Source organism: Xenorhabdus sp. KK7.4 (assembly GCF_963876465.1).
GTDB lineage: Bacteria > Pseudomonadota > Gammaproteobacteria > Enterobacterales > Enterobacteriaceae > Xenorhabdus > Xenorhabdus stockiae.
The window spans coordinates 110,115-167,785 of sequence record NZ_CAWNQF010000144.1 but is presented as its reverse complement, the minus strand read 5'-3'; the positions used below and the strand labels follow the sequence as shown (position 1 = coordinate 167,785).

General features: G+C 41.8%; 52 protein-coding genes, 2 tRNA genes and 1 other annotated feature (1 of these 55 only partly in view). Of the genes, 34 read left to right on the top strand and 20 right to left on the bottom strand.

Features of this window, described 5'->3' with window-relative positions; genetic code table 11:
• The 6 genes from copD to htpX form a co-directional block, all read left to right on the top strand.
• Positions 1 to 481, top strand: partial view of a copper homeostasis membrane protein CopD gene (copD, locus tag AACS90_RS22510; RefSeq protein WP_099121597.1) — the 3' portion only. 479 nt of this gene lie to the left of the window's left edge; 481 of the gene's 960 nt are visible here — the last part of the coding sequence; its start codon lies off the left edge, out of view; its stop codon occupies positions 479 to 481.
• Between the two features lie 222 nt (positions 482 to 703).
• The gene (locus tag AACS90_RS22505; protein WP_099121596.1) at positions 704 to 1,066 is read left to right on the top strand and encodes a YebY family protein; all 363 of its coding nucleotides are present in this window, start codon (positions 704 to 706) and stop codon (positions 1,064 to 1,066) included.
• Between the two features lie 622 nt (positions 1,067 to 1,688).
• Positions 1,689 to 2,186, top strand: a complete 498-nt coding sequence (locus AACS90_RS22500) for a GAF domain-containing protein (protein WP_099108202.1) — start codon at positions 1,689 to 1,691, stop codon at positions 2,184 to 2,186.
• Positions 2,187 to 2,281: 95 nt separating this feature from the next.
• The gene (gene proQ / locus AACS90_RS22495; protein ID WP_099121595.1) at positions 2,282 to 2,995 is read left to right on the top strand and encodes an RNA chaperone ProQ; all 714 of its coding nucleotides are present in this window, start codon (positions 2,282 to 2,284) and stop codon (positions 2,993 to 2,995) included.
• 19 nt (positions 2,996 to 3,014) lie between these two features.
• Positions 3,015 to 5,114, top strand: coding sequence for a carboxy terminal-processing peptidase (gene prc, locus AACS90_RS22490; RefSeq protein WP_099121594.1), 2,100 nt, complete (start codon positions 3,015 to 3,017; stop codon positions 5,112 to 5,114).
• A gap of 210 nt (positions 5,115 to 5,324) precedes the next feature.
• Positions 5,325 to 6,209 (top strand): protease HtpX, encoded by an 885-nt coding sequence (htpX, locus tag AACS90_RS22485; RefSeq protein WP_099108199.1) that lies wholly within the window; start codon positions 5,325 to 5,327, stop codon positions 6,207 to 6,209.
• A gap of 102 nt (positions 6,210 to 6,311) precedes the next feature.
• Here the strand turns inward: htpX and AACS90_RS22480 are convergent, their stop codons facing one another.
• On the bottom strand, positions 6,312 to 7,679 hold the full coding sequence (locus tag AACS90_RS22480) for an L-cystine transporter (protein ID WP_099121593.1): 1,368 nt from the start codon (positions 7,677 to 7,679) through the stop codon (positions 6,312 to 6,314).
• A 430-nt stretch (positions 7,680 to 8,109) separates the two neighbouring features.
• A complete protein-coding gene (locus AACS90_RS22475; protein ID WP_099121592.1) occupies positions 8,110 to 8,703 on the bottom strand; it encodes a metal-dependent hydrolase in 594 nt (197 codons plus the stop codon).
• A 361-nt stretch (positions 8,704 to 9,064) separates the two neighbouring features.
• Between AACS90_RS22475 and AACS90_RS22470 the strand changes: the two genes are divergently transcribed.
• Positions 9,065 to 9,604 (top strand): YniB family protein, encoded by a 540-nt coding sequence (locus tag AACS90_RS22470; protein ID WP_099121591.1) that lies wholly within the window; start codon positions 9,065 to 9,067, stop codon positions 9,602 to 9,604.
• Positions 9,605 to 9,963: 359 nt separating this feature from the next.
• Here the strand turns inward: AACS90_RS22470 and AACS90_RS22465 are convergent, their stop codons facing one another.
• From AACS90_RS22465 to AACS90_RS22445, 5 genes are all read right to left on the bottom strand, one after another.
• Positions 9,964 to 10,827, bottom strand: a complete 864-nt coding sequence (locus AACS90_RS22465) for a fructosamine kinase family protein (RefSeq protein WP_099121590.1) — start codon at positions 10,825 to 10,827, stop codon at positions 9,964 to 9,966.
• 142 nt (positions 10,828 to 10,969) lie between these two features.
• Entirely contained in the window at positions 10,970 to 11,845 is an 876-nt protein-coding gene (locus tag AACS90_RS22460) for a metal ABC transporter permease (RefSeq protein ID WP_099121589.1), read from the bottom strand.
• Positions 11,842 to 12,717, bottom strand: a complete 876-nt coding sequence (locus AACS90_RS22455; protein ID WP_099121588.1) for a metal ABC transporter permease — start codon at positions 12,715 to 12,717, stop codon at positions 11,842 to 11,844. The genes AACS90_RS22460 and AACS90_RS22455 overlap by 4 nt, the downstream gene beginning before the upstream one ends.
• Complete coding sequence (locus AACS90_RS22450; protein ID WP_099108192.1) at positions 12,714 to 13,613, bottom strand: manganese/iron ABC transporter ATP-binding protein; 900 nt, start codon at positions 13,611 to 13,613, stop codon at positions 12,714 to 12,716. The genes AACS90_RS22455 and AACS90_RS22450 overlap by 4 nt, the downstream gene beginning before the upstream one ends.
• The gene (locus tag AACS90_RS22445; RefSeq protein WP_099121587.1) at positions 13,610 to 14,524 is read right to left on the bottom strand and encodes a metal ABC transporter substrate-binding protein; all 915 of its coding nucleotides are present in this window, start codon (positions 14,522 to 14,524) and stop codon (positions 13,610 to 13,612) included. Before AACS90_RS22445 ends, AACS90_RS22450 begins: the two co-directional genes overlap by 4 nt.
• 181 nt (positions 14,525 to 14,705) lie before the next feature.
• Between AACS90_RS22445 and AACS90_RS22440 the strand changes: the two genes are divergently transcribed.
• The 22 genes from AACS90_RS22440 (at position 14,706) to AACS90_RS22340 (ending at position 35,595) form a co-directional block, all read left to right on the top strand.
• The gene (locus tag AACS90_RS22440) at positions 14,706 to 15,494 is read left to right on the top strand and encodes a transglycosylase SLT domain-containing protein (protein ID WP_241538212.1); all 789 of its coding nucleotides are present in this window, start codon (positions 14,706 to 14,708) and stop codon (positions 15,492 to 15,494) included.
• A 210-nt stretch (positions 15,495 to 15,704) separates the two neighbouring features.
• The gene (locus AACS90_RS22435) at positions 15,705 to 16,214 is read left to right on the top strand and encodes a cupin domain-containing protein (protein ID WP_099121586.1); all 510 of its coding nucleotides are present in this window, start codon (positions 15,705 to 15,707) and stop codon (positions 16,212 to 16,214) included.
• A gap of 167 nt (positions 16,215 to 16,381) precedes the next feature.
• A complete protein-coding gene (locus AACS90_RS22430) occupies positions 16,382 to 17,020 on the top strand; it encodes a hypothetical protein (RefSeq protein WP_099121585.1) in 639 nt (212 codons plus the stop codon).
• A 330-nt stretch (positions 17,021 to 17,350) separates the two neighbouring features.
• Positions 17,351 to 19,279: a threonine--tRNA ligase gene (gene thrS / locus AACS90_RS22425; RefSeq protein ID WP_099121584.1), complete on the top strand. Its 1,929-nt coding sequence runs from the start codon at positions 17,351 to 17,353 to the stop codon at positions 19,277 to 19,279.
• A gap of 3 nt (positions 19,280 to 19,282) precedes the next feature.
• Complete coding sequence (infC, locus tag AACS90_RS22420) at positions 19,283 to 19,822, top strand: translation initiation factor IF-3 (protein ID WP_099108187.1); 540 nt, start codon at positions 19,283 to 19,285, stop codon at positions 19,820 to 19,822.
• Positions 19,823 to 19,915: 93 nt separating this feature from the next.
• A complete protein-coding gene (gene rpmI, locus AACS90_RS22415) occupies positions 19,916 to 20,113 on the top strand; it encodes a 50S ribosomal protein L35 (protein WP_006118955.1) in 198 nt (65 codons plus the stop codon).
• A 46-nt stretch (positions 20,114 to 20,159) separates the two neighbouring features.
• Entirely contained in the window at positions 20,160 to 20,516 is a 357-nt protein-coding gene (gene rplT, locus AACS90_RS22410) for a 50S ribosomal protein L20 (protein ID WP_010847342.1), read from the top strand.
• Between the two features lie 51 nt (positions 20,517 to 20,567).
• Positions 20,568 to 20,687 (top strand): pheST operon leader peptide PheM, encoded by a 120-nt coding sequence (gene pheM, locus AACS90_RS23395; protein WP_153043651.1) that lies wholly within the window; start codon positions 20,568 to 20,570, stop codon positions 20,685 to 20,687.
• Positions 20,637 to 20,761: a sequence feature (Phe leader region), on the top strand. Its footprint overlaps the gene before it by 51 nt.
• Before the next feature lie 85 nt (positions 20,762 to 20,846).
• Positions 20,847 to 21,830 carry a phenylalanine--tRNA ligase subunit alpha gene (gene pheS / locus AACS90_RS22405; protein ID WP_099121583.1) on the top strand — a complete coding sequence of 328 codons (984 nt, stop codon included), beginning with the start codon at positions 20,847 to 20,849 and terminating at the stop codon, positions 21,828 to 21,830.
• 14 nt (positions 21,831 to 21,844) lie between these two features.
• The gene (gene pheT, locus AACS90_RS22400) at positions 21,845 to 24,232 is read left to right on the top strand and encodes a phenylalanine--tRNA ligase subunit beta (RefSeq protein WP_099121582.1); all 2,388 of its coding nucleotides are present in this window, start codon (positions 21,845 to 21,847) and stop codon (positions 24,230 to 24,232) included.
• A gap of 4 nt (positions 24,233 to 24,236) precedes the next feature.
• A complete protein-coding gene (gene ihfA / locus AACS90_RS22395; protein WP_099121581.1) occupies positions 24,237 to 24,533 on the top strand; it encodes an integration host factor subunit alpha in 297 nt (98 codons plus the stop codon).
• 65 nt (positions 24,534 to 24,598) lie between these two features.
• Positions 24,599 to 25,618, top strand: coding sequence for a vitamin B12 ABC transporter permease BtuC (gene btuC, locus AACS90_RS22390; protein WP_099121580.1), 1,020 nt, complete (start codon positions 24,599 to 24,601; stop codon positions 25,616 to 25,618).
• Positions 25,619 to 25,672: 54 nt separating this feature from the next.
• The gene (gene btuD, locus AACS90_RS22385; protein WP_099121579.1) at positions 25,673 to 26,440 is read left to right on the top strand and encodes a vitamin B12 ABC transporter ATP-binding protein BtuD; all 768 of its coding nucleotides are present in this window, start codon (positions 25,673 to 25,675) and stop codon (positions 26,438 to 26,440) included.
• A gap of 151 nt (positions 26,441 to 26,591) precedes the next feature.
• A complete protein-coding gene (gene arnB / locus AACS90_RS22380; RefSeq protein ID WP_099121578.1) occupies positions 26,592 to 27,731 on the top strand; it encodes a UDP-4-amino-4-deoxy-L-arabinose aminotransferase in 1,140 nt (379 codons plus the stop codon).
• A 5-nt stretch (positions 27,732 to 27,736) separates the two neighbouring features.
• The gene (arnC, locus tag AACS90_RS22375; protein ID WP_099121577.1) at positions 27,737 to 28,717 is read left to right on the top strand and encodes an undecaprenyl-phosphate 4-deoxy-4-formamido-L-arabinose transferase; all 981 of its coding nucleotides are present in this window, start codon (positions 27,737 to 27,739) and stop codon (positions 28,715 to 28,717) included.
• Positions 28,714 to 30,711, top strand: a complete 1,998-nt coding sequence (gene arnA, locus AACS90_RS22370; protein ID WP_099121576.1) for a bifunctional UDP-4-amino-4-deoxy-L-arabinose formyltransferase/UDP-glucuronic acid oxidase ArnA — start codon at positions 28,714 to 28,716, stop codon at positions 30,709 to 30,711. The genes arnC and arnA overlap by 4 nt, the downstream gene beginning before the upstream one ends.
• Before the next feature lie 5 nt (positions 30,712 to 30,716).
• Positions 30,717 to 31,610 carry a 4-deoxy-4-formamido-L-arabinose-phosphoundecaprenol deformylase gene (arnD, locus tag AACS90_RS22365; protein ID WP_099121610.1) on the top strand — a complete coding sequence of 298 codons (894 nt, stop codon included), beginning with the start codon at positions 30,717 to 30,719 and terminating at the stop codon, positions 31,608 to 31,610.
• Between the two features lie 5 nt (positions 31,611 to 31,615).
• Positions 31,616 to 33,277, top strand: a complete 1,662-nt coding sequence (arnT, locus tag AACS90_RS22360) for a lipid IV(A) 4-amino-4-deoxy-L-arabinosyltransferase (RefSeq protein WP_099121575.1) — start codon at positions 31,616 to 31,618, stop codon at positions 33,275 to 33,277.
• Positions 33,277 to 33,624: a 4-amino-4-deoxy-L-arabinose-phosphoundecaprenol flippase subunit ArnE gene (gene arnE, locus AACS90_RS22355; RefSeq protein ID WP_099121609.1), complete on the top strand. Its 348-nt coding sequence runs from the start codon at positions 33,277 to 33,279 to the stop codon at positions 33,622 to 33,624. Before arnT ends, arnE begins: the two co-directional genes overlap by 1 nt.
• A complete protein-coding gene (gene arnF, locus AACS90_RS22350) occupies positions 33,621 to 34,016 on the top strand; it encodes a 4-amino-4-deoxy-L-arabinose-phosphoundecaprenol flippase subunit ArnF (protein WP_099121574.1) in 396 nt (131 codons plus the stop codon). The genes arnE and arnF overlap by 4 nt, the downstream gene beginning before the upstream one ends.
• On the top strand, positions 34,016 to 34,501 hold the full coding sequence (locus AACS90_RS22345) for a C40 family peptidase (protein ID WP_099121573.1): 486 nt from the start codon (positions 34,016 to 34,018) through the stop codon (positions 34,499 to 34,501). The genes arnF and AACS90_RS22345 overlap by 1 nt, the downstream gene beginning before the upstream one ends.
• Positions 34,502 to 34,578: 77 nt before the next feature.
• Entirely contained in the window at positions 34,579 to 35,595 is a 1,017-nt protein-coding gene (locus tag AACS90_RS22340; RefSeq protein WP_099121572.1) for a lipoate--protein ligase A, read from the top strand.
• An 81-nt stretch (positions 35,596 to 35,676) separates the two neighbouring features.
• On the opposite strand, the gene AACS90_RS22335 is transcribed toward AACS90_RS22340, so the two are convergent.
• Positions 35,677 to 36,042 (bottom strand): helix-turn-helix domain-containing protein, encoded by a 366-nt coding sequence (locus AACS90_RS22335; RefSeq protein WP_099108175.1) that lies wholly within the window; start codon positions 36,040 to 36,042, stop codon positions 35,677 to 35,679.
• 407 nt (positions 36,043 to 36,449) lie between these two features.
• On the opposite strand from AACS90_RS22335, the gene AACS90_RS22330 reads away from it, so the two are divergent.
• Entirely contained in the window at positions 36,450 to 37,067 is a 618-nt protein-coding gene (locus tag AACS90_RS22330) for a hypothetical protein (RefSeq protein WP_099121571.1), read from the top strand.
• Between the two features lie 86 nt (positions 37,068 to 37,153).
• On the opposite strand, the gene AACS90_RS22325 is transcribed toward AACS90_RS22330, so the two are convergent.
• The 7 genes from AACS90_RS22325 to ppsR all read right to left on the bottom strand — a co-directional run bounded on the left by AACS90_RS22325 (position 37,154) and on the right by ppsR (position 45,406).
• Entirely contained in the window at positions 37,154 to 37,939 is a 786-nt protein-coding gene (locus tag AACS90_RS22325; RefSeq protein WP_370630587.1) for a heme ABC transporter ATP-binding protein, read from the bottom strand.
• 8 nt (positions 37,940 to 37,947) lie between these two features.
• Positions 37,948 to 38,949 (bottom strand): FecCD family ABC transporter permease, encoded by a 1,002-nt coding sequence (locus AACS90_RS22320; protein ID WP_099121569.1) that lies wholly within the window; start codon positions 38,947 to 38,949, stop codon positions 37,948 to 37,950.
• On the bottom strand, positions 38,946 to 39,764 hold the full coding sequence (locus AACS90_RS22315) for a heme/hemin ABC transporter substrate-binding protein (RefSeq protein WP_099121568.1): 819 nt from the start codon (positions 39,762 to 39,764) through the stop codon (positions 38,946 to 38,948). The genes AACS90_RS22320 and AACS90_RS22315 overlap by 4 nt, the downstream gene beginning before the upstream one ends.
• A complete protein-coding gene (locus tag AACS90_RS22310) occupies positions 39,761 to 40,834 on the bottom strand; it encodes a hemin-degrading factor (protein WP_099121567.1) in 1,074 nt (357 codons plus the stop codon). The genes AACS90_RS22315 and AACS90_RS22310 overlap by 4 nt, the downstream gene beginning before the upstream one ends.
• 55 nt (positions 40,835 to 40,889) lie before the next feature.
• Positions 40,890 to 42,965: a TonB-dependent hemoglobin/transferrin/lactoferrin family receptor gene (locus AACS90_RS22305; RefSeq protein ID WP_099121566.1), complete on the bottom strand. Its 2,076-nt coding sequence runs from the start codon at positions 42,963 to 42,965 to the stop codon at positions 40,890 to 40,892.
• 370 nt (positions 42,966 to 43,335) lie between these two features.
• The gene (locus tag AACS90_RS22300) at positions 43,336 to 44,382 is read right to left on the bottom strand and encodes a 3-deoxy-7-phosphoheptulonate synthase (protein WP_099121565.1); all 1,047 of its coding nucleotides are present in this window, start codon (positions 44,380 to 44,382) and stop codon (positions 43,336 to 43,338) included.
• Positions 44,383 to 44,542: 160 nt separating this feature from the next.
• Positions 44,543 to 45,406, bottom strand: coding sequence for a posphoenolpyruvate synthetase regulatory kinase/phosphorylase PpsR (gene ppsR / locus AACS90_RS22295; RefSeq protein WP_193757170.1), 864 nt, complete (start codon positions 45,404 to 45,406; stop codon positions 44,543 to 44,545).
• Positions 45,407 to 45,642: 236 nt separating this feature from the next.
• Between ppsR and ppsA the strand changes: the two genes are divergently transcribed.
• A complete protein-coding gene (gene ppsA, locus AACS90_RS22290) occupies positions 45,643 to 48,021 on the top strand; it encodes a phosphoenolpyruvate synthase (protein ID WP_099121564.1) in 2,379 nt (792 codons plus the stop codon).
• Positions 48,022 to 48,524: 503 nt separating this feature from the next.
• Here ppsA and ydiK read toward each other — a convergent pair.
• Positions 48,525 to 49,592 (bottom strand): AI-2E family transporter YdiK, encoded by a 1,068-nt coding sequence (gene ydiK, locus AACS90_RS22285; protein WP_099108165.1) that lies wholly within the window; start codon positions 49,590 to 49,592, stop codon positions 48,525 to 48,527.
• Between the two features lie 206 nt (positions 49,593 to 49,798).
• On the opposite strand from ydiK, the gene ydiJ reads away from it, so the two are divergent.
• From ydiJ to AACS90_RS22270, 3 genes are all read left to right on the top strand, one after another.
• Entirely contained in the window at positions 49,799 to 52,867 is a 3,069-nt protein-coding gene (gene ydiJ, locus AACS90_RS22280; RefSeq protein WP_099121563.1) for a D-2-hydroxyglutarate dehydrogenase YdiJ, read from the top strand.
• Between the two features lie 71 nt (positions 52,868 to 52,938).
• The gene (locus AACS90_RS22275; RefSeq protein WP_241538214.1) at positions 52,939 to 53,295 is read left to right on the top strand and encodes a hotdog fold thioesterase; all 357 of its coding nucleotides are present in this window, start codon (positions 52,939 to 52,941) and stop codon (positions 53,293 to 53,295) included.
• A 116-nt stretch (positions 53,296 to 53,411) separates the two neighbouring features.
• A complete protein-coding gene (locus tag AACS90_RS22270) occupies positions 53,412 to 54,476 on the top strand; it encodes a L,D-transpeptidase family protein (protein WP_099121562.1) in 1,065 nt (354 codons plus the stop codon).
• A gap of 79 nt (positions 54,477 to 54,555) precedes the next feature.
• Here the strand turns inward: AACS90_RS22270 and AACS90_RS22265 are convergent, their stop codons facing one another.
• The 4 genes from AACS90_RS22265 to AACS90_RS22250 form a co-directional block, all read right to left on the bottom strand.
• Entirely contained in the window at positions 54,556 to 54,795 is a 240-nt protein-coding gene (locus tag AACS90_RS22265) for a major outer membrane lipoprotein (protein ID WP_099108162.1), read from the bottom strand.
• A gap of 511 nt (positions 54,796 to 55,306) precedes the next feature.
• Positions 55,307 to 56,716, bottom strand: coding sequence for a pyruvate kinase PykF (pykF, locus tag AACS90_RS22260; RefSeq protein WP_099121561.1), 1,410 nt, complete (start codon positions 56,714 to 56,716; stop codon positions 55,307 to 55,309).
• Positions 56,717 to 57,231: 515 nt separating this feature from the next.
• Positions 57,232 to 57,308 (bottom strand) — tRNA-Val (locus tag AACS90_RS22255).
• Between the two features lie 34 nt (positions 57,309 to 57,342).
• Positions 57,343 to 57,419 (bottom strand) — tRNA-Val (locus tag AACS90_RS22250).
• Positions 57,420 to 57,671: the final 252 nt, after the last annotated feature.

Sequence of the window (57,671 nt, the reverse complement as noted above, 5' to 3'; positions counted from 1 at the left end):
TGTCCACTTACTCAGTGCAGGTTATTGGTTTGGTGGATTATGGCCGTTTTTGCTGTGCTTGCAATTTTTACGTCTGAAAGGTGGTGCCGGCTTGAATCCAACTCCTGATAAGGTGGGGTATGGAGGCACGGAGAATCGTCTTTATGATGAAAGTGTTGCTGCGATGAGACGATTTTCTAATTATGGGCATCTGGCCGTTTTTTTGGTAATTGCCACAGGTATTGTCAGTAGCATCATTTTAATTCCGGGCTGGCCGTCGCTTGATGTCCCGATCTCCGAATACCAATCAATGTTATGGCTAAAAATAATATTGGTCACAATTATGGTTCTCTTAGCCTTAATCAATCGTTATATCCTAGTGCCTAAATTAAAGCAAAAAGGGCGCTATGAATTGCTAATGATCAACAGTTGGCTGGAAATCATTCTGGGAACAGCTGCCCTGCTATGCGTTGCTATTTTTGCAACAGAACCTCCTGTGTGATCCTTATTTACATGCGGCATATTCCATTTTGGTCGGCTTAGCTATTTTTCAACTGTATTTCGTGTTAAATGCATAAGCGCAGAGTTTCTGCGCTGCCATTTCCCTGAAAGTATGGTGTAGTGCAGTTAAGTGTATTGGTTATGGTAATGAGTGTAGTCTTAGCTATATAAACAGGGAAAAGGGCGTTAGAATTCGGGTTGTGTATTTATCTGGGGAATAACAATGAAACGAGTATTTTGTGTTTTATCTTTTTTGTTTTTTTCTTTTCAGGGGATAGCGGCTCCAATACAAACTGTAAGTAAATTACAGTTTGGTAAGCAGTGGGCTTTCACCCGTGAAGAGGTTATGCTTGATTGCCGTTCAGGAGGTGCATTGTTCGTGATCAACCCCAGTACGCTTATGCAATATCCACTTAATGAACGAGCAGAAGAACTTGTGCAAGCGCATCAGGTGATTGCAACACCGTTAAGTACAATACTTCTGGATGATCCCGAGGATAATAATCAAAAAATGAGTATTAAACCATTTCAAAAGGCAGCTATGTCTTTATGTGATTATAAATCAGGTGATAAAAAAGATAAGTGATTTTTATTGTTAATATGAATGAAATGTCAATTAATGTGCTAATAAATTAACCAAAATTGGTAAATTACCATGTGTCAACTACTCTTTAAGAGGTAAGTTGTTCTACGTCTCAATGGCATTTTAGCGCACGGCTCTCTAACAGAGCCATTTTCCCTAGGCCGAGTAGAGGAATGAGCTCGGCCTTTTTTTATTATGCTTACCATAATTAGTGAATAATTTTACTCTTTTTTCACAGGTTCATGTTTTTCCTAATTTGTATAATTTGTTCAGTAGACTTTGAATGGCAATAATGTAGTGACAAACAAACACAAAAAAATTGCAATAAACAACCATTCGTCGGTAGAGAGAATATTGGATAATAATTTGAACAGGAACACGGTTTGGACTGCAAATCAGGTAGTTTTATAATATAAGCTGTGATAACTAACTGAATTTTAAAAGTGAATACTGGTAAAATTCTCGAAAGAAAATTCTAATTCTGTGCTTCGGGCTTTAAGCTGGGACAGCGAATACAAGGGATAGTAGAAAATTTATCGGAGTGACTGATATCTTTAATAAGAATCTCTGTTCGTTAATTTATTGTTGTTCATTTGTTGTGCTTGACTACTTTGTATAGGTGTATATGGATAAGTATAAACTCTATGAAAATTTATCAGATAGCTTGATGGCATTATTATCAGGCGAGTATAACCTGATCGCGTCTCTTGCAAATACAAGTTCATTGTTATATGAACATTTGGATAATGTTAATTGGGTTGGCTTTTACTTGGTAGATGGTGATACCCTAGTTTTAGGGCCATTTCAGGGCAAAATTGCTTGTGTTCGTATTCCTATAGGGAAAGGGGTATGTGGAACCGCTGTAGAAAAGAATAGTATTCAGCGTATTTCTGATGTGCATGCTTTTCCCGGTCATATAGCCTGTGATGCCAATAGTAATGCTGAAATTGTCCTTCCTTTGGAAATTAATGGGCAAGTTATTGGCGTTCTCGATATCGACAGCACGGTTTTTGACCGGTTCGATGAATACGATGAACATGGCTTGAAAGCCCTTGTTAGCAGGCTTTGTGAGCATTTGGGGCAATGTGTTGTGCCAAAATATCTGCAACAGAATGTAACTTAACTTATGTATGACGTGGCATTTATCGGCAACACCATTATAATGTCGCCTGTTCATGCCTGCGCTGGTTGGCAAAACCGTTGTAATCAGGAAATTTCATGGAAAATCAACCTAAGTTGAACAGTAGTAAAGAAGTCATTGCTTTTTTGGCTGATCGTTTCCCGTTATGTTTCGCCGCAGAAGGTGAAGCACGTCCTTTGAAAATCGGGATCTTTCAGGATATCGTTGAACGCATTCAGGGCGAAGAGTGTTTAAGTAAAACACAACTCCGTTCTGCTCTGCGCTTGTATACTTCCAGTTGGCGTTACCTTTATGGTGTAAAAGAAGGTGCTCAACGTGTTGACCTTGACGGTAATGCATGTGGTGAGCTGGAAGCTGAGCATATTGAACATGCGCGCCAGCAGTTAGCGGAAGCTAAAGCTCGTGTACAGGCTCAACGGGCTGAGCAACGTGCCAAAAAACGTGAAACAGAAAACGTATCTGACAAGAAAAGCGAACGTCCTGTGAATAAAAAGGCTGCGCCTCGTCGCCGTCCGGAAGCAGGTAAAAAGGATGAAAAACGTCCATCCCGTTCGCAAGAGCGCCCGCAGCAATCGCGTAAACCAGCAGATAAAACTAGCAAAAAAATTGCACAACCTGAGTTAACCTCAGTTACAGATGTATCCTCTTTGAAAGTCGGGCAGACGATCAAAGTGAATGTAGGGAAAAGCCTAATGGATGCTTCTGTGCTGGAAATTGCGAAAGATGGTGTAAGAGTGCAGTTACCTACTGGTCTGGCAATGATTGTACGCGCAGAACACTTAAAGTTCTGATACGGAGGCCAACTTGGGCATGAACAAACTCATTACTTTGGCTTTCGTTTTAGGGCTATCATTTTTTGGTACAGGGTATGCAGATACTGTCAATGATGGTGCTGCTCGTAGTAATACTTCTGTACCTGTTACCGGAACAACAGTTGGGAATAATCAGCTTACTGTTACTATAAATCAGCTACCCGATCTAAAACCGGAACCACAACATGCGACAGTAAGTAAACGGGTTGTTTCCCGTTTTCTCAGTTCTCACTACCGACATTTCAATCTTGATGCCGATTTCTCAGGCAAGATCTTTGACCGTTACTTAAATATGCTCGATTATGGGCATAATATTTTTTTGGCATCAGATATCGCGCAATTTGCTACACAAAAAGGGCTTTTGGGTAAAGAGCTTGAGAATGGTGATTTACATCTTCCATATGCGTTATTTAACTTACAGCAAAAACGTCGTTTTGAACGCTATCAATATGCTCTTTCCACGTTAGAGAAGCCTATCCGCTTAGATGGAAATGATAAGCTAGAGACTGAACGTGATAAAGCACCGTGGCCTGCGAGTGTTGAAGAATTAAATAATCTTTGGGATGCAAAGATTAAGTCAGATTGGATAAATCTTAAACTGTCAGGGAAAAATGACAAAGAGATCAAGGAAACGCTGACAAAACGTTATAGGACTTTGCTGAAACATTTGACTCAGAGTAAAAGTGAAGATGTTTTTCAAATCATAATGATGGCTTTTGCTCGTGAAATAGATCCTCATACCAGTTATCTTTCACCTCGTAATACAGAGCAGTTTAATTCAGAGATGAGCCTTTCACTTGAAGGGATCGGTGCTGTTTTACAATATGATGATGAATACGTAACCGTCCGCTCACTAGTAGCAGGGGGACCGGCAGCCAAAAGTAATTTGCTCAAAGTCGGAGATAAAATTATTGGGGTAGGGCAGGCAGGTAAACCTATTGTAGATGTTGTTGGCTGGCGCTTGGAAGATGTTGTAGCTCTGATCAAGGGGCCAAAAGGCAGTAAAGTCCGCCTTGAAATTATTCCAAGTGCGAAAGGGGCAAAAAATCATATTATTACGTTAACTCGTGAAAATATTCGCCTTGAAGACAACGCAGTTAAAATGTCAGTTAAAACTGTTGGTAAAGAAAAAGTGGGGGTTCTTGATATTCCCAGTTTTTATGTTGGTTTGACTAATGATGTAAAAGTACAACTGCAAAAACTAACGAAGCAAAATGTTTCGGCCATTGTTATTGATTTACGTGGTAATGGCGGTGGCGCGCTGACAGAAGCTGTTTCACTTTCTGGTTTATTCATCACAACTGGTCCGGTTGTACAAATCCGAGATAATACAGGGCGGATTAAAGAGGATTCAGATACTGATGAAGCGATATATTATAAAGGCCCTTTGGTTGTTTTAGTTGATAATTTAAGTGCTTCTGCATCTGAAATTTTTGCGGCTGCTATGCAAGATTACGGTCGTGGATTAATTGTTGGTGAGCCGACCTTTGGTAAAGGGACAGTTCAACAGTATCGTTCCCTGAACCGCATTTATGATCAAATGCTCAGTCCTGACTGGCCAGCAATTGGTTCAGTGCAATATACCATTCAGAAGTTTTACCGGATAAATGGTGGTAGTACTCAGCTTAAAGGTGTGACACCTGATATTCTTATGCCAACAGGGGCAGAGCCTACTGATATAGGTGAAAGTAAGGAAGATAATGCTTTGCCTTGGGATAGTATCCAGCCAGCAGTTTATTCTTCTTCAAAGAATATTTCAGAGTTAGTACCATCATTAACTAAACTGCATCGCCAGCGTATCGCTAATGATCCTGAATTTAAATATATTGACCAGGATATTGCTTATTATAAAGTACTAAAAGCTCGTCATGGTGTTTATTCATTAAACTATGCAGAGCGAGAGAAAGAAAATAAAGAATATGAAGCGATTAAACTAAATCGTATCAATGAGCGCTTCAAACGTGAAGGCAAAAAACCACTTGTGTCGCTTGATGACTTAGCAAAAGATTATAAAGGGCCAGACCCTTACTTAGACGAGTCCGTACAAATTGCTCTGGATTTGGCTCACCAGCCAGTTGAAATAACTCAGAATAAATAGTAGTGGTTTTGGATATCACAATGCATAAAAAGCCGACTTTATAGTCGGTTTTTTTACTTTTGTATTATTAGCTGGATCTTATGTAAAATTGTAAAGTTAAGTTGATTCTATGGCTTAACACCTTAAAGAAATTGAATAATATGGTCTTAGTCCCCATCTTATGATTTACTTTTAGTTGAACTGTTTGATTATTAAAGGAAGCAAATTTATATGATGAGAATTGCCCTGTTCCTGCTCACCAACCTTGCCGTTATGGTTGTGTTTGGGATAATACTTTCACTTACGGGAGTACAGAGAAGTAGTGTTGCCGGCCTTATGATTATGGCTGGTTTGTTTGGTTTTGGTGGTGCATTTATTTCTTTGTTAATGTCAAAATGGATGGCATTACGTTCTGTTGGTGGGCAGGTTATTGAAAAACCGTCTAACGAAATGGAATTCTGGCTGATGGAAACTGTTCGCCGTCAGTCCGATCAAGTCGGCATTACTATGCCGCAGGTTGCTATCTATGACGCACCGGATATTAACGCATTCGCTACAGGAGCGCGCCGTAATGCGTCTTTAGTGGCTGTTAGTACAGGCTTGCTGAATAATATGAGCCGTGATGAAGCTGAAGCTGTTATTGCTCATGAGGTTAGCCACATCGCTAATGGTGACATGGTAACAATGACGTTGTTACAAGGGATTGTAAATACATTTGTTATCTTTATCTCACGTATCATTGCACAAGCAGCTGCAAGTTTCTTGTCCAGCAGTGACGATGAGAGCGAAAGTAGTAGTAATGGCAACCCTATTGTTTATATGATCCTTTCCATGGTTTTGGAAATTGTATTTGGTATTCTGGCAAGTATTATTACCATGTGGTTCTCTCGTTATCGTGAATTTCACGCAGATGCAGGTTCAGCAAAACTTGTCGGGCGTGAGAAAATGATTGCTGCATTACAGCGCCTCAAAACAAGCTATGAGCCTCAGGAAGAAGGCAGCATGATGGCGTTTTGTATCAATGGCAAATCGAAGAGTTTTAGTGAGTTATTCTTATCTCACCCACCATTGGATAAACGTATTGAAGCGTTACGTAGCGGCGAATATATTAAGTAATACTGCTTGGCTTGCATCTATTTAAAAGATGAGAATCTAAACAGCTAAATGAAAAAAGCCGGGATTTATCATACATCCCGGCTTTTTTACCATTAGGATTATTTAATCCTGATCAAATAGCTTTTTATCAGTTTTACCCATTAACTGACTGGTAATTGTGCCGGCAGTCATAGCTCCATTAACATTTAGAGCAGTACGCCCCATGTCAATCAGTGGTTCAACAGAGATTAATAAAGCGACCAAAGTGACAGGCAATCCCATTGCTGGCAGAACAATAAGTGCAGCAAACGTAGCACCACCACCAACACCAGCTACACCAGCAGAACTGATAGTCACAATCCCCACCAGAGTTGCAATCCATAGAGGGTCAAAAGGATCAATACCAACTGTTGGAGCGATCATAGCCGCTAACATAGCAGGATAAATTCCAGCACAACCGTTTTGGCCGATAGTCGCACCAAATGAAGCGGAAAAGCTGGCTATAGACTCAGGAACACCAATGCGACGTGTTTGCGTTTCAACATTTAACGGGATACTTGCAGCACTTGAGCGGCTGGTAAAAGCAAATGTTAGAGCAGGGCCTGCCTTTCTTAAGAATTTTAGTGGGTTGATACCTGTTATAGCTAAAAGAATACCGTGTACAACAAACATTAGACCTATAGCAATGTAGGAAGCAACAACAAAATTACCTAATTGGGCAATATCATGAATATTTGAACTGGCAACTACTTTGGTCATTAATGCCATTACTCCATATGGGGTAAGGCGCATAACCAGCCTGACTAGTTTCATTGCCCATGCTTGCATAGTATCAATCGCGATAAGAGCACGTTCACCGCGTTCTTGGTCATCTTTCAGCATTTGCAGAGCTGCAATTCCCAAAAATGTTGCAAAAATGACGACGCTGATAATTGAGGTCGGATTTGCTCCAGTAAGATCTGCAAATGGATTTTTAGGAATAAAAGAGAGGATTAGTTGCGGTACACTCAGGTCTGAAACCCGATTAATATAGTTTGTCTCAATTGCTGACAGACGAGCAGCCTCTTGTGTCCCCTGTACTAATCCAGCAGCGGTCAATCCAAACATATTGGCGATAACAACACTGATTAAAGCAGAAATCGCTGTAGTAAGCAGTAAAGTACCAATAGTCAGCAAGCTGATTTTACCTAAGGAAGATGCTTTATGCAGACGTGCAACTGCACTTAGTATAGAAGCAAAGACTAATGGCATAATGACCATTTGTAACAATTGCACATAACCATTGCCGACGATGTTGAACCATTTAATTGATTCTTTCACGATCGGGTTATGCGCACCATAAATAACATTTAATGCTAATCCAAAAAAGACACCAACAACTAAGGCAAAAAGAACTTTTTTGGATAGACTCCATTGATCTGAACTCGTTTTTGCTAATATAACGAGTAGTGCTGTAAAAACCAGCACATTGATAATGAGTGGTAAATTCATCCCTAGTCTCCAATATTCTGACTAATATTCTTGTATGGTATGTATTCACTTCGAGTTATAGCGAAAAGTTTTACCATTATTTTATTAAAGAATTATGGTATCAATATAAGTATTAGCTTTCTTATAATTTTAGAGAATATAATATAATTATTTGTCACTAGATAGCACTATTAGTTATATGTATTTATGGGATTTGTTTTGCTTTCGTTCAATGTTAGCCCACATGTGAGTGGGGCCGCCTCAGAGAATATGAAGTCATTTAAGTTATCTAATTAATATATAAGTTTATTTATCAACAATCGCAAGTTGTAACTCAGAAGTTAGATACCAGATAGTGAAATTAATGAGCAAAAATAAAGAAATAATATTTATGTTTTTGATTGGCCCTATTATCAAAATAGGACCATTATTTGATTAAAAATAAATTCAATTATTTGTACAAATTTTGTAATTTATCAATGTGTAATTTATCAAGTTGCAGTTTATCGAATTGCAATTTATCAAAATAATCCATAAATGAAAGATTGATATGTTGTGGAATAAGAATAGCAATTACTACAAGTAAAACTGCTATGAAGCGCTCTGCTTTTTTACGTTCTTTTCCCCTCAAGATAGGAATTCGAAAACGCATTTTCAGTGGCCATAAGAGAGGAATACCTGCGGGTGTCAGCATATCTGCGATTAGGTGGCTAATATACCCTATGAGCATGGCATGGATAAAATCAGTTGGTATAGGCCACTCAGGGGGTATTTCAGTCTGAAACAGAACAACACCGACTGTCAGAGCCAGTAGGCTATGAGTGAACCCTCTGTGCCCGCAAAGCCGAGCAATAGGAACGGAAATAAAACGGAATAATCTACCTAAAGTTGAATGTGGATGATCAATATCTGGCAATAAAGAAGCCAAAAGTACACCGGGAATCATGTGGAACCAATCCCCCTGTGCTATTTCTGGAGTGATTTCTAGCTGGTGAGCCAATACAAGGCTGGCAACTGAAAAGAGAAGGTGTCCTTCTGCTGTCATAATTATTTATACTAGATTGTTTGTTGTATTGATTACTGGAGCTGATTGCTGTTTATGCATACAGTGCGCTAGTATAGAGGGTTTTATCCTGGTTGAACAGGGGGTAAAAAAGAAAAATCTTTTATTTATTAACATATAACACTAATATTTAACTGGCCCTTGCCTAGAACATATATCTATACTCAATGGATTTTACATTGCATCGTGGCGGCAAGGGAGCAGCAAATTAGTCAAAAATGAACTTGCCCAGCCAATAAAAAGGAAATTTGAAAGGCGAAGAGTATATGCTTCTGGTGATTAATTCACTTACTTTCGCGTTACAACTTGAAATCTTTTGGATATATGCGCATGAGGAGTATCAATGACGTATTCACAGGCAAGGTATGTAGCTATCACGAAGCGGCTATTGGGTTGGATTATTTTTATACCTGCTTTTTTGTCAACTCTAGTTTCAGTAGTCAATTTGGTATGGCTGCATGGAGTTAAAGGTGATGGTATTAACGCAGTCTTGAATGATTTTTTAAAAATGATGGCTGACGTGATTAAGTTCAATACACCGTTTTTAGATTTTTTCTGGAGACATTCTCCAACACCAGATTATGTGGCGGCGTTCACAGGAACGAATGTTAGTTTTTTAGTCATCTATTTCCTGATGTTTGTTGGTTTGGCGATGAGTGCATCTGGTTTGAGGATATACCGTCAATTTAAATTTATTAGGGAACAGATTGAAGATCATATGATCCTTGAGAAAGCAAAAGAAAGTGATGTCACTAAAGAACAGCTGGAAGCCAAGGTAGAATTCCCTCGGCACTCATTATTCAGTCAAATATTCACTCTCTATATATCGCCTATTATTATTGGTGCAATTGCTTATTTTTTATCAAAATTATTAGGTTGGTGATGCAATATCATAGCTGCGGGATACAGAGTTCCGCAGCTACATCGTATCTGTTGCCTTTCAGATTGCTTCTTTGTTGGCAATGCTTGCTCCTCCCTGTCAGTGTTTTCATAAAACTACTCTAGTGGGTGTGCTTTCTTGCCACTACAGTGCAGTTTGAAATTTATTAAGTATATATTTGTCTGTTTCATAAATTTCACGAAGAGAAATTAATATAATTAATCTTTTGTTACAATTTAACTTTCTTAACTTCTTTGATTTTTTTAATAAATTAATAAACAAACAAGTTTGGATTGCTTTAGTTAACTCTTTGATTAAATTTTAAATCTGATTATGTAGCTATTTTGAATAGGATCGGATTTTTATTCGGATAATATATTATCGATGATACTTTGTGCAGTGGTAAAATTATCCCCGCCAAAAAGGTTACAACGATTCAATAAATAATAGAGTTGATAGAGAGGCTGCCGTTCAATGAAATCTGACGGTAGTGGCCAAACACTTTGATAGCCATCAAGAACCTGTAGAGGGAGCTCAGGGTAAAAAGGGAGCATAGCGAGATCACACTCACGATCACCCCAATAACAGGCAGGATCAAATGCAACGACACTATTGTGATCTAAAGATGCGCAATTCATTGGCCATAAATCACCATGTAATAAAGATGGCTCAGGCTGATGAGAGTGCAGTTTATTGCTAACTTTTTCGACAATTGCATCGATGTTTCCGAATACCATGCCATTATCTGATGCAAGTTGTAATTGCCAGCCAATACGCTTTTCTGCATAAAATTGGTTCCAGCGTTTTTGCCACCCATTAGGCTGAATTGTCGTGCCAAGCATGTTGTCAAAATCAAAACCAAATTTGGGTTGTTCATTCCATTGGTGAAGCCGGGCAAGTTGTTGGCCAAAGCAGTACGCGTTGTGGGCATCAAATGGCTTGATAGGAAGATATTCGAGTAAAAGGAAGCTATGATTACGGTCATGCCCAACGCCATATACTTCAGGTACTCTGGTTGTGTTGCTACGGGCTAATAATTCCAGTTGTTCTGCTTCTGTTTTAAAGATAGGCAACATTTCTTTCGTATTGGACTTAACAAAGATATGCTGAGCGCCATACTCAATAGACCAAGAGCGGTGAATATCTCCTCCTGATAATTCCGTCTTGCTGCGGATTTCTGCCTCTTCAAAATGTTCACTTAATAGACGGCTAACAGTTTGCCACATGACTCACCTCATTAAGTTGACAATTACTATGCTCATATTACATACAGATGCAGTGGTTGAACAGTTTAAAACAGAATTTAAATTCTGATTAGCGGGCCATATTTAAATTAGATATAGGCCCCTAATTTGATTTTACTGAAACTCACACTGATGGGGATAATATATCCTTGGCCTGTTTTCTATGCATTTTCTTTCTGGCTAATTTTATTTGGTCATAAATAACGGCAAATGCGAAGAAAATAGCCTGAATGATAACAATGCATGCGCCGGTTTCACCATCAATGTGGAAGCTGACTATTGTACCAAGCACACTGGATGTGACTGATGCCATTATGGCAACAATCATCATACGTTCAAAATTCCGACATAGGATAAAAGCAATAATCCCGGGGGATATTAACATTGCAATAACCAGAATAATCCCAACAGCTTGTAATGAAGCAACAATGGTTAGAGCTAAAAGAGATAATAAGCCATAATGCAGCAGCTTTACTGGTAAACCAACAACTTTTGCCTGATTAGGATCAAAGCAATATAGCATGAAATCCTTACGTTTCAGAAGAACAACGGCCAGAGTGAACCCTGCAATGCACATTATCTGGATCAGTTCATTTTGGGTAATACCGAGGATACTGCCGAATAAAATATGGGTCAAATGTTGTTCTGTATCTATGCGGGTAAAAAGTACCAGACCAAATGCAAACATGCCAGAAAACACAACACCCATGACGGTATCTTCCTTAACCCGGCTATGCTCTTTCAGATATCCAGTGGCAAAGGCGCAAAATATTCCGGAAAGGAAAGCACCTATTGCAAGTGGTATTCCTGCAACAAATGCCAGAACAATTCCCGGTAATACTGCGTGGGAAATGGCATCTCCCATTAATGACCACCCCTTCAGCACTAAATAGCACGATAGTACTGCGCAGACAGTTCCCACGACGATCGCAGCGACAATGGCACGTTGCATAAAATCATGCATAAAAGGTTCCGTGATGAACTCAATCAAGGCATTCATGAGTGCTCTCCCTGAGTAATTGCCTGAGATTCTTTTTTAGCTCGTTGGCGAGAGGCCAACATACCGTGTTTAGGTGCAAAGAAGAAAGCCAGCAGGAAAATCAGAGTCTGTAAGGTAACAATGACTCCTCCGGTTGCACCATTAAGGAAGTAGCTAATATAAGCACCTATACAACTGGTTAAGGCGCCTATGGCAACTGAAATGATAAGCAGATTCTTAAAACGATCTGTCAGTAGATACGCAGTTGCTCCTGGAGTCACGACCATAGCAATAACCAAAATAGCGCCAACTGTTTGTAAGGCTGCAACAGTACAGGCGCTTAATAAAGTGAAAAAAATAATTTTCAGGCGTAATGGGGATAACCCGATGGATCGGGCATGGTTTTCATCGAAGAATACAACCAGCAGATCTTTCCAGAGCAGCATCAGAACAATAAAAGACACAGCAATAATGATTTCTACCTGTAAAACGTCTTCATCAGCGATCCCCAGAATATTGCCGAGGATGATGGTTTGTACATTAACGGATGTTGGATTTAAAGAAACGATCAATAACCCGGCAGCGAAAAAAGTGGAAAATATAAACCCAATAACGGCATCTTCACGTAATCGTGTGATGTGGCGTACGAGAGTCATTGATAATGCTGCAAGCATACCAGTAAAAAAAGCACCACCGGCATAAGGTAAACCGAGGGCATAGGCACCGGCAACTCCGGGCACCACAGAGTGGGAGAGGGCATCCCCCATCAGTGACCAGCCTTTTAGCATTAAATAGGCTGACAAAAAAGCACAGACAGCGCCGACAATGGCACTTACCCACATGGCTTTCACCATATAGTTATAATTAAATGGTTGTAGCAACAGTTCCATCATAACTGTTCATCCTTCTGTTTTTGACTTTGTCGTGGAGGAACATGATTATCATGACCGTAAAATACGGCAGCTCGCTCATCATCGGTAATGACGGTCAGGGAACGAGGATCGTCATCGTCATGGAGTTCAGGGCCAGAGAGATTGATATGACGTAAAACACCGCCAAATGTGGTTTCCAGATTCTTCTGCGTGAATGTAGTTTCAGTTGGGCCACTGGCCAGAACGGTGCGATTAATCAAAATAACATGGTCACAAAATTCGGGAACACTGCCGAGGTTATGTGTGGAGACTAAAATTAAGTGTCCTTCATCACGCAGGTCACGAAGCAAATCAATAATGGCATTCTCAGTTTTAACATCTACCCCGGTAAAAGGTTCATCTAAAAGTAGAACTTTTCCTTCCTGAGCCAGTGCGCGTGCCAGAAATGCCCGTTTTTTCTGTCCACCAGAAAGTTCACCGATTTGTCTGTCACGTAGTTCAATCAGCCCAACCCGCTCTAGTGAGCGATTTACGATTTGATGGTCTAGCTTACTGGGCCTGCGAAGGAAGCCCATTTTTCCATAGCGCCCCATCATCACAACATCAGAAACCAGAACCGGAAAGTTCCAGTCTACATCTTCAGTTTGTGGAACGTATGCAATGATATTCTTTTTGAGTGCTGTTTTTATGGATTGCTCATTAAGGGTAACTTTTCCTTGAGATGGAGTAACTAACCCCATAATAGTTTTGAATAATGTCGATTTACCACTGCCATTCATTCCTACTAATGCACATATGGTGCCGCCTGTGATATCAAAGCTCGCATCATAAATTGCAGTATGGCCGTTGTTGTAAGTGACAGTAGCGTTATCAACTAATAAATGTGGCTTTTCAAATAATGACGATGCGTTTTTCATTGATTAAATCCTTTTGCGATAGTATCGACTGTCATATTCAAAAGATCGATATAGGTAGGAACAGGGCCTTTTGCTGTAGAGAGGGAATCAACATAAAGTACGCCGCCATATCGTGCTTCGGTTTCTTTGCTGACTTGTTTTGCGGGTTTATCTGAAACAGTACTTTCACTGAAAACAACAGGGATTTTATGTTCTATCATCGTATCGATGACACGGCGGACCTGCTGTGGTGTACCTTGTGCTTCGGCATTAATTGGCCATAAATAGACCTCTTTGAAACCATAGTCTTGTGTGAGATAGCTAAATGCACCTTCACTGGTTACCAGCCAGCGTTCATTTTCAGGAATACGAGACAGGCGCTCTCTTAATGGCGCATCCAATTTGGCTATCTTGTCAGCATAAATTTTGGCGTTACGGTTATAAGTATCTGCATTTTGTGGATCGTTTTTGACTAAAGCCTTACGGATATTTTCGATATAAATAAGTGCGTTATTCGGAGACATCCAAGCGTGGGGATTAGGGTTCTGATTATAAGGCCCTTCGCGGATCGGGAGTGGCGTAATACCTTCGGTGATTATAGCGACAGGAATATCCTGCATATTTTCAAAAAAACGTTCAAACCAACGTTCCAAATTTAACCCGTTCCAGAGGATTAGATCAGCTCGCTTCGCCTTAATGATATCTTTGGGGGTGGGTTGGTAATCGTGAATTTCTGCGCCGGGTTTTGTAATAGATTCAACAATAGCAGCATCCCCTGCGACATTTTGAGCCATATCCTGAATAATGGTAAATGTAGTTACAACCCTGAATTTTTTATCTGCATGAGCTTGCAGGCTGAATAAGGTAATAGTGAAGAGGGTAATAGTTATACGGAGTATCGGGAAAATAGAAAAAGAACGTTTTTTGTTCATTATTGTAAACCTTATTTGTTATGCATGCGATTGTTGATAATGATTATCAATATCATCTTTATAAAGTCAAGGTGATACAGTGATATGATTGATAATTTTGCAGGTTATCCTGAATTTTTCTGGTTTCTAAAATCATCATGCGAACAAAAAAACAACATATTGTCTAGTGTTTTGAAGTTCATTGAATATAACTGCCTCAATTTATTTTGATGAGATATATAAAAATATTTTCATTTTATTCATAAAATTATATATGCTTTATAAGGTTAATTTTAGTTTAGGAGAACTTTTCGTGAGATTAAAGTTTATTCATGTTCATATTTTTCTGATGATATTGCTAACAGGATGTACAAATCAGGAGTCTCAACAAGTAAAAAATGACCATAAATCAACATCGAAAAGAATATTCGGCGGCGATGGCATTATGGTGTCGCAGAATAAATTGAATAATCAGAGAAGAGCAACACCCTTTGATAATTTTATTGCACAGGCTGCAAAACGTTATGGGGTGGATGAAATTTTGATTAGGGCAATTATTCAGGTTGAATCCGGCTTTCGCCCAGAAGTTATCAGTAAATCTAATGCAGTTGGATTGATGCAGATTAAAGCCTCTACAGCAGGTAAAGATGCCTATCGACTGAAAGGTAAGTCAGGGCAGCCAACTATGCGTGAATTGAAAGACCCTGAAACGAATATTGATCTTGGCACTGCCTATATTAGTATTTTGAAAAAACAGCATCTAAGCGGAATTATTAACCCTGAAATTTTATATTATGCAACAATAGTTGCCTATGTTAATGGCGCTGGAGCATTATTGCGGACATTTGATTCAGATCGTAAGTTGGCAATTAATAAAATTAACCGAATGACACCGAATGAATTTTATCAGTATGTCCAGAATAATCATCCCGCACCACAGGCTCCTCGCTATTTATGGAAAGTGAAGAATGCCTATCTTAATTTAGAGTGATTTTTTTCACACTGAATTGAATATGTGATTTATTATTTTTTCTATTAGTTATCAAGAGGACATAATAGCTTTCTTTTACAAATACGCTCCGTCTCTCCAGTTGCTCTTTGTTGGCTACGTTCGTCCATCCCAATATAGTTATCTAAATATATTTTCAGAACAATGTAATTATCCTACTACTAATAATTTTTTAATAATAAAGGAAGTGTCATGTCATTAAAACGAGAAAACAGAAGACCTGAATTTATTCAGCATTGGACACAAAACGAAGAAGAAGAGAGAGCAGGATACCCCGATAGCAATGAAATTTTCACTATAGGCTCTGCTCTTGGTAAATCTCTGGGACTAAAGAAACTGGGTATCCACCACGAGCGTCTTTTACCCGGTCGTAGAACATCTTACCCCCACGCAGAAAAGAATGAAGAAGAATTCGTGTATGTGCTTGAGGGAACACCTGATGTGTGGATTAACGGAGAACTGTATCGATTAGAGCCGGGAGATGCCGTTGGTTTTCCTGCTGGCACAGGGATTTGTCACACTGTAATAAATAATACAGTATCCGAAGTTAGGTTATTGGTTGTCGGAGAAAAAAGTAAACCTGAAAACAAAATCTGGTATCCACTGAATCAAGAATATCAAAAAACCAGAAGTGATGGATGGGATTCACCTCCTGAACAAGTTTTTGGCAACCATAATGGTCAACCAGATAAAAATAGATAAATTAACGCAGGTTATCATCTTTAAACCACCTTCATTTGGGTGGTTTTTACATAAGAACAAAATTATCTCGTCAGCATCAGTATTAGCCATACAAGTGGTATCAAACAGGAAAATTTGAATATGGCATTCATACTATAGTTATCTATGTAAACAATAATGGTGAATGTATGTTTGATGACTTGCTGAACTGGGTAATAAAAAATTACTCTGCTATAGCATCAATATTGTCTGCTTTTACAGCATTTCTTGGAGGTATCTGGGTCATGCTTAAAAATGTCTATAGCAGCCTGAATTTTTTTAGGAATAGAAGGCTCACAAACAATATTGATTATCTTGAGAAATATGATGAATACCTGACTGAGGAAGATAAAGTCTATATTAAAGATATTATTACTTCTGAGATTATGTTTAAAGTGACTAAGATTAAATCAAAGGATCTTAGGCACTTAGTCATACAATTGACCAGTCTAGGCATTGAAGCAGGGTATATATTCGATATTAAAAGATTAAAAAGATATGTCATGGTAAATTCGGATTTTGCAAAAATAAGAATTGATGCTTCTTATGTTTTTAATTATTGGATTGAGAAATTAATGTCTGTTGTTATTTTTGTTTTGATGCTTTTTATTGCATTTAAAATATTATATGTGGATGGTCAGGATATCAGTATCCTGAATACGGTAGTTATGATATTTCTGATGATTATTTTAGAGTTGCTGGGGATCTGTTTCTTAACGTTAAGTGTATCACCGGGGAGAATAAAAAAAATAAATGCAGAATTGTCTAAGCATAAGTTGAGTGATTAGCGTTCAAGTCTTTTCAAACCTTGATGTCCGGAAATCTTGGAGATTGAGAAATTACAGGAAAACTGCCGTTTTTTTGGCTAAAAGAATTTATGTCCATTGAATAATAATACCTATGTTGTTCTTTTTATTTGTTGCTAAATGATATGGGTGATAACATCCTCCGTCGAGTTAAAGCGGTGTACATGAGTCGTTTGTCATTTTGTGTACTTAACTGTGTACATAACTTGCATGGTGCAGCAAGTGCCCGCAATTAACGTATTGAATTCTTGAGGTAAATATTTCATACAAGTGATCTTTCGTGTGGGTCACCACTGTAGATAAGGATTTTAAATGCCTGTAATTACTCTTCCTGACGGTAGTCAACGTCAATTTGAGCACGCCGTTTCTGTCATGGATGTTGCTCGCGATATCGGTGCTGGTTTGGCAAAAGCGTGTATCGCTGGTCGTGTTAATGGCGAATTGGTAGATGCGTGTGAATTAATCGAAACAGATTCCACACTGGCCATTATTACCAGTAAAAATGAAGAAGGTCTGGAAATTATCCGCCATTCATGTGCGCATTTGCTGGGTCATGCAATCAAACAACTGTGGCCTGACACCAAAATGGCAATTGGTCCGGTGATTGATAATGGCTTCTATTACGATATCGATTTGGATCGCTCTTTGACGCAGGAAGATATCGAGCTGCTTGAAAAACGCATGATGGAGCTTGCCAAGAAAGATTATGATGTTATCAAGAAAAGGGTAACCTGGCAGGAAGCTCGTGATGCTTTTGCAGCTCGTGGTGAAGAGTATAAGATCCAGATTCTGGATGAGAATATCAGCCGTGATGATCAACCTGGTTTGTATCATCACGAAGAATACGTAGATATGTGCCGTGGCCCACATGTACCTAACATGCGTTTCTGCCATTATTTCAAATTGCAGAAAGTTGCAGGTGCATACTGGCGTGGCAACAGCGACAACAAAATGTTGCAACGTATTTATGGTACTGCATGGGCAGATAAAAAGCAGCTGAGTGCTTATTTATTACGTCTGGAAGAAGCGGCAAAGCGTGACCATCGTAAAATTGGTAAACAGCTTGATCTATATCATATGCAGGAAGAAGCGCCGGGTATGGCTTTCTGGCACAATGATGGTTGGACAATTTTCCGTGAACTAGAAACGTTTGTTCGTGTCAAGTTAAAAGAGTACCAATATCAGGAAGTGAAAGGCCCATTTATGATGGACCGTATCCTGTGGGAAAAAACTGGACATTGGGAAAACTATAAAGAAAATATGTTCACCACTTCGTCGGAAAACCGTGAATACTGCGTAAAACCGATGAATTGCCCGGGGCACGTCCAGATCTTTAACCAGGGGCTAAAATCCTATCGTGATTTACCGCTGCGTATGGCTGAATTTGGTAGCTGTCATCGTAATGAACCTTCAGGTGCTCTGCATGGCTTGATGCGAGTCCGTGGCTTTACTCAGGATGATGCGCATATCTTCTGTACTGAAGATCAAATTCTTCAGGAAGTCAGTAGCTGCATCAAAATGATTTATGATGTATATGGTACATTTGGTTTTGAGAAGATAGTTGTTAAACTATCGACTCGCCCGGAAAAAAGAATTGGTACTGATAAACAGTGGGATGAAGCAGAAGCAGATCTCGCTGAGGCCTTGAAAACAAATGGTATTGAATTTGAGTACCAGCCGGGTGAAGGTGCATTTTATGGACCTAAAATTGAATTTACTTTGTATGATTGTTTGGATCGAGCGTGGCAATGTGGTACTGTGCAGCTCGATTTTTCATTGCCGGCGCGTTTGAGTGCGTCGTATGTCGGTGAAAATAACGAACGTAAGGTTCCTGTAATGATCCACCGAGCTGTTCTGGGTTCCCTTGAACGCTTCATTGGTATCCTGACAGAAGAATATGCCGGGTTTTTCCCGACATGGCTGGCACCTCAACAGGTGGTTGTCATGAATATTACCGATGGTCAGTCAGATTATGTACAGGAATTGGTTAAAAAACTTCAAGATGTAGGCATTCGTGCAAAAGCAGACTTGAGAAACGAGAAGATTGGCTTTAAAATTCGCGAACACACTCTGCGTCGTGTACCTTACATGCTTGTCTGTGGTGATAAAGAGGTCGAGTCAGGAAAAGTTTCCGTTCGTACCCGCCGCGGTAAGGATTTAGGTAGCATAGATGTCAGCGAGTTCTCAGAGAAGTTGCTGGCAGAAATACGCAGTCGCAATCTTCGTCAATTGGAGGAATAAGGTATTAAAGGCGGAAAAAGAATTCAACCGGCGCGCCCAAATCGCATTAATGAAGAGATTCGCGCCTCTGAAGTTCGTTTAACTGGGTTAGATGGCGAGCAGATTGGTATTGTCAATCTGAGAGAAGCTCTTGAAAAAGCTGAGGAAGCTGGTGTTGATTTGGTGGAAATCAGCCCAAATGCCGAACCGCCGGTTTGTCGTATCATGGATTACGGCAAGTTCCTCTATGAGAAGAGTAAGTCAATCAAAGAACAGAAAAAGAAACAAAAGGTTATTCAGGTCAAGGAAATTAAATTCCGTCCTGGTACAGATGAAGGCGACTATCAGGTCAAACTACGCAACCTGATTCGTTTTCTGGAAGATGGCGATAAAGCCAAAATCACCCTGCGTTTCCGTGGACGTGAAATGGCGCATCAACAGATTGGCATCGAAATGCTTAACCGCATTCGTGAAGATTTGAGTGAACTGGCAGTGGTCGAATCCTTCCCATCGAAGATCGAAGGCCGTCAGATGATCATGGTGCTCGCTCCTAAGAAGAAATAGTCAGGCATACAAGTAGCAGGCTCCAACCAGTTTGGAAGGGGTCTGTTCGCCTTACTAGTTCGTTGTAATTAACAATGCGAAGTGGATATTAAAATGCCAAAGATTAAAACAGTACGCGGCGCAGCTAAACGCTTCAAGAAAACTGCCAGTGGTGGTTTCAAGCGTAAGCACGCTAACCTTCGTCACATTCTGACTAAAAAATCAACTAAGCGTAAACGTCATTTACGTCCAAAAGGCATGGTCTCCAAAGGTGATCTGGGCCTGGTTGTTGCTTGTCTGCCATACGCATAAGCAAGCATTTTTTTAGATTAGAACTCAGAGACGATAGGAGAAGTATATGGCTCGCGTAAAACGTGGTGTTATTGCCCGTGCACGTCACAAGAAAATTTTAAAACAAGCGAAAGGTTACTACGGTGCCCGTTCGCGCGTTTATCGTGTTGCTTTCCAGGCAGTTATCAAAGCTGGTCAGTACGCTTACCGTGACCGCCGTCAGCGTAAACGTCAATTCCGTCAATTGTGGATTGCTCGTATCAACGCTGCTGCACGTCAGAACGGCATGTCTTACAGCCGTTTCATCAACGGCCTGAAAAAGGCTTCGATTGAAATCGACCGTAAGATTCTGGCTGATATCGCTGTATTCGACAAAGTAGCATTTGCTGCTCTGGTTGAAAAAGCGAAGGGCGCTCTGGCATAAGTCAGGTTAAGAGAGGGAGCCTTTGCTCCCTCTTTTACTTTTTTTGAAAATATGCTTACTATTAGCTGGATTAGCCAGTCTATAAATAGTCGGGTTGAAAAGGGTACAGGAGAGAGAATAAAAATGATGAAGTTAGCCTTTTTTCGTTTCTTTTTTTACTTTAGCGCCTGAAATAAGGGGGCTTTGCGCGTAAGAAAAGAAACGAAAAACAGCGCTTGAGCCTCCGGTCTGGAGGCTTTTTTATTTTTATGACCTCATTAAGAGACAAAAATTTTGAGGGCATAGTCGATAACAACTAAAAGGCCATCTGGCCGAAGGAAGAGGAAAACGATGTCACATCTTACTGAGCTGGTTGCAAACGCAAAAGCAGCCGTAGAAGAAGCCCAGGATGTTGCCGCGTTGGATTTGGTGCGAGTTGAATACCTGGGAAAAAAAGGCCATTTAACTCTCCAGATGTCATCGCTGCGTGACTTGTCTGCCGAGGAGCGTCCAGCGGCAGGGGCTGTTATTAACCAGGCAAAACAAGAAGTCCAGGAAGCTTTGAATGCACGTAAAGCTAAATTGGAAGCAGATGTTCTGAATGCCCGTCTGGCAGCAGAAAAAGTTGATGTTTCATTGCCTGGCCGTCGTATGGAAAATGGCGGATTACATCCAGTCACTCGTACGATTGAACGAATTGAAACTTTCTTTGGTGAGTTAGGCTTTTCTGTTAAAGCTGGTCCGGAAATTGAAGACGACTACCATAACTTTGACGCGCTGAATATCCCTGCACATCATCCGGCTCGTGCTGATCACGACACATTTTGGTTTGATGCAAAACGTTTGCTACGTACGCAAACGTCAGGTGTTCAGATCCGCACAATGAAAGAGGGTCAGCCACCTATCCGTATCATTGCGCCAGGCCGGGTATACCGGAATGATTACGATCAGACACATACCCCAATGTTCCATCAGATAGAAGGGTTGATTGTTGATAAGAATATCAGCTTCACCAATCTGAAAGGCACGTTGCATGACTTTTTGAATAACTTCTTTGAAGAAGATATGCAGGTTCGTTTCCGCCCATCCTATTTTCCGTTTACTGAACCATCCGCAGAAGTTGATGTGATGGGTAAAAATGGCAAATGGCTGGAAGTATTAGGTTGTGGCATGGTTCACCCGAATGTATTGCGTAACGTTGGCATTGATCCTGAAGTTTATTCTGGTTTTGCCTTTGGTATGGGAATGGAACGCTTGACGATGCTGCGTTATGGCGTCACCGATCTACGTGCTTTCTTTGAAAATGATTTGCGTTTCCTCAAACAGTTTAAATAAGGCGGGAATATTTCATGAAATTCAGTGAACTCTGGTTACGCGAATGGGCGAATCCTGCCATTAGTAGCGAAGAATTGTCTGATCAAATCACCATGGCGGGCTTGGAAGTTGATGGCGTTGAAAAAGTAGCGGGTCAATTTAATGGTGTTTTCGTCGGTGAAGTTGTTGAATGTGCTCAACACCCGAACGCAGACAAATTGCGCATCACAAAAGTTAATGTTGGTGGTGATAGCCTTCTCGATATCGTCTGTGGTGCACCAAATTGCCGTCAGGGTCTGCGTGTAGCAGTTGCTACCGTTGGTGCTGTATTGCCCGGTGATTTTAAAATTAAAGCGGCTAAATTACGTGGTGAGCCGTCAGAAGGTATGCTTTGCTCGCTTTCTGAGCTGGGAATTAGCAATGATCACGATGGTATTATTGAATTACCAGCTGATGCGCCAATTGGTGCCGATTTGCGCGATTACATGAAATTGGATGATAGTGCGATTGAAATCAGCATTACGCCTAACCGCGCAGACTGCCTTAGCATTCAGGGCGTTGCCCGCGATGTTGCCGTTATCAATAAATTGTCCATGAATGAGCCGGAAATCGAGCCTGTTAAACCGGCTACAGATGCGACATTCTCTATTCGTGTTGACGCACCAGAAGCTTGTCCGCGTTATTTAGGGCGAGTTATCAATAACGTCAATGTTGAAGCAGAAACGCCACTGTGGATGCGCGAAAAACTGCGTCGTGGTGGTGTTCGTTCTATCGATCCTGTTGTTGATGTTACTAATTACGTGTTGCTTGAGCTGGGTCAGCCATTACATGCGTTCGATTTAGAGCGTTTAGACGGTTCTATTATTGTTCGTCTGGCAGAGCAGGGTGAAAAATTAACCCTACTGGATGGAAATGAAGTGGAACTTTCTGCTGATACGCTTGTGATTGCTGATGAAAAGCAACCACTTGCAATGGCAGGAATTTTTGGCGGCGAATATTCTGGTGTTAGTACAAAAACACAACATATTCTGCTGGAGTGTGCTTTTTTTGCACCATTGGCAATTACTGGCCGTGCCCGTCGTTATGGTTTGCATACAGATGCCTCTCATCGTTTCGAACGTGGCGTTGATCCGCAGCTGCAATTTAAAGCAATGGAATACGCAACACAGTTACTGGTTGCTATCTGTGGTGGGGAAGCTGGTGAGATTATCGATGTTACCAGTGAGTCTCATTTACCAAAGCCAGCAACTATTACACTGACTCGTAATAAATTGGATCGTTTGATTGGCCATCATATTGCTGATGAGCAAGTAACGGACATCCTGAGCCGTCTGGGCTGTCAGGTAATAGTTCAGAATGGTAATTGGGAAGCAGTAGCTCCGAGCTGGCGTTTCGACATGCAGATTGAAGAAGATCTGGTTGAAGAAGTTGCCCGTATTTATGGCTACAACAATATTCCTGATGTACCTGTACGCGCTGATTTGGTCATGACTTCACACCGTGAAGCGGATTTATCTCTTAAGCGCGTCAAAACTATGTTGGTGGACAAAGGTTATCAGGAAGTTATCACCTATAGCTTTGTTGATCCGAAGCTCCAGCAGCAATTACACCCGCAACAGGAAGCATTAATTCTGCCAAATCCGATTTCGGCTGATATGTCAGCAATGCGCTTGTCTTTGCTAACCGGATTGCTGACGACAGTTGCTTATAATCAGAACCGTCAGCAACACCGAGTGCGATTATTTGAATCAGGTCTACGTTTTGTGCCTGATGAAAGCGCAGAATATGGTATTCGTCAGGAATTGATGCTTGGTGGTGTAATCGCCGGAAATCGTTTCGATGAGCATTGGTCGATTGAAAAACAAGCAGTTGACTTCTTCGATTTGAAAGGTGATTTAGAATCCGTTTTAGAACTGACGGGTAAACTATCCGAGATTTCCTTTAAAGCAGAAGAACATCCTGCCTTGCATCCCGGACAAAGTGCTGGGATTTATCTGGGAAATAAATACATTGGTTACATCGGGGTCGTTCATCCAGAGTTGGAACGTAAACTTGACTTGAATGGCCGCACCGTGGTATTCGAATTGTTGTGGGACAAACTTGCGGACCGCATAATTCCTGAAATGAAGGAAGTTTCTCGCTTCCCATCCAATCGCCGTGATATCGCGATAGTTGTGCCTGAAAATGTAGCTGCAGAAGATATTCTGGTTGAATGTAAGAAAGTTGGCGTAAATCATATAGTTGGCATAAACTTATTTGACGTGTATTGTGGTAAAGGTGTCGCGGAAGGCTATAAAAGCCTTGCTATTAGCTTAATCTTGCAGGATACCTCGCGTACACTGGAAGAAGAAGAGATTGCTGCGACCGTTAGCAAATGCGTTGCTGCATTAGAACAGCGATTCCAAGCATCCTTGAGGGACTGAACTTATGGCGCTTACTAAAGCTGAAATGTCAGAAAATCTGTTTGAAAAACTGGGTATTAGCAAACGTGACGCTAAAGATCTAGTGGAAATATTCTTTGAAGAAGTGCGTCGTTCTTTGGAGAATGGGGAGCAGGTTAAGTTATCTGGATTTGGTAACTTTGATTTGAGAGATAAAAATCAACGTCCAGGTCGTAATCCGAAAACTGGCGAGGATATACCTATTACTGCTCGTCGGGTCGTCACCTTTCGCCCTGGGCAAAAGTTGAAGAGTCGGGTAGAAAAAGCGTTACCAAAAGAATAAAATATGAAAAGGCCGCGATTAAGCGGTCTTTTTCTTGCTCTTTATCCTGAATATTTTCACTTCTCATGTTATCAAAATATCGTTTACCGATTTATTCTGTCTCTGAACTCCTCACTCGTCAGAAAAAACGTGATTACCGAGTGATAGCTCTACTTCTTATTTTATCTATTGGATTATTTATTTTATCGCTATCTGCCGGTGAAATATGGTTCTGGCCAACTCAATGGCTGTCTGATTCCGCCCAGTTGTTTATTTGGCAGTTGAGATTGCCCAGAGCATTGGCAGTATTTGTCGTTGGTGCCAGTCTGGCAGTGTCAGGTGCAGTTATGCAGGCGTTATTTGAGAATCCGCTGGCTGAACCCGGATTATTGGGTGTCAGTAATGGGGCCGGGGTAGTGGTTGTTTTCTTGATCCTCATTTTTCATGGTATTACCCCATTGTGGCTATTAAGTGCTGGTGCGGTTTTAGGGGCACTTTTTATGACTGCAATTCTGTTGGGATTGGCTAAAAAGCACCAAATGACCAATGCACGTTTATTATTAATCGGGGTTGCTTTCGGAGTAGTATTTGGTGCCGTAATGACATGGATGGTTTATTTCAGTACCAGTCTCGACTTACGCCAATTAATGTATTGGATGATGGGTAGTTTCAGTGGTATTGACTGGCGCCAAATATGGCTGGTGATTGCATTGTGCCCTCTGATCCTTTGGTTAAGTAGAACCGGAAAAACACTTAATTATCTTTCTCTGGGTGAATTACAGGCATATCAATTAGGGATTTCGCATCATAAGTGGCGTAATTTATTTGTATCAGCAGTAGGATTACTGGTTGGTTTGAGTGTGGCTCTTGCCGGAGCAATTAGTTTTATCGGGTTAGTCATTCCCCATATTTTAAGACTGATTGGTTTGACGGATCATAAAACATTATTACCTGCCTGCACATTAGCCGGTGGCAGTTGTTTATTACTGGCAGACTTATTTTCTCGTTTATCTTTATCCCATGCGGAAATACCGATAGGGGTTGTTACAGCAACTCTGGGAGCACCTGTTTTTATCTGGTTGTTATTGAAAGCGCCACGGATATAAAGAGCTTTAAAAAATGATGGGGAAGTACTAAAAAACGAGAATAGGGAAGATAGTATGATTCAGCTACCACTTTTAGTATTGGATAATATTACTGTCAACAACAGACTGAATTCGCTGTCTGCTTCCGTCAAGGCCGGAGAGAAAGTTCATTTGGTAGGGCTGAATGGCTCAGGAAAAAGTACTTTGCTTGCGGCTATTGCCGGTATTTTACCTCATGATGGCACGATTCACCTTAACGGTAAAAAATTAAGTGATTATCGGCAGAGGGAACTGGCGCAGTGTCGGGCGTGGTTCTCTCAGTCGGTTTCAGCTCCCGCCATGCCTGTTTTTCAATATCTGGATATGTATCGCCCTGAGCTGGCGTCCCAGCCTGAAGGTGAAAAGGTATTACATGAAATTTGTCAGCAACTGAAACTGACGGCGTTACTGGCTTCAACAATTGGACAATTATCTGGAGGCGAGTGGCAGCGGGTGAGATTAGCGGGCGCTTTTTTGCAGGTATGGCCTGAACTTAATCCGATAGGGAAATTACTGCTGCTTGATGAGCCGACTAATAATCTTGATATCACACAGCAAGCTATTTTAGATAAATTAATTAACCAATTTTGTGTATTGGGAGGGACTGTTTTATTGAGTAGCCATGATCTTAATCACACTTATGAACAGGCCGACAATGTATGGTTGCTCGCTCGTGGTGAGTTGATTATGTCTGGTCGACCACATAATGTGATGAATGAAAGAAATTTATCCGAAATTTTTGAAGTAAATATTAGACATATCCAAAATACTGACTATAAGTTATGGAGGGTAGATCATCTCTAATCTTCAAAGGTAGAAATCACCTTGGTTGATTGTTTTTTCTCTCTTTTTTCGTTGATTGCCCTCAGTTTGTTTGCTTGTTGTTATTTTGTCTATGAAGTGTTCGTCAGAATGTCTTCCAATTATAAAATGAGTCAGGCTACGCAAGGCGATTATGAACAATTTTTTATCATTCTCCCGTCCATCGATTGGACGTGAAGAGGTTGAGGCAGTAGAACAGGTTTTACATTCAGGTTGGATTACTACGGGGCCACAAAACCAGCAGCTAGAACAGAATTTTGCTCAAATGTTTGGTTGCAGACATGCTATTGCTCTGTATTCTGCTACAGCCGGGATGCACTTGGCATTATTGGCATTGAAAATAGGCCCCGGCGATGAAGTTATCACACCTTCCCAAACCTGGGTTTCCACCATTAATATGATTTGCCTGTCAGGCGCTGAACCGGTCATGGTCGATGTTGATCGTGATACATTGATGGTCAGTGCGGAAACGGTCAGGCAGGCGATTACTCCGAAAACCAAAGCGATTATTCCAGTCCACTATGCAGGTGCTCCCTGTGATCTTGAAGCTTTACGTGTGGTTGCGGAAGAAGCGGGCATTCCCTTAATTGAAGATGCGGCTCATGCAGTAGGAACCCGTTATAAAAATGAATGGGTAGGTGAGCGAGGAACCGCTATTTTTTCTTTCCACGCTATCAAAAACATGACATGCGCTGAAGGTGGCATGTTTGTTACAGATAATGATGAACTGGCGCAAAAAATCCGCAGTCTGAAATTCCACGGTCTGGCTGTTGATGCGTTTGATCGGCAGCTTCAGGGCCGGAAGCCACAGGCTGAGGTTATTGAACCGGGTTTCAAATACAACCTGTCAGATATTCATGCGGCGATAGCGGTTGTTCAGTTAGGGAAACTGGCCTCCATGAATGCCCGCCGTCGGGAGCTGGTAGCCCGTTATACCGCTGCTCTTCATGATTCTCCTTTAAAAATGCTGAGCGTTCCTGAATACGAACACCAGCATTCTCATCATTTATTCATGGTACGAGTGGATCAAAAAGTCTGCGGTATTGACCGTGACACTTTCATGACTCGTTTGAAAGAACGCAATATTGGCTCAGGGTTACATTTCAGAGCGGCACATACACAAAAATATTATCGGGAACGCTATCCAACTCTGTCTCTGCCTGAATCTGAATGGAATTCAGCGACACTTTGTTCGTTACCCCTTTTTCCAGATATGAGTAACGACGATGTGGATCGGGTTGTTAATGCGGTATTGGAAATTATTGCGGAGTAAAAACAGTGGGATTTGAAGAAATTAGAAAAGTTTCGGTGGTTATTCCTGTTTATAACGAAGAAGAAAGTTTGCCTCAATTATTAAAAAGAACTATTTCTGCCTGCCAGAAACTCAATCAGGAATATGAATTAATTCTGGTGGATGATGGCAGCCGTGACAGCTCTGCAGAGATTTTAACCCGGGCAGCTGAAGATCCCGAAAGTTATGTTATTGCAATTTTACTGAACCGTAATTATGGGCAGCATTCTGCAATTATGGCGGGGTTCCATCAGGCAAGTGGTGATCTTGTTATCACACTTGATGCAGATTTGCAGAACCCGCCAGAAGAGATCCCCCGTTTAGTGAAGGTTGCAGAAGAGGGATATGATGTTGTCGGTACACGCCGTGCCAACCGACAGGATTCATGGTTCCGTAAAACGGCCTCTAAAATGATCAACGCAATGATAACGAAAGTGACGGGGCGCTCTATGGGCGACTACGGCTGTATGTTGCGTGCATATCGCCGCCATATTGTGCGAGCGATGTTGCAATGCCATGAACGCAGTACATTTATTCCTATTCTTGCCAATACATTCGCTCGTCGAACAACTGAAATTGATGTAACCCATGCAGAACGCGAATTCGGCGATTCCAAATACAGTTTTATGAAGTTGATAAATCTGATGTATGACCTGCTGACCTGCCTGACGACAGCGCCGTTACGGTTATTGAGTGTAGTGGGAAGTATTATTGCCGTGACGGGTTTTCTGTTGGCTGTATTACTGATCGCTTTGCGCCTGATTTTTGGTGCTATATGGGCAGCTGAAGGCGTCTTTACCCTATTTGCCATTCTTTTTATGTTTATTGGCGCTCAATTCGTTGCAATGGGGTTACTCGGAGAATATATCGGTCGCATATATAACGATGTTCGTGCCCGCCCACGTTACTTTATTCAAAAAGTGGTCGGGGATAAAAAGACCAACGATAATCAGGAAGAAAAAGAATGAAAGCAGTGATTTTTGCCTACCATGATATTGGTTGTGCCGGACTTAATGCATTAGTGAAAGCAGGTTTCGATATCCGGGCTATTTTTACACATGTTGATGATCCAAATGAAAATAATTTTTTCTCTTCTGTGGCTCGTGCAGGTGCGGATTTAGGTTTATCCGTATTTGCGCCGGAAAATGTGAATCATCCGCTCTGGGTTGAACATATCCGAGAAATGCAGCCAGATATTATCTTTTCATTTTATTATCGCGATATGCTCAGCCAGGATATTTTATCATTGGCAAAAAAAGGTGCGTTTAATCTGCATGGCTCTTTGCTACCAAAATATCGTGGTCGTGCTCCGGTTAACTGGGCGATCTTAAATGGTGAGACAGAAACAGGTGTGACATTACATAAAATGTCAGCAAAGGCCGATGCCGGAGATGTTGTTGCACAACAGGCAGTACAGATTGAGAAAACTGATACTTCATTGATCGTACATGGGAAAATCCGTGAAGCAGCAACTGAATTACTGAATGATATTCTGCCTCGTTTTAAAGCAGATAATTACCTTTCAATCCCACAGGATGAAAGTCAGGCTACTTATTTTGGTCGTAGAACCGCTGAAGATGGTGAAATTTTCTGGCATAAATCGTCTGAAGAGATCAATAACCTTGTTCGTGCAGTGACAGAACCTTATCCCGGTGCGTTTACTTTTCTCGGTGGGCGAAAAATCACAATCTGGCGCTCGGTTCCACTGAATACAACACACGATAAACAGGCCGGAACAGTGCTCTCCACCGACCCGCTGGTTATTGCGTGTGGAACAGGCGCTCTGGAAATTGTTAGTGGACAGAGCGAATCAGGTATCTACGTTCAGGGTAGCCGGCTTGCTCAGGAGATGGGCATAGTTACCGGTGTTCAGGTTGGGCAGAAAGCCACCGCACAGATCCCCCGCCGTAAGCGAGTTTTAATTCTGGGAGTAAATGGCTTTATCGGTAATCATTTGACAGAACGTCTGCTGAATGATGGTAATTATGATATTTACGGCATGGATATTGGCTCTTCTGCGATAGAGCGCTTTATTGGTAACCCTCATTTTCACTTCATTGAAGGTGATGTCAGCATTCACACTGAGTGGATCGAATATCACATCAAAAAATGTGATGTTATTCTGCCGTTAGTCGCCATCGCTACGCCTATCGAATATACCCGTAATCCACTGCGTGTATTTGAATTGGATTTTGAAGAAAATCTGAAAATTGTTCGTTATTGTGTGAAATACAACAAGCGGATTATTTTCCCTTCTACTTCCGAAGTTTATGGCATGTGTGATGATAAGGAATTCGATGAAGACACATCGCGCCTTATCGTGGGGCCAATTAATAAACAGCGCTGGATCTATTCCGTATCCAAACAATTACTTGATCGTGTTATCTGGGCATACGGTGAAAAAGAAGGTTTGAAATTTACCCTGTTCCGTCCATTTAACTGGATGGGACCACGGTTGGATAATTTAAACTCAGCACGTATTGGCAGTTCCAGAGCAATTACGCAGTTAATCTTAAATCTGGTCGAAGGCTCCCCGATAAAATTAGTTGATGGCGGAGAACAAAAACGCTGTTTTACTGATATTCATGATGGGATTGAAGCGCTGTTCAGAATTATTGAAAACAAAAATGGCTTATGTGATGGGCAGATTATTAACATTGGTAACCCGACGAATGAAGCCAGTATTCGTCAATTAGCTGAAATCTTGCTGAATAGCTTTGAAAAACATGAATTACGTGGGAATTTTCCTCCTTTTGCCGGATTTAAAAAGATCGAAAGCAGCAGTTATTACGGTCAGGGCTATCAGGATGTTGAGCATCGTAAGCCCAGTATTAAAAATGCGGAACGTCTGCTGGGATGGAAACCGACTATCGGTATGGAACAGACGATCGATGAAACACTGGATTTCTTCTTGCGTGATGCCGTGCAGGAACTGAAAAGGAAAAAGCAACATACAGGGTAAATATGATGCAAAAAGTGGGCTTAAGAATTGACGTAGACACTTATCAGGGCACCAGGGAAGGTGTACCGCGTTTACTTAAAATTTTACAGCGTCATTATATTCAGGCCAGTTTTTTTTTCAGTGTTGGCCCGGATAATATGGGGCGTCACTTGTGGCGGCTGCTGAAACCTAAATTTTTGTGGAAAATGTTGAGATCAAATGCTGTTTCTCTGTACGGCCCGGATATTTTGTTAGCCGGTACTGCTTGGCCGGGAAAGAAAATTGCAAAAGATTTAGGTCATTTGATGAAACAGACGATAGAAGAAGGTCATGAAGTGGGTTTGCATGCCTGGGATCATCAAAGCTGGCAGGCAAAAGCCGGTCGTTGGTCAGGAGCAGAATTAGCAGAACAGATACAGCTTGGTGTTGATGCATTAGAAAAGGAGACAGGGCAGGCTGTAACATGCTCGGCTGTTGCTGGCTGGCGCGCAGATGAGCGGGTGCTGGTGGCTAAACAGCAATTTGGTTTTGATTACAACAGTGATTGCCGTGGAACACATCCATTCAGGCCACTTTTGCCTGATGGAAGCTTAGGAACCGTTCAAATCCCGGTGACATTGCCAACTTATGATGAAGTTATCGGCACGCAGGTCAGTGATATCAATTTTAACCATTTTATTCTGGATGCTATTCAAAATGCCCGCGGTGTTCCTGTTTATACCATTCACGCAGAAGTTGAAGGAATGTCTAAATCATCACAGTTTGAGGCACTATTGGATATGCTGCACCAGCAAGATATTCAGTTTTGTCAATTAGGTCATTTACTACCTGAAAACCCGGAAACATTGCCAGTTGGGAGAATCGTTCGTTCCGATTTTCCTGGTCGTGAAGGCTGGTTAGGTTGTCAACAAGAGGTATAAAAAATATGTCGAATGTTCGAATGAGTAGAGCTGGAGCCGTTTTAATGGCTCTTTTTTTTATCTTTACTTACTTGATCCCTTTGAATGGACGTCTTTTATGGCAACCAGATGAAACTCGATATGCTGAAATCAGCCGGGATATGTTACAGCGTGGCGATTGGATCGTGCCTTATTTTCTGGATATCCGTTATTTTGAAAAACCAGTGGCCGGATATTGGATTAATAGCATTAGTCAGTGGATTTTTGGCGATAGTAATTTCGCAGTGCGTTTTGGCTCAGTATTCAGCATTATGCTCAGCGCATTTCTTCTTTATCGATTAGCTATGATGATGTGGCAGTGTCGTCAGACAGCATTTATCTCCTGCCTGATTTACATTTCCATGTTTATTGTGTTTTCTGTCGGGACTTATAGTGTCCTCGATCCTATGTTTTCATTATGGGTCACGGCAGGAATTGTTAGCTGCTATTGGGCACTGAAAGCCAGTAGTACCCGAGAGCGGTTTTTTGCCTGGTTTGTGCTGGGTATAACCTGTGGCATGGCTTTTATGACAAAAGGCTTTCTGGCACTGGTTCTGCCGGTGATCTCGATGATACCAGTCACGATATACCAGAGACGCTTTCTGGAGATGCTTCGCTTTGGTCCGATTGCCATTATCGGCGCTGTTTTGATTAGTCTGCCGTGGGTGATTGCAGTTGCTGTTCGGGAGCCTGATTATTGGCATTATTTTTTCTGGATAGAACATATCCAGCGTTTTGCTTCCGAGAATGCACAACATGCATCACCATTCTGGTTTTATCTGCCGATAGTAATTTTGGGTGTCATTCCGTGGTTAGGATTATTACCCGGTGCATTATTTACCGGCTGGAAAGCGAAGAAAAATCATCCTGAAATGTTTTTTCTCTTATGCTGGTTCTGTATTCCTTTGATATTTTTCAGTATATCGAGAGGAAAATTACTGACCTATATCCTGCCGTGTATGGGGCCTTTAGCATTGATGATGGCAAAATACGCCGTTGATAGTATGAGAAATGGCAAAATAAAGGCATTGAAGCTTAATGGATTAGTCAATGTTTTCATTGGCCTGATTGCAATACTGGCACTGGTATTTTTGGAGATATTCCCCAAAAATCCTCTTTATCAGTCTAATGAGTTACATAAATGGGTATTGGGGATTCTGACATTTGCTGTCTGGGGTATCGTCGGGTATTTATGTTTCAGACATAATGGTAAGCACTGGCAATGGGCCGCAGCCTGTTCAATTATGCTTAGCCTATCAATAGGTAGTGCACTGCCTGATAAAACGATTAATTCTAAACTTCCACAAGATTTCATCCAACAAAACGAAAAAGAATTAGCAGAAAGTAAATATATTTTATCGGCATCCGTTGGGGTAGGGGCGGCACTGGCGTGGGAATTAAAGCGCAATGATATCTATTTATTCCAAAACAAGGGTGAACTGGCGTATGGGCTGGATTATCCGGATAGCCAAAACCGATATATAACGCTAGAGCAATTTCCCGTTTGGCTGACCAGCGCACGGAAAGATGGTCAGGTTGCCGTTGTTTTTTTATTATCGTCAAAAGGAAAACTGCCTGAATTACCCCAACCGGATCTTGTACAGCGAAAATCCCGTTTTGTTCTTGTCATTTATAAGAAGCAACCATGATGAACAGTAGTGCAGGATTATTGATACTTGTTAGTTTATTAACCTGTGCAGGGCAAATTTGCCAGAAACAAGCGGTTATCTGTTGGGGAAAAAAGACTCCCTATAAAACATTACTCGTGGTGGTATGGCTAGTGGCTGCTATGCTTCTTTTGGGGGCCGGAATGCTATTCTGGCTGCGATTACTCCAATTTTTACCACTCAGCATCGCCTATCCGATGCTGAGCATTAATTTTGTGGTAATAACATTGATCGGGCAATTTTTGTATAAGGAGAAAGTGGGGTTAAAACACTGGATCGGTGTTTTAGCCATTATGTCGGGGATCCTATTAATGAGTCTGAATCAATGAAGGGGTATTTTTGGGGAGTAGCGAATGTTTTACTGGTCACGGTCGCGCAGCTATTTTTGAAGTGGGGAATGGCTCGGTTACCTGAACTATCCTTATTGCTACATTGGTTCAGTATAGACTGGTTGTGGCTGAATCTTAATCCTTTGCTGGTGGTGATAGCAGGGCTTATCAGTTACGCATTATCTATGTTCTGCTGGTTTTTTACTTTGAAATATCTGCCATTGAATAAAGCGTATCCACTATTAAGCCTGAGTTACATTTTTGTTTATTTAATGGCGGTATTATTACCTTGGTTTAATGAAAATACCTCACCATTAAAAACGATAGGCATCTTGCTAATTCTATTCGGTGTTTGGTTTATTAGCAGGCCAGAAAGCAGGAGGGCTGATTGATGTCAATAAAAATCAGGCATTTATGTCTGCTATTGAGCCTGTTACTTATCGGTTGTTCTAACCATATCTCGCAATCGCAGCTACCACCATCGCGAGCAGCTCTGTCTGATCCGATTATGGTTATCGCAAAATTAAAAGAGCAACTTGAACAATGGCAGGGGACACCTTACCGCTATGGAGGTATGGATCGGCGGGGTGTGGATTGCTCAGGTTTTGTTTATCGTACATTTCATGATCGCTTTAATATCCTCCTTCCACGGACAACAAATCAGCAAACTCAACTGGGAACCCGGATCAGCAAAAAGGATTTGATGCCGGGTGATCTGGTATTTTTCAAAACCGGTAGTGGTGCTAACGGATTACATGTTGGGATTTATGATATCAATAATGAATTTATTCATGCCTCTACCAGCAATGGTGTTATGCGTTCCTCTCTTGATAATGTTTATTGGCAGCGTGTATTTTGGCAAGCCCGCAGAATATGACCACGACCTGAATCACCAATTTAATCTGAGCGTTATGATATCCTAAGGCATTGTTTTTCTTTGTCTGGAGACAAGTAATGTCTAGATTACGGTTGCTGTTGTCTGATTCTTATGATCCCTGGTTTAATCTCGCTGTTGAAGAGTGTATTTTTCGGCAAATGTCACCAGAGCAGAGTGTTTTGTTCCTATGGCGCAATGCCAATACAGTTGTCATAGGGCGTGCGCAAAATCCGTGGAAGGAATGTAATACGCGGCGCATGGAGCAGGATGGTGTAAAGCTAGCCCGGCGCAGTAGTGGCGGTGGTGCCGTTTTTCATGATTTGGGGAATACCTGCTTTACCTTTATGGCTGGTAAGCCAGCCTATAACAAAGAGATTTCTACTCAGATTATTCTGGACGGACTAAAAAAATCAGGTATTCATGCGATGGTTTCTGGTCGTAATGATCTGGTTTTATCATCTCCGGAAGGAGAGCGTAAAATTTCAGGCTCTGCATATCGGGAAACTAAAGATCGCGGATTTCATCATGGGACGTTGCTGATTAATGCAGATTTGAACCGCCTTGCTAATTATCTCAACCCTGATCCTAAAAAATTACAGGCGAAAGGCATTACTTCTGTTCGTTCCAGAGTGGCAAATCTGTCAGATTTGTTGCCAGACATTACGCATGAAAAAGTATGTGCAGGGATCACCGATGCGTTTTTTGAGTATTTTGGTGAAGTGGTAGAGCCGGAAATTATTTCACCGCAGGCGTTACCAGATTTACCCGGTTTTGTTGATGTTTTCAAGAAGCAAAGTAGCTGGGAATGGAACTTCGGGCAGGCCCCCGCATTCAGCCATACACTGGATACCCGGTTTTCTTGGGGGGGTATTGAGTTGCATGTTGATATTGAGCATGGAGTTATTAATCGTTGCCAAATTTTCACTGACAGTCTTGAGCCCGCACCATTTGAAATACTGGCAAAAAAACTGGCAGGAGTGCTATATCAGCCTGAAGCTGTTGAGCAGATAATTCAGGCTATCAGAGAGCAATACCCCTTACTGGATGCAGAGTTACAGCAATTTTCATATTGGTTGATAAATGAACTGAAATAGAAAAAATAATTGGCAGAGGTTAGCCCTAAAAGAAGGTCAACAACAGGGAAGTTGACCATAAAGAATGATAATTACTATGAGTTATTCTTCGCAAAATAAGAATGTCTTTAACTCAGGTAATTTGCCATTTTCTCGGAATTTAGCCGGTGTGGTATTAAAGTGCTTTTTAAAGATCCGTGTAAATGTAGCCTGCGAACTGAAACCATATTGCAGGGCGATATCCAGAATCGGCAAGTCATCTTCGTGTAACGACTTGGCGGCTTCATGAAGGCGGCGCCGACGTACATACTGACCCAATGTACAGCCTTTCAATTCCTTAAAAATGCGTTGTAAATGCCATTTTGAATAACCACTTTTATGGGCAATGGCATCTATTTTAATACCTTCAGTCAGTTGAAGCTGGTTTTCTAACCATTTAACAATATCGTTGATAACACTTTCTAACATATATACCTCCCACTAATGTGGGCTTGTGCTAAAAAAGAGTGATATACAAATGATAATTAATATTATTGGAATGGCTCATTTTAATAATATATTTTATCGCGTATACGCAAAATGTGCGATCTTAAATTAATAAGGATTAATTATATTTAATCCCTGATTATACCTCCGGATATTTTTTTCTTCCGTTTTCACTTAGCACTATTTTTCATATTGGACAAAATAGAGGCGAATATTTTATTTGATACTGCCTGAAAGGCATTTAAGGGCATGGAAAGTATAAAATATATTTCCGAACCAGATAAAATCAGCTTCTGCACTCATTACTGGGTGCTTTTTTATTGTAGGGATATGTGATTTTTTGTGTGGTTTTGTTTTGAATTTGTTGTTTTTCTTGGTGGGTATTTAGCATGTTTATCTTTTTAGCCAAAAAATTGATGTTTTTTATTTTATATGCATTGGTGATAGCGGGAACAACGGGTTTGTTATTTTTAGATGTTAATTATTTACATAACAATGTACAGGAAGAGTCACTGACAGAAATTTTTCAGGAGCTTTCTCTAATTATCATTGCAACTTTGCTGTTTTATGAAGCAAAGAGAAATTCGAAATTACGGACATCGCTTATTTTGATGGCTGGCTTTTTTAGTTGCCTGTTAATCAGAGAGCTGGATGTATATTTTGATGTTATTTTCCACGGAGCATGGGCGTGGTTTGCTATTCCTCTGGCTTTGCTCTGCATCAGTTACGCTGTCACGCAGGGTTCTAAAACTCTTGTTGGGCTTGTGCATTTCACCCGTCATCAAAGTTATTCAATGATGATTTGCGGGCTTTTATGCGTATTAGTATTTTCCCGCTTGTTTGGTATGGGGGCACTCTGGCAAGAGCTAATGGATGAGCATTTTAATCGAGCAGTCAAAAATATGGTGGAAGAAGGTTGTGAAATGTTGGGTTATGCTTTATGCCTGATAGCGACATTTTGGTATCTACCATCGGCTCGCCAACAACGGCTGATGGATATGAAGTAATTCTTCCCTGATATTGCATATCCGATGTGATTATTGAGGCAATTTTTGCTGATATTTGCAAAAGTTGCCTCTAGAAAGGAAATAAACTATTGACGGAGATAAATCTGTGGCTGATGAGTTTCAGGATGTTGCATAACGCCTAAATCAGCCCGATACCATTGTTTAAGAATATCGTCACGCAGAACATCTTGTGGTGTACCTGAGGCGACTAATTCTCCTTTATGTAACAGGAGAATTTTATCTGCGTAGAGTGCAGCCAGATTCAGGTCATGCAATACACAACAGACAGCCAGAGGACGCTGCCGTGTAAGGTTATGAACAAGCCGCAATGTATGCTGCTGGTGGTAAAGATCCAGTGCTGATGTTGGTTCATCCAAAAACAAGCAAGATCCTGTAGGCTCTGGGTGCCAGAGCTGAGCCAGTGTTCTGGCCAACTGAACCCGTTGCTGTTCTCCTCCGGATAGTTGTTGGTAATTACGATGTTTCAGCTCTTCACATTCGGTCAATGCAATCGCTTCATTGATAGCCGTTTTCTTATGGGTGCTTTCATGGGGAACACGCCCCATCGCAATGATTTCTTCAACACTAAAAGGAAAGGAAAGCGAGCTATATTGCCGCATTACTGCGCGAATACGAGCGAGTTTTTGCGGCTCCCAGTCAGCAAGGGAAGTGCCCTGTAACAGGCACTCTCCACTGGCTGGTGAAACATAACCTGTTAACAGCCGTAACAGAGTGGATTTACCTGCACCGTTAGGCCCAATAATTGCAACAACTTCCCCCTGATTAAGAGAAAGAGACACATCCTTGATAATTTGACGTTGCCCGATGAAATAGTTCAGGTTTTTAGCTTCGAGCAAACTTTTTTGCATTATTGGCTCCATTACAAACGGCCCCCTGATGGTTTAAGAATTAACCATAAAAAGTAAGGCGCACCGATTAAACCAGTGATAAGGCCGACCGGCATTTCAGCGGGGGCCACCAGTGTTCTGGCTAATGTATCCGCAGTTAATAACAGGCATGCTCCACCTAATGCAGAAATTGGCAGTAACCATGAGTGATCGCCACCAAAGCGCAACCTGACAAGATGGGGAATGACAAGGCCGATAAAACCAATAACACCGCTCAATGCCACAGCGCAGCCAATCAGTAGGGCACTCAGTAGAAGTAACTGAAACTTAGTCCGTTGAACATTAATGCCTAAATAGTGTGCTTCTTCGTCTCCTAACTGAAGGAGATTCAGTTTTCGTGACTGACTGAGCGTCAGCAGGCAAACCGGAATAATAATAGAAGCGGCAATAATCAGTGTTGGCCATTCAATCTGGTTTAATGAGCCCATCATCCAAATGGTGAATTGCCGTAATTGCTGATCATCACTGATATAGCTCAATACACCGATAAACGATGCGCACAGAGTATTAATGGCAATACCGGCAAGCAGCAATTTTGACATATTGCCGTGGTTGTATTTATTGAGCGAAAAGATCAGGAATGAAACCAGTAAGCTGCCGATAAAAGCAGCAATGATATGGGCGTATAATGCAATACTCGCAGGTAAGGAAAGAGGCACAACAATAGTCAGTGCCACTGTCAGTGCTGCACCACTGCTGATCCCCAATAGCCCGGAATCAGCAAGAGGGTTGCGGAATAGCCCTTGCATGACAGCACCAGACATAGCCAGCGCACTTCCAACCAGAATAGCCAGCAAAATGCGCGGAAGGCGAATGTTTAACCAAATCTGCCAGTGTGGGTCCTCCAAAGAGGACTCCCACAGTGTTTTAAAAGAAAGAGGCAATGCCCCCATGTTGGCTGAGCTGATTGCCAGAATAAACAGCAATACAGTCAGTAACATCAAGCCAAGGCTGGGGGATTGAGAACGACTCATTGCACTTTCTCCGCAGCCTCACGGACTTTTTTCATGACAGCGGGTGTCTCGATACCGAATCCGAGCAGGCCCATTTCATCCACAACGACGACCTGTTTTTTCTTGCCAGCGGGCGTGAAACTCATTCCCGGAAGTTGCCACAGTTTATCCATTCCACCCAAAGTCTTCAGGCCATCAGTACTGATTAGCAGCAAGTCAGGCTGGCTGGCAATAACACCTTCCTGAGACAGAGGACGGTATCCATTGAATCCCTGCATGGCATTTTGAGCACCAATGGCGTGAATAATCTGATCTGCCGCCGTTTTCTGACCGGCAGCCATTGGCATGATCCCGCCGTGACTCATGACAAACATGACTTTTGTTGGGATCTCTGACGTGGTGATTGTAGCCAGCTGCTGCTGATATTGAGTGATTAGCTCTTCACCACGTTTTTCCTGTTTGACCGCCTTAGCGACGGTCTTAATTTTTTCAGGAACGGCTTCTAACGAGGCTTTGCTTGTCACTTTAATGACTTTTACACCGGAATCTTCTATTTGCTTGAGTGCCAGAGAAGGTTGAGCCAGTTCGCTTGCGATCACCAGTGATGGTCGCATAGACAGAACGCCTTCTGAGCTCAGCATGCGCATATATCCCACATCAGGAATTGAAAGTATTTCCTGAGGATTTTTGCTGGTACTGTCTCTGGCAACAACATGCTGCCCTTCACCCAGTGCAAAAACAATTTCAGACACATCACCACCGATTGTGACAATACGTTCAGCAGAGAACGCACTGGCAGAGATGGTAAGCATAAATGTTAGAAGCCACTTTTTCATGCTACACAATTTTCCTTTTCTGGTTGCAGTTTAGGCAGAGCGGCAACCTGATCACGCCATTGTGCCTGCTCAGGAGTACCTTCAGTACGCTGACCATACAATTGGGCGATTTGGTTACCTTCAGCATCAAACAACTCAAGGCTGGTGACGAAACCATCTGTTGTTGGTTTACGTGTGATCCAGCTTTCAGCGATAGCACTTTCAATCAGATGCAATGTGAAATTGCGATTAAAAATGTTAGCCCACTTCTGGGAAGAGTTTTCTTCCTGATAAGGCATCAAGCGCTCCAGTTTACCAGTAAAAATCTGGATACAACCGCGGTTGCCGACGAAGATCATAATTTCATTTTGATCTTTGTGTGCAACTTCAAGGATCTGAGTCAGAGCGGAGTTATCTACACGATATGCCAGATCATCGTTGACAGCATTGAAGATTTGCTGACGGTTCAGATTATGGCGGCTCATCATAATGAAGAACTGGTGAACGTCAGTCATTGCACGCCATTCTTCATCCAACTGCACTTTCAGTTGTTCAGTCATTTCTGCATATTCAGGGGATTTTGCCGGTTGAACTTCCAGAGCAGAGTTTTCTTCTGTCTGGTATTTTTCAATCAGTGCTTCCCATGCAGCCATATCTGTATTAGCGGTGGTGTACACTTTGTGCAACGCATCACCCTGACGGTCAAAGAACTGAACGCTGTGACGCAGACCGTTTTTCGCTGGTTCTACCAGATAGAAAACACTGCTCCAGTGATCGAAAAATACACGCAAATCAAGTTCACGTGGATTGAGGATCAAGCCAACATGTTCGCTGAACTTGGTATTCTCGTAACGACCAACCTGCTCATGAACTGCGAAGTCATTACGGGTAATGGCTTTGGTTTCACCAACAGTTGCCAGTTCTTTCAGCAGAGTAGGAGCATCAACGTTCAGACGTTTCGCGTCGATACCGACACGACTGTGCAGTAATTCTCCTTCGCTGACATTAAGATAAGCCGCCAGATCGCGTGCATATTTGGCTTTATTATCTGCTTTTGCCTGTTGGTAACGTTCATAAAGTGACTGATTCACAGTTGCTAGCTCCTTAAAAAAATGGGGTATAGTTTAAAAATAGTACTTTTATTATTTACCATTGGTAGCTGATGAACAGTTTGGCATTACGGCCACTCTGTGGAGCACCCAATGTTGAGTAATATTGCTTGTCAAAAGCGTTGCCGAGCACGACAGAAGTTGTGACACCTTTTAGCTGGTTTTCGCCGTGGTAGCTGATATAGAAATCATTGACACCGTAGCCTGACTGTTGAGAAGCATTTTTCTTCCCATTTTTATCTTTAAAATTAGTCTGGCTAGTGAATTTACCTACCCAGCCAATAGATACGCCGGTATCAGAAAGAGGGATATCTAATGTGCTGGTTACGGTATCCGGGCTTAGCTCATCAATAGATTTGCCAGTTTGTCCATCTTTACCTGTGGTTCGGTTATAAGCCAGATCCCATGAAAACCAGTCAGTGCCATAATTCATTGAAACATCCCAACCCCAGATTTTGGCGTTAGGAATATTCACAGAGGTCGTAAAAAACCCTTTTTTGGTTTCTACGAACGTATTGATATAATCTTTTGCTTTGGTATCAAAATAACTGGCTTTGAATTTAAGGTCGTCGTTGGAAAGCAACAAATCATCGAAACGTAACCCAAACCCATATTCCTGAGTTTCGTTGCTTTCAGGGCGCAGATTAGGATTAGGTTTCCAGTAATTTGTTAGGGTGAAAGAGCCTCTTTCTGTTTTTTTATTGATAGAGAAATGCTTAGAGTCGTTATACATTTCTCCCATGGTCGGAGAACGGAATGCCTGAGAATAGGAAGCAAACAGCATCGACCAGTCTGTAGGAGTGATACTGATAGCGCCTTTTGATGACCATTTGTCGGCACTAATATCTTTATACTTATTATTTTTGTTATCGTTTGAAGCCTTGTAATTGTCATAGCGCGTACCAACGACAACTGAAACAGGCAGATCACGAATAGTTATTTCATCCTGTACCCAGCCGGATGCGAAACGGATATCTGCTTTTGGAAAACCGTTTATATTATCGCTGCTTGGTTTTTGTTTCTGTTTATAAACTTCAGTGCCATAAGTAAATTGATGAGCAGAAAAAGGCATTGCACTCAAATGAGAACGGTTTTCCAGTTTTATACCTAAAGTTTCTTGTCTGCGGCCTTCAAAGCCTTTTTCTTTCGTTTTGGTATTGATAGCGATATCGGAATAATAAATATCATTTCTCAGATCCAGCCAGTTATACCCCGATGGATTCAGTTTATAAGTCAGCTGCATATCACGTTGTGCTGTTGTGCGATCAGCCAAGACGTTATCGCTATGGTCATTAATATCCTGTGGATCTTTCGGCTCATGAGCTTTGTTGCGGTAATAACGTAATTCACCACCAATTGACTGGATATCATCAATTTTCCATGTGCCTTTCGCCATCACATTGCCGATGTTTTCATCGTTTCGACCTTTTACACCACCGCCATAGCGAATATTGCCAACATCGCGGGTACTGAAAGTAAACAGGCCATCAAGATTCTCAGTTTTACCAAAGGCTGCGGCTCCAAGCCCCCAGCTGTGATCTCCCGTTCCCGCACGGCTGAAAACACGAAAACCGCTATTTTGTCCTTCCTGTAAGAGGTCTGCTGCATCAACTGTCTGATAGGCAATCACACCACCTAGTGCACCACTACCGTAGAGCAGGGCGGATGGGCCACGAACGATTTCAACCTGTTTAATCAGCGCCGGATCAAGAAAAACACCATTAATATGCCCGGTATCAGTTCCCTGACGAACACCGTCAACCAGCATTAAAACCCCTTTTTGGGAGTAACCACGCAGGCTGATATCCTGCCCGTTAGCGCGCCCGTAATCAGCGGCATTAATCCCGGGGACTTTACGCAGTAAATCGTTAGCATTACCTGCAACTTTGCTGCTGGCTGAATTCCCTTCAACAACTGTTACCATCATTGGTGCTTCAAAACTATCACGCTGATTGCCTGTGGCATAAACCGTTATCGTGTCTTTATGCTTACTTTTTTCTACTGTATCTTTTTTGTCAGCTGAGATAGTGGCTGCGTGAGCAGAAGACAATCCTGTTAAAATAACAATACTTAATGCAGACAATTTCAGGTTTGGTGGCTGAATCCGGGACATGCAAGTTATCTCCATGATTTAATGGTGTTTTAAAACATACGAGTGGTTTTAATCCCATGACATGAATATGCCTTCTTTTCAGGATTATGATTAAGTCAAAATAAGATTTTGTTTAAGGTTGAACCACGATGTAATGCCAAAAGGATCTGCTGTTGCAAAGGGGTAATGTGATAGTACGGGTAGTCAGTTAGTATTTTCATAGCCAATATGAACAATAATTATTCTAATATTGAGAATAATTATCGTTTCTATGATGATTAACTTCAAGCTATTTTTTTATATAAGGAAGAATAGGTAGCTAAATGTTTTTTCAAGGGATATGGCTTCCATTATGCACAGAAGCCTAAAAGAGATACTAAAGAAGAGGTATTTAACACCGTTTTTTAGCTGATTCGGCCAGTATATGAAGGAACTCTTCTGTATCTTGCCAGCTAAGGCATGGGTCAGTAATCGATTGTCCATAGGTCAGAGGTTCTCCCAACATAATTTTTTGGGAACCTTCAACTAAAAAACTTTCCGCCATAACACCAGCAATGGCTGTTGAACCAGAATGGATCTGCTGGCTGATATCTCTGGCGACATCCAGTTGCCGACGGTGGATTTTCTGGCAGTTACTGTGGCTGCAATCAATGATCAGCCTTTCCGGTAAGCGGAACTCACGCAGTTTCTGACAGGTTGCGGTAATATCTTCAGCGTAGTAATTAGGTTTTTTTCCGCCCCGCATGATAACGTGCCCGTAGGGATTTCCACTGGTTTGGTAAATTGTCATCATCCCGTCTTTATCCGGTGACAGGAACATATGTCTGGCACTTGCTGCACGTATTGCATCAATCGCAATGTGAGTATTGCCGTCAGTACCGTTTTTAAATCCGACAGGGCACGAGAGGGCAGAAGCCATTTCCCGATGGATTTGGCTTTCAGTTGTTCTTGCACCTATAGCGCCCCAGCTAATTAAATCCGCAATATACTGCCCGGTCACCATATCCAGAAATTCTGTCGCGGTAGGCATTCCCAATTCATTGATATTAATTAATAAATTGCGCGCAAGTGAGATCCCTTTATTGACTTGACAGGAACCATCCAGCATAGGGTCTGAAATTAATCCTTTCCAGCCGACAACAGTCCGCGGTTTCTCGAAGTAGGTTCTCATGACGATTTCCAGACTATGCTGATATTTTTCACGCAATACTTGCAGGCGTGATGCATAATCAAGAGCAGCATCGGTATCGTGAATAGAACAGGGACCGATAATAACCAGTAAACGTTGATCGTTACCAGTGAGAATGGCTTCAATGCGTTCTCGTGACAGCGTCACATTTTGGCGTATTTTTTCTGATATCGGATACTGTTCAGAAAGGGTTTTAGCTGTTATCAGCTTATCAATAGAGCGGGTTCGTAGCTCATCTGTTTTGTACATATACTTTCTCGAATTCTACTTCATTTTGAGGCGCAGCCTGGCGTGATGGAAATTACAATAACTCAGCCTCCGATAAATTCAACAAAACATTAATGTCAATTTAAGCGAAACGCTTGTGTATGAAATTTTAATGATGCCTGAATTATGCTGATTCTTTGGGTCAGAACATACGCCGTTTCAGTCCCATACTGTCAATAATCTTGGCTGAAATCTCTTCGACAGAATAATTGGTGGTATTTAAGTAATTAATCTTATTTTTACGAAATAGAGCTTCAACTTCAGCAAGTTCGATACGACATTGTCGTAATGAAGCATAACGGCTGTTTTCTCTGCGTTCTTCACGGATAGCAGCTAGCCTCTCGGGGTTTATTGTCAGGCCGAACAGCTTATGCTGGAACGGCTTGAGCCCGGCAGGGAGTTGTAAGTTATCCATATCATCATCAGTGAAAGGGTAATTTGCTGCCTGAATACCAAACTGCATGGCAAGGTAAAGGCTGGTAGGGGTTTTTCCACAGCGTGAAACACCCAGAATAATCACTTGTGCCTGATCGAGATTACGCAGTGAAATGCCATCATCGTGTGCCAGAGCATAATCAATGGCTGCAATGCGGGCATCATACTGACTCAGGTTTTTTTTAGATAAACCGTGTGTACGGTGTAGCTCTGGTTTTGGTTCCAATCCTATTTCCTGCTGCAATGGTGCGACGAGAGTCTGGACTATATCCAGACAAAAGCCGTCACTGCTGGTAATAATATTTTTAACCTCGCCGGAAATTATGGAATAAAAAACCAGTGGTCTGATATTTGTGGCCTGATAAAGATTATTTATCTGGTTTCTGATTTCTTCGGCTCTTATTTTGCTGGTGACGAAGGGTAAGGTATAAGACGTCATCGTAATCGGAAATTGAGATAATACAGCATGGCCGAGGACTTCTGCTGTAATTGCTGTACCGTCGGAGATGAAAAAGACACTACGCTCCAGTGGTTCATTTTCCTGATTCTGCGGGAATGGGATCTCTATCATTGTATTTTCTTTTATTAGTGGGTAGGTGGATATATTACAATATTAGCTGAATCGTTTTTATTGCAAATAACAACTACAGATAGTGTTTTGGATTATACCTGTAAAAAAATAATATTGCTGGGTTGATCGATTCACCTTTCCATATATAGCAATACATTGTGCTAGGCTATTTCCTGCTGTAAAGAGCAGCACTAATTTTCCGATTTGTACCTCCGAATGTAAAAAGGATAGTTTCAATGTCCAATAATGGCCTCACCCCATGTAATGTACTTTGGTATAACCAACTAGGCATGAATGATGTTAATCGGGTCGGTGGTAAAAACGCCTCGCTTGGTGAGATGATCACCAATCTGGCCGACCTTGGTGTATCTGTTCCCAATGGTTTTGCTACAACAGCACAGGCATTTAATGATTTTTTGGAACAAAGTGGTGTTAATCAGCGTATTTATCAATTATTGGATGAAATAGATGTTGATGATGTCAATCAATTAGCTAAGGCTGGTGCACAGATCCGTCAGTGGGTGATTGATACGCCATTTACAGCACAACTGGAAAAAGATATCCGGGAAGCTTACTTGCAACTGTCTGAAGGTGAGCCTGATGCCTCTTTCGCTGTCCGTTCCTCCGCAACGGCCGAAGACATGCCGGATGCCTCTTTTGCAGGGCAACAGGAAACTTTCCTGAATGTACAGGGTATTGATGCGGTGATGGTTGCCATTAAACATGTCTTCGCATCTCTCTTTAATGATCGTGCTATTTCCTACCGTGTCCATCAGGGTTATGACCACCGCGGCGTGGCACTGTCAGCAGGTGTACAGCGGATGGTACGCTCTGATTTGGCATCATCCGGTGTCATGTTTACGATTGATACTGAATCCGGTTTTGATCAGGTTGTGTTTATTACATCTGCCTATGGTTTAGGTGAGATGGTTGTGCAGGGCGCAGTAAATCCTGATGAATTTTATGTGCATAAACCTACATTAAAAAATAATCGCCCAGCGATAGTTCGACGTAATCTGGGCTCCAAAAAAATACGTATGGTCTATGCAGACAGCAAAGAACACGGTCAGCAGGTTCGGACAGAAGATGTTTCTGAAGCATTGCGTAATTGCTTTTCTCTTGCCGATAATGAAGTCGAAGAATTGGCAAAGCAGGCCCTACTGATTGAAAAACATTATGGTCGCCCGATGGATATTGAATGGGCGAAAGACGGGCATAATGGTCGACTGTATATTGTACAGGCGCGCCCTGAAACAGTCCGTTCCAATCAGCAGGTGATGGAACGCTATCAGCTTAATGAACAAGGCAGTGTGCTGGTGGAAGGCCGTGCAATCGGGCACAAAATCGGTATTGGTACAGTTAAGGTTATTCACAATCTCAGTGAAATGGATCGTATTCAGGTCGGCGATGTGCTGGTGACAGACATGACTGACCCGGATTGGGAGCCAATCATGAAAAAAGCAGCAGCGATTGTGACTAATCGTGGAGGGCGTACTTGTCATGCTGCTATCATTGCCCGTGAACTGGGTATTCCTGCTGTTGTGGGTTGTGGCGATGCAACAGAACGCCTGAAAGAAGGCGAACTGGTCACGGTCTCCTGCGCAGAAGGGGATACGGGTTTTGTTTATCGGAATAAACTGGATTTCAGCATCCAAAGTTCGCAGGTTGATGAGCTGCCAGAATTGGATGTTAAGATCATGATGAACGTTGGTAATCCGGATCGTGCATTTGATTTTGCCTGCCTGCCGAATGAAGGTGTGGGGCTGGCGCGTCTGGAATTCATCATAAACCGCATGATTGGCGTTCATCCCCGCGCACTGCTTGAGTTTTCTGAGCAATCTCCTGAATTACAGGCACAGATTAAATCTTTAATGACAGGCTATGATGATCCTGTTGAATTTTATGTTGGACGCCTGACTGAAGGTATTGCCACGCTGGCCGCTGCATTCTGGCCTAAACGCGTCATTGTCCGTTTGTCTGATTTCAAATCGAATGAATACGCAAATCTGGTGGGTGGAGAGTTCTACGAACCGCATGAAGAAAACCCGATGCTTGGTTTCCGTGGTGCCGGTCGTTATGTTTCTGACAGTTTCCGTCAGTGTTTTGCGCTGGAATGTGAAGCAGTCAAACGGGTACGTAATGTTATGGGATTAACAAATATTGAAGTCATGATCCCGTTTGTACGCACAGTGGCGCAGGCCGAAGCCGTTGTATCAGAGTTGGCATCACAAGGCTTGAAGCGTGGTGAAAATGGGCTGAAAGTCATTATGATGTGTGAAATCCCATCAAATGCGTTATTAGCAGAACAATTTCTCGAGCATTTTGATGGTTTCTCTATCGGCTCAAATGATATGACTCAATTGGCATTAGGCTTGGATCGTGATTCAGGTGTTGTCTCCGAATTATTCGATGAACGTAATGATGCGGTGAAACAATTACTTTCTATGGCTATTCAGGCGGCCAAGCGTCAGGGAAAATATGTTGGTATTTGCGGTCAGGGGCCTTCAGATCACGAGGATTTTGCCGAGTGGTTAATGAAAGAAGGAATTGACAGCTTATCATTAAATCCTGATACAGTGGTGAAAACCTGGGTTTCTTTAGCAGGAAATAATTAATAACCATCTAATTCAGACATAAATTAAAAAGCCTGTTAAAAATATTTTCAGGCTTTTTCCTTTATAACACGATCTTTTTTAATGCGAGTGGTATTTTATATAATTCCAACGGGAATTTTTTCCAAAAAAAAAGCCTATCATGGGCTGACAGGCAAAGACTACACACAGCAATATATATTACTTCACACATCTCAGTTTGTGGCGTATACAAACTAAGACTGCTATTCATGGGAAACATAGTTTCGATGAAATGAATACTAATTTAATAAATCAGTTTATTCATTAAGAATTCTCTTAATAAATCAGAATTGGAAAAACAAATTTAAAAAGCAACTTTCTCGTAACAAGTTTTTTGAGATTATTTACTGATGGAATGAATATGTATTTTTTATAGGCACGAGATAATGCATTTACTTTAATGATAATTGCGCGGAAAAATAATTTTCCGCGCTTTGTGTTTTATTATTGCATATGAACTTTTTTGAAATACTGCTTAGTGACTTCTATTTAATTTCGGGTTTGGGTACTTCATCCATCCATGCCAGTAATAGGCTGTAAGAAACAGCCAGTACAACCGGCCCGATAAATAAACCAATTACGCCCAGCGAAAGTATGCCGCCAATGACGCCAGTAAGAATTAAAACCATAGGTAAATCGGCACCCAGACGAATAAGGAAAGGCCGAAGAACACCATCCATAGTGACCAGAATTAAGCTCCAGACCACTAAAATTGTTCCCAGAGTTGTTTCACCTGTCCAGTACAGCCAGATAATAGACGGAATAAGAACTAACAGAGGGCCTAACTGTGCAACGCAGAGTACGAACATCAGAACAGTCAGAACCATAGCATAGGGAATACCTGCAATTGCTAACCCAATACCGCCTGCGATGGCCTGCACAAGGGCAGTTACAACTACACCAAGAGCAACAGCGCGGATAGAACGTGCAGCCAGTACAACAACCGCATCGCCTCGTTTACCTGCCAGCCGGATAGCGAAATGGCGAATTCCCTGCATCACATGTTCACCTTTCCAGTAAAGTAGAACACTGAACAGCACCATTAAGGTCAGGTGGAATAAAAACCGGCCAGCATTGGCAGCCTGAGCAAAAAACCATGTGGCTGCTTTTCCGATATAAGGCGGAATTTTAGCCATGAGCATATTACTGCCCTCAGAGATGATGTTCTGCCATTTAATATATAAATCCTGACCGACGACCGGAATTTTATTTAGCCATTCCAATTGAGGTAGGTGCATATTGGATGGAGATTTTGCCCATTCAATGAGTGGTGCACTGTTTTCCAGCAGGTTGCTAACCAATAATGCAATGGGAATAACAAATAATAAAATGAGCAGTAACGTCATAATGGAAACTGCTATCCAACGTTTTCCCCATAAACGTCGCTGTATTTTTTCCATTAGCGGCCAAGTTGCGATAACCACCATTCCTGACCAGATGAACCCTAAAACAAATGGACTTAAAACCCAAAAGCTGGTTGTAATGAGCAGTAAAATGAAGAACAGTACAAATAGCAGCTTGGGTAAATCCTGATGTGGTTGCGATTTTTCCATGAAATGATTTCTCTCGGCGATTAAAAATACTGTCGGGATCCACAATGGTAAATAAATATAACGTTATTTCACATGTTGCTCAAAACTGGCAAATATTGTGATATTGTTAAAAGCCTGCCTGTTCAGATCCCTGTCTGAACCCGACAATGAAGGTAGTATATAACTATAGCAATGTGGACAATTATTAGAAAAGGGGCAATGAGCCAATGATCCCACGTATACCACAAGCCCCCCGAGTCAGTGAACTGGTAAAGGAATATTTGACTGTACTGAAGGAAGCCGGTTTTACAGGCGATACTGCCAGCAATTACGCTGATCGACTCACTATGGCGACAGATAATAGTATTTATCAGTTGTTACCACAAGCGGTTATCTTTCCCCGCTCAACTGCTGATGTTGCACTGTTGGCAAGAGTTGCGGGAGAAAAGCGCTTCCATTCGCTGACATTTACCCCCCGGGGAGGCGGAACGGGTACGAATGGGCAGGCACTCAACAATGGCATTGTTGTGGATATGTCCCGTTATATGAAAAGAATTCTGGAAATTAACCCGGAACAAGGGTGGGTTAAAGTTGAAGCCGGAGTTATCAAAGATCAGCTCAATCAATATCTAAAGCCTTTCGGTTATTTTTTTTCTCCTGAATTATCAACAAGTAACCGTGCCACATTGGGTGGAATGATCAATACCGATGCATCCGGTCAGGGGTCGCTGGTGTATGGAAAAACGTCAGATCATGTACTTGGCGTCCGGGCTGTTTTACTGGGTGGGGAAATGTTTGATACCCGCCCAATGAATACAACATTGGCGGAATCGATTGCGAAAGAAAATTCAACCGTCGGGCATATCTATAACACCGTACTCGAACGCTGTCGTGAACAACGGGAATTAATTCTTGAAAAGTTCCCAAAACTTAATCGGTTTTTGACGGGGTATGATTTACGCCATGTCTATAGTGATGATCTGCAATCTTTTGACCTGACACGCATCTTAACGGGCTCTGAAGGTACTCTGGCTTTTATTACCGAAGCAACGCTGGATATTACGCCTTTGCCAAAAGTCAGGCGGCTTGTAAATGTAAAATATAATTCTTTTGATTCAGCTCTGCGTAATGCTCCATTTATGGTTGAAGCTAAGGCACTTTCTGTTGAAACTGTGGATTCTAAAGTTCTCAACCTTGCACGGGAAGATATCATCTGGCACTCAGTAAAAGAGCTGATTACCGATGTGCCTGATAAGGATATGCAAGGGCTGAATATTGTTGAATTCAGTGGCAATGATGAACAGCAAATTGATCAACAGGTTAGTACGCTCTGCCAGCGCCTTGATGAACTGATGGTGAACAATCAGGCCGGGATAATCGGTTACCAGACTTGTCACCATTTAGATGATATTGAACGCATTTATGCGATGCGAAAAAAATCTGTTGGTTTACTTGGCAATAGTAAAGGTGCAGCCAAACCCATTCCATTTGTGGAAGACACGTGTGTTCCTCCTCAGCACCTTGCTGATTATATAGCTGAATTTCGCCAGCTCTTGGATAGCCATCAGCTTAATTATGGTATGTTCGGCCATGTGGATGCAGGTGTTTTACACGTGCGGCCTGCATTGGATATGTGCGATCCTCAGCAGGAAATGCTAATGAAGCAGATTTCCGATGAAATAGTTCATCTGACGGCCAAATATGGTGGATTATTATGGGGGGAACACGGAAAAGGCTTCCGGGCAGAATATAGCCCCGCTTTCTTTGGTGAAACCTTGTACAATGAACTGCGTCGGATTAAAGCTGCATTTGATCCGCTTAACAGGCTGAATCCGGGAAAAATCTGCCCGCCAATAGGCATTGATGCTCCCATGATGAAGGTTGATGCGGCCAAGCGAGGCACTTTTGACAGAACGATCCCTGTTAATGTCAGAAGCACATTCCGTGGAGCAATGGAGTGTAATGGCAATGGCCTATGCTTCAATTTTGACGTTAAAAGCCCGATGTGTCCTTCAATGAAAATCAGCCAGCATCGGATCCATTCACCCAAAGGCCGGGCTACTCTTGTCAGGGAATGGCTGCGGCTTTTGACGGAGCAGGGGGTTAAACCTGAATTACTGGAGCATGGGCTTGGCCAGTCGCGTCCCAGCCTGCGTGGTTTGATTGAAAAAACACGTTATAGTTGGCAGGCATGGCGGGGAGAGTATGATTTTTCACATGAAGTAAAAGAAGCGATGTCAGGCTGTCTGGCCTGTAAGGCCTGTTCGACACAATGCCCGATTAAAATTGATGTGCCATCGTTCCGTTCCCGTTTTCTGGCTTTGTATCATAGCCGTTACTTACGTCCGTTGCGTGATCACATCGTCGCTAACGTTGAAGACAGTACTCCATTAATGGCAAAAGCACCCCGCGTATTTAATTTCTTTCTGCGGCAGCCATGGGTGCAAAAACTCAGCCAGCATACTATTGGTATGGCTGATCTACCTCAGCTTTCCTATCCGACATTACAGCAGCAATTGGCAGGACACTATGCGGTGGGAACGACACTGGAACAGCTCGAAACCTTATCTTCATCTCAGCGTAAACAGCATGTACTTATTGTTCAGGATCCTTTCACCAGTTACCACGATGCAAAAGTGGTAACTGATTTTGTGCGACTGGTTGAGAAACTGGGATATCAGCCAGTGTTGTTACCGTTTTCTCCCAATGGAAAAGCGCAACACGTCAAAGGTTTCTTAAATAAGTTTGCTAAGACAGCCCGGAAAACGGCTGACTTTCTGAATCGGGCGGCACAATTGGATATTCCGATGGTGGGTGTCGATCCGGCCTTAGTTCTGTGTTATCGGGATGAATACAGGGATATTCTCGGTGAACATCGGGGTAATTTTAATGTCCAATTAGTTCATGAATGGCTGGTTAATATATTGCCAGAAATTATTCCAACAGAAAAACGTGACAATGTAACACCTAGTCATGACTGGTATCTGTTTGGTCACTGTACAGAAGTGACAGCATTACCTAACAGCGGTAAACAGTGGAGTGACATCTTTCACCACTTTGGCGATAATTTAAACAGCGTCAACGTGGGGTGCTGTGGTATGGCTGGAACGTATGGCCACGAAAAAAATAATCTCGAAAACTCGCTGGGTATTTACCGGCTTTCATGGGCGCCAGCATTGAGCAACCTTGCTTTGGAGCATTGCCTTAGCACCGGTTATTCATGCCGTAGTCAGGTGAAGCGCATAGAAGGAAAAGTACTTAAACACCCATTACAAGCTTTATTGGAGATAGTGTAGTGATTCAGAAACAACAAATTTGGAAACGTAGCGCAGATGTCAGCATGCTAAATCAATTGAGAAATGACTGCATGCTAGAATATGTTGGAATAGAAATAACCCGTCTTGGTGATGATTTTCTTGAAGGCACAATGCCGGTTGATCAACGAACTAAACAGCCATTCGGGATTTTGCATGGTGGGGCATCTGTGGTGTTGGCAGAATCACTGGGTTCACTTGCTGGCTATCTTTGCTCTGAAGGTGAACAGAAAGTTGTCGGTGTAGAAATTAATGCGAATCATATTAAAGCCGTGCGTGATGGTATAGTTAAAGGAGTCTGCAAAGCAATCCATCTTGGACGTTCTCATCAGGTCTGGCAGATTGATATTTATAACGGACAGCAACAATTATGTTGCACATCTCGTTTGACTACAGCGATATTGTTCTAATATTTGGTATATAAAAGCAGTTTTCTTAGTTTTTATTGTGGCAAAGGGGGGTAAAATAGCCTTATGTGAGGCTATTAATTAACCACTGGCATTCAAATATCATTGAGGAAGTGTGTATGAAGCGATTTTTGACTTTTATCAGTACTTTCTTGATCGGCATGTTGTCGTTCTGCGGGATAGCTAATATGGCTTATGCGGTGGAATATCCGCTACCACCTGCTAACAGTAGCCTGATTGGTGAGAATTCCATCTATGTCGTTCCTAATGATGGACTTCCGCTGGAAGCCATAGCCGCTAAATACCAAATAGGTCTGTTGGCGATGTTAGAAGCCAATCCTGGTGTTGATCCGTATTTACCTAAACCCGGAACTAAGCTGGTCATTCCATCACAGATGTTGCTTCCCAATACTCCCCGCCAGGGTATTGTTATTAATCTGGCTGAAATGAGGCTCTATTATTATCCGAAAGGGAAAGATAGTGTCATTGTGTATCCAATCGGCATCGGGCAACTTGGGCGCAATACGCCAACAATGACAACCTCAGTCAGCCAGCTTATTAAAAATCCCACATGGACGCCTACTGCAAATATTCGCAAGGATTATGCGAGTCGAGGGATTATTCTGCCTGCTGTAATACCTGCCGGGCCAGATAACCCAATGGGTGATTTTGCTTTGCGTCTGTCAGCCGGGCGTGGAGAATATCTGATACATGGCACTAATGCCAATTTTGGTATTGGCATGCGTGTTAGCTCCGGTTGTATACGTTTACGTCCTGATGACATTAAAGCGCTTTTTCACAATGTTCCAAGAGGAACCCGTGTTCAGATTATTAATGAACCGATCAAATATGCAGTAGAACCGGATGGAAAACGCTATGTTGAAGTTCATCAGCCGTTGTCAAAAACAGAAGCGGATGATCCTCAGACCATGCCAATTAAGCGCCCGGAAGGGTTATCAAAATTTATTGGAAACAAGGGAACCAATGTTGTTTTGGTCGATCAGGAAATTATTCGTCGTTCTGGAATACCAGTAGCAGTAAATGAGAAAGGGCTTTCATCCAGCCACAGGGAAAAAGAGATATCACAGTTAGTGGAGGAACGTGAAGACGACACTCTGAACGTTCAGCCCGTTAAACTACCTCCGTTGAATCAGCCCACACCAGTCTATCAGACTAAGTCGTGACCTAAGCTGTAGATAATCCAAGATATACATAAAGAATGGCGTACTTATTAAGTACGCCATTCTTGAAAATGCTACAAATTTATTTTTTGTAGGAACGAACTTGGTTGTCAAGACGTTGGTTAGCACGAGCTGCTTCGTCTTTAGCTGTTTGTACATCAGAACGCATTGAGCCAACTTCGTTGCTCAGTTGGTCAACTTTGGAACCCAAAGTTAGAACCTGAGAAGAAAGCTGGTCAACTTTTTTAGCCGTGCTTGTACAACCTGCTAACATCGTAGAAGCGAGAATTACTGCGCCAAGTACAATTTTAGTACGATTCATCACAATACCCTCTAGATTAAGTTAATCTTCAAGTAGCTATCTAATTATTACACAAACTTTTTTAGAAAGAGAATAAATTTTGTCCGGATAAACAAATTCTACTGTTTTTCGCTCTAAAATAAGTTAATAATTTTTAGATAACTACAATAAAACGGTAATGAGAGGAATAATTAAATCAGAAAAATCTCAAACATTACGTGATGTATCTTCCAGTTTTTCACTGTACTGATGTAATAAACCAACAATATCCCATTGCCTATTTTATTATTTTGACACATTTTTATCTGGCAGAATCCGTGGGTTAAGTGAGTAAAATGCTTTAATGATGCGTATTAACGTCAATAATTTTAAAATAATTAGTGTATTTATTATACATCTTTTATTCCTGTTTTTGCGCTTATTACAGGAGCACATTTTTTTATTAGCGGTAGGAGGGACAAAAATATGGAGGGATTATTTATAAGCGCAGATCGCTCAATTAACGAGCGATCTGCTTTGTAATCAAAAATAATTACAGTACATGAACAGAAGATGTATTTGTTGTGCCGCTTGGTACTAATGCACCGGACACCATCACAATGATATCACCTTTACTTGCCATACCGCTGGCTAATGCAGCTTCTTTACCGATACGGTAAAAATCATCAGTAGAGGCAATTTCTTTGACTACCTGTGTAGCAACACCTTTAACCAGCAATAACTGACGGGCAGTGATTTCATTGGTAGTTAATGCGAGGATCCGTGCATTAGGGAAGTATTTACGCACAGATCTTGCGGATTTACCGCCATAGGTTGCAACAACGATCAGAGGGGCTTCCAGTTTTTCCGCAATTTCTACTGCGCCACGGCAAACCGCTTCAGTTACACGTAACTTCTGTGTTTTGGTATTTTCAATCCGGCTGCCCATAACGCGATCTGTACGTTCACAGATAGTAGCCATGATGGAAACGGCTTCAACTGGATATTTTCCTTTCGCACTTTCACCAGAAAGCATTACTGCGTCAGTTCCGTCCAAAATTGCGTTGGCAACATCACCAGCTTCGGCACGGGTAGGGCGTGGATTTTTGATCATGGAATCCAGCATCTGAGTCGCAGTGATGACAACTTTACGTGCAGAGTTACATTTCTCTATCATCATTTTCTGCGCGAAAATGACTTCTTCTACCGGGATTTCAACACCCAGATCACCACGGGCAACCATGATACCGTCTGAGGCTTCCAGGATCTCATCAAAATTGTTCAGGCCTTCCTGGTTTTCAATTTTGGAAATAATCTGGATATGTTCACCACCATGAGCTTTCAGGTGTTCACGAATTTCCAGAACATCAGAACGCTTGCGGATGAAAGAAGCAGCGATAAAGTCAACACCCTGTTCACAGCCAAAGATGAGATCCTGCTTATCTTTTTCTGCCAGCGCAGGCAGGTTGATAGAAACGTTCGGCAGGTTAACGCCTTTGTTTTCGCCTAAGTCACCGTTGTTCAGAACTTCACAGATAACTTCAGTGCCGGTGATCTCTTTTACTGTCATGGCAATCAGGCCATCATCGACCAAAACTGTATTACCTACAGATAAATCAGCTGGTAAGCCTGAATAGGTTACGGCAACGCGCTCCTGATTGCCGATAGTGGATTGATCAGTTGTAAAGGTGAAAGTCTGGCCAGCTGTCAGGGAAACATCGTTGCCATCTTCCAGCTTCATGGTACGGATTTCAGGGCCTTTAGTATCCAGTAAGATAGCTGCTTTTTTACCGGTTTTTGCAGTGACTGCGCGGATATTTTCAATACGCTGACCATGTTCTTCGTAATCACCGTGAGAAAAATTCAGGCGCATAACGTTCATGCCTGAGTTAAGCAGTTCGGTCAGTTTTTCTTCGGATTCAGTTTTTGGCCCGATAGTACAAACAATTTTGGTTTTTTTCATGACAATCTATCTACTACTGGTTTTAATGGATTAAAAAGAGTGTATTACCAACCATTGACATTATATGCCAGTGTCACTTGGCTCTGTTAGTCTGGCATTTTAAGTTGCGCAACATACATGGAAAACGGATGGCAGAAAAGTGTCAATTGGTTGTTTTTCATCAAGCCAGGCATGTATTAACCATGAGGATTTAGAGCGATTAATCATCTGCAATTTTTTCTGGATTCGGTAAATTAATTGGCTGAAACCATTCAACTAATGACAGGGCCGTATTATAGAGGCTAATTTCTGTGAAATGAATCAAAAAGTGATTCTTGAAAAAATTTATCTGAAAAGAATAAAAAATGAGCATATTCATATCAGAAAAATCAGAGAGTTGTTGCGCAACAGTGAAAAAATAATTTTTAGTAGCTTGAATATTGTGGATGGAAAAAGTGTTCTTATAAAGAATTCGAGTGGTTATTAGAAAAATAGTGAAGGTATTAAAGATAATAAAACGGAGGATATCAATTGTATGGTGCGTCCGAGTGGACTCGAACCACCGACCCCCACCATGTCAAGGTGGTGCTCTAACCAACTGAGCTACGGACGCACATAAATTTTAGTTGCTATGCCTACCATATATTTGGTGCGTCCGAGTGGACTCGAACCACCGACCCCCACCATGTCAAGGTGGTGCTCTAACCAACTGAGCTACGGACGCAATCTAAATTTCTATGGGTGACAACGGGGACGAATATTAACGATCGCTGAGCTATCTGGCAAGGGAAAAAATGCAAATTCGTGTTTGATTGCTCGCAATTACATCTTTTAGTCTGAATTTGCAGCTTTTTCCCCTTGAGATATTAATTTAATGTAACCTGAATTCTGGATAAGAAATTGACGAGAGGCCTGTTCCACGAGCAAAGTTTTGGTGAAAGCCTAAAACGACTCCGGGGAGGAACAGGCCATGGAC

What these genes read in the sequence shown, in the direction of transcription:
- pheM (WP_153043651.1), top strand. Translation starts at nt 20,568, where the DNA reads ATGCTTACTATTAGCTGGATTAGCCAGTCTATAAATAGTCGGGTTGAA.
- AACS90_RS22430 (WP_099121585.1), top strand. Translation starts at nt 16,382, where the DNA reads ATGTTTGATGACTTGCTGAACTGGGTAATAAAAAATTACTCTGCTATA.
- AACS90_RS22445 (WP_099121587.1), bottom strand. Translation starts at nt 14,524, where the DNA reads ATGAACAAAAAACGTTCTTTTTCTATTTTCCCGATACTCCGTATAACT.
- htpX (WP_099108199.1), top strand. Translation starts at nt 5,325, where the DNA reads ATGATGAGAATTGCCCTGTTCCTGCTCACCAACCTTGCCGTTATGGTT.
- AACS90_RS22315 (WP_099121568.1), bottom strand. Translation starts at nt 39,764, where the DNA reads ATGAAAAAGTGGCTTCTAACATTTATGCTTACCATCTCTGCCAGTGCG.
- AACS90_RS22330 (WP_099121571.1), top strand. Translation starts at nt 36,450, where the DNA reads ATGTTTATCTTTTTAGCCAAAAAATTGATGTTTTTTATTTTATATGCA.
- rplT (WP_010847342.1), top strand. Translation starts at nt 20,160, where the DNA reads ATGGCTCGCGTAAAACGTGGTGTTATTGCCCGTGCACGTCACAAGAAA.
- thrS (WP_099121584.1), top strand. Translation starts at nt 17,351, where the DNA reads ATGCCTGTAATTACTCTTCCTGACGGTAGTCAACGTCAATTTGAGCAC.
- AACS90_RS22435 (WP_099121586.1), top strand. Translation starts at nt 15,705, where the DNA reads ATGTCATTAAAACGAGAAAACAGAAGACCTGAATTTATTCAGCATTGG.
- ppsR (WP_193757170.1), bottom strand. Translation starts at nt 45,406, where the DNA reads ATGATAGAGATCCCATTCCCGCAGAATCAGGAAAATGAACCACTGGAG.
- AACS90_RS22345 (WP_099121573.1), top strand. Translation starts at nt 34,016, where the DNA reads ATGTCAATAAAAATCAGGCATTTATGTCTGCTATTGAGCCTGTTACTT.
- AACS90_RS22270 (WP_099121562.1), top strand. Translation starts at nt 53,412, where the DNA reads ATGAAGCGATTTTTGACTTTTATCAGTACTTTCTTGATCGGCATGTTG.
- arnF (WP_099121574.1), top strand. Translation starts at nt 33,621, where the DNA reads ATGAAGGGGTATTTTTGGGGAGTAGCGAATGTTTTACTGGTCACGGTC.
- ihfA (WP_099121581.1), top strand. Translation starts at nt 24,237, where the DNA reads ATGGCGCTTACTAAAGCTGAAATGTCAGAAAATCTGTTTGAAAAACTG.
- AACS90_RS22505 (WP_099121596.1), top strand. Translation starts at nt 704, where the DNA reads ATGAAACGAGTATTTTGTGTTTTATCTTTTTTGTTTTTTTCTTTTCAG.
- arnB (WP_099121578.1), top strand. Translation starts at nt 26,592, where the DNA reads ATGAACAATTTTTTATCATTCTCCCGTCCATCGATTGGACGTGAAGAG.
- AACS90_RS22470 (WP_099121591.1), top strand. Translation starts at nt 9,065, where the DNA reads ATGACGTATTCACAGGCAAGGTATGTAGCTATCACGAAGCGGCTATTG.
- btuC (WP_099121580.1), top strand. Translation starts at nt 24,599, where the DNA reads ATGTTATCAAAATATCGTTTACCGATTTATTCTGTCTCTGAACTCCTC.
- ydiK (WP_099108165.1), bottom strand. Translation starts at nt 49,592, where the DNA reads ATGGAAAAATCGCAACCACATCAGGATTTACCCAAGCTGCTATTTGTA.
- AACS90_RS22475 (WP_099121592.1), bottom strand. Translation starts at nt 8,703, where the DNA reads ATGACAGCAGAAGGACACCTTCTCTTTTCAGTTGCCAGCCTTGTATTG.
- ppsA (WP_099121564.1), top strand. Translation starts at nt 45,643, where the DNA reads ATGTCCAATAATGGCCTCACCCCATGTAATGTACTTTGGTATAACCAA.
- arnD (WP_099121610.1), top strand. Translation starts at nt 30,717, where the DNA reads ATGCAAAAAGTGGGCTTAAGAATTGACGTAGACACTTATCAGGGCACC.
- AACS90_RS22300 (WP_099121565.1), bottom strand. Translation starts at nt 44,382, where the DNA reads ATGTACAAAACAGATGAGCTACGAACCCGCTCTATTGATAAGCTGATA.
- ydiJ (WP_099121563.1), top strand. Translation starts at nt 49,799, where the DNA reads ATGATCCCACGTATACCACAAGCCCCCCGAGTCAGTGAACTGGTAAAG.
- AACS90_RS22480 (WP_099121593.1), bottom strand. Translation starts at nt 7,679, where the DNA reads ATGAATTTACCACTCATTATCAATGTGCTGGTTTTTACAGCACTACTC.
- arnE (WP_099121609.1), top strand. Translation starts at nt 33,277, where the DNA reads ATGAACAGTAGTGCAGGATTATTGATACTTGTTAGTTTATTAACCTGT.
- AACS90_RS22455 (WP_099121588.1), bottom strand. Translation starts at nt 12,717, where the DNA reads ATGATGGAACTGTTGCTACAACCATTTAATTATAACTATATGGTGAAA.
- AACS90_RS22275 (WP_241538214.1), top strand. Translation starts at nt 52,939, where the DNA reads ATGCTAGAATATGTTGGAATAGAAATAACCCGTCTTGGTGATGATTTT.
- AACS90_RS22340 (WP_099121572.1), top strand. Translation starts at nt 34,579, where the DNA reads ATGTCTAGATTACGGTTGCTGTTGTCTGATTCTTATGATCCCTGGTTT.
- proQ (WP_099121595.1), top strand. Translation starts at nt 2,282, where the DNA reads ATGGAAAATCAACCTAAGTTGAACAGTAGTAAAGAAGTCATTGCTTTT.
- AACS90_RS22335 (WP_099108175.1), bottom strand. Translation starts at nt 36,042, where the DNA reads ATGTTAGAAAGTGTTATCAACGATATTGTTAAATGGTTAGAAAACCAG.
- arnA (WP_099121576.1), top strand. Translation starts at nt 28,714, where the DNA reads ATGAAAGCAGTGATTTTTGCCTACCATGATATTGGTTGTGCCGGACTT.
- AACS90_RS22265 (WP_099108162.1), bottom strand. Translation starts at nt 54,795, where the DNA reads ATGAATCGTACTAAAATTGTACTTGGCGCAGTAATTCTCGCTTCTACG.
- rpmI (WP_006118955.1), top strand. Translation starts at nt 19,916, where the DNA reads ATGCCAAAGATTAAAACAGTACGCGGCGCAGCTAAACGCTTCAAGAAA.
- AACS90_RS22460 (WP_099121589.1), bottom strand. Translation starts at nt 11,845, where the DNA reads ATGAATGCCTTGATTGAGTTCATCACGGAACCTTTTATGCATGATTTT.
- pheS (WP_099121583.1), top strand. Translation starts at nt 20,847, where the DNA reads ATGTCACATCTTACTGAGCTGGTTGCAAACGCAAAAGCAGCCGTAGAA.
- pheT (WP_099121582.1), top strand. Translation starts at nt 21,845, where the DNA reads ATGAAATTCAGTGAACTCTGGTTACGCGAATGGGCGAATCCTGCCATT.
- AACS90_RS22320 (WP_099121569.1), bottom strand. Translation starts at nt 38,949, where the DNA reads ATGAGTCGTTCTCAATCCCCCAGCCTTGGCTTGATGTTACTGACTGTA.
- AACS90_RS22500 (WP_099108202.1), top strand. Translation starts at nt 1,689, where the DNA reads ATGGATAAGTATAAACTCTATGAAAATTTATCAGATAGCTTGATGGCA.
- btuD (WP_099121579.1), top strand. Translation starts at nt 25,673, where the DNA reads ATGATTCAGCTACCACTTTTAGTATTGGATAATATTACTGTCAACAAC.
- AACS90_RS22465 (WP_099121590.1), bottom strand. Translation starts at nt 10,827, where the DNA reads ATGTGGCAAACTGTTAGCCGTCTATTAAGTGAACATTTTGAAGAGGCA.
- AACS90_RS22305 (WP_099121566.1), bottom strand. Translation starts at nt 42,965, where the DNA reads ATGTCCCGGATTCAGCCACCAAACCTGAAATTGTCTGCATTAAGTATT.
- AACS90_RS22450 (WP_099108192.1), bottom strand. Translation starts at nt 13,613, where the DNA reads ATGAAAAACGCATCGTCATTATTTGAAAAGCCACATTTATTAGTTGAT.
- prc (WP_099121594.1), top strand. Translation starts at nt 3,015, where the DNA reads ATGAACAAACTCATTACTTTGGCTTTCGTTTTAGGGCTATCATTTTTT.
- arnT (WP_099121575.1), top strand. Translation starts at nt 31,616, where the DNA reads ATGTCGAATGTTCGAATGAGTAGAGCTGGAGCCGTTTTAATGGCTCTT.
- pykF (WP_099121561.1), bottom strand. Translation starts at nt 56,716, where the DNA reads ATGAAAAAAACCAAAATTGTTTGTACTATCGGGCCAAAAACTGAATCC.